Below are 40,471 nucleotides of genomic sequence, written 5' to 3' on the forward strand. Positions count from 1 at the left end.
ACCCTTGAGAAAGATAGGCTATGCCCTTTGGGAAGCCTCCAAACAAGTAGCAGCAGAAGCCATAATCACTGAGATAATACCGAGGAGATCTAACGGTGAAGAGCCACCGCTGCCTGTAGCAGAACTGATGAAAATCGTAGACGTGATTCTGATACCCACTTCGATGTCACTCAGTCACACTGACGCTAGGCGCGAGGCGAGTGATAAAGGTGTGCGGATTGCGACGCTACCAGGGATCACCGAAGAAACTATGATTAGGACCCTTAGTGCGGACTATTATAAGATCGCTGAGAGAAGCAGAAAGATTGCCCATATTTTACATGACGGCAGTATCGTTAGGATAACATCAAACCGCGGCACTGATGTTGCGTTGTCAATTGATGGTAGGGTCGGACTTGCCGATACTGGACTTAACCACAATCCGGGTGATTTTAGCAATCTACCCGCTGGCGAGGGTTACATATCTCCAGTGGAAGGTAAATCAGTTGGCGTAATTGTTTTTGACGGATCTATGGCGGGAGTTGGAAAACTTCTAGATGAAATAATTAAGGTCGAAGTAATTGATGGATTTGCTTCCCGAATAGATGGAGCGGAAGGCGCTAAAAAACTTTTATCGATAATGAAGCCATTAGGTAAGCTTGCGTTTAACTTAGCCGAGCTCGGAATAGGAACCAACGATAAGGCACGAATAACAGGTAATGTACTCGAGGATGAAAAGGCTATTGGTACTGTACATATGGCTTTTGGTGATAATAAAAGCATGGGAGGCTTTGTACAGGTTGCGAGTCATTTAGACGGCGTCATTATGAATCCATCTGTCTATGTGGACGATGAACTCATATTGAAAGGGGGAAGGTTTGTCAATTTCTAATGTGAAAATTCCAATCCCCAGATGAATGGTTTTGAATTGAATGCTTAAGTTAATATTTTTAGCAAGAAATTTAGCGTCCATAATTGAAGGATTCAGACAACTTCCCACTGGCTAAGATCTCATGCGTTAACTTGAGAACACGTTTATTGGACTATTTAAGCTACACTTTATAATGAGTATACGGGATTTAAATCATTTATACTTTTGCCCAAAGAAATAAGGAGTTCTCTAGTGAGAAGGTTTATTACTATAAATTGCTTTAATAGATCATCTCGATCTTCTAATTAATTTTGGGTTTGCTCCATGGTAAATTTATGATGATGGAAGTGGCTGTTAAGAGGATTGTTTTTCTCAACCCCCCCGGAATTATAGAAGGAATATTAATTTCTATTCTATTTATTATAGTAGCGTATGCTACTCTAAAAAGCATACAAGGCTTAGAGTCTATAAAAAGGAAGTCCATAATTTCTCTTCTGTATTTAGCTTCGTTTTCACTGATTCTATTAATGTTGTTGAATCCTGCTTTGAAGGTCGAAAACTACAGAGAAGAAAAGCCGACGCTGGCAATTCTAATTGACAACTCTTGGAGCATGAACCTCCCTTTTGGTGCTGAAGGTGTTTCGAGAATTCAAAAACTAAGGGATTATCTTAGTAATAACAGGGCATTTATCTCTGATATTGACGAGAAATTCTTCGTCAAATATTACACGTTTAATGATTCACTTCACGCGTCGTCGTTGGATTACATTAATTATACAGACCCAGAAGGACGGGATACGAATATAGTTAAATCCATTAAGGAACTGGTTGCAGACCAAGCTCCGAATAAAGTCGATTCCGTTATCATTTTCTCTGATGGAGCCGAAAATAAGGGATTAGAAGGAATTCCTGAGAGTTTTTCTCAGGACATTGATTTTAAGATAAACACCGTATTTGCTTCGGGTGATGGTCGTTTGACTGACCTCTGGATAGACAATATCAAATCAACAGATGTCGCGTTTATAAGATACCCTTTTCATATAGAAGTTACCGTGAAATCACTCGGTTTTGGAGGCATGTCTCTTCCTGTAACACTGAAGGAGGGAGAACGCGTAATTTCGATAAAAGATGTTTTGATTGATAGTACTTCGGGTCAGGGTGTCGTAAATTTTTCAGTTACCCCAAATTCTCTGGGTAGACAAGTCTACACAGTGAGTATGCCTAGGGTTGAAGGAGATTTTATTCAAGAAAACAATCAACTGTCATTTGTATTTGATGTTATTATTAATAAGATTCGTGTACTTCATATTTCTGGAAGCCCATCGTGGGATGTAAGGTTTTTACGTAAGGCGTTAAAAAGAAACCCGAATATAGATTTGGTTTCTTTCTTTATATTGAGAGAGGCTACAGATTTAGTCTTTGCGTCTCAGGATGATCTAAGTTTAATTCCATTTCCCGCAACTGAGATTTTTGGGAAAGAACTTGATTCATTTGACGTAGTAATATTCCAGAACTTTGACTTCCGACCGTACGGTATCTTTGGTACTCAGCTAGAGAATTTGAAGAATTATGTTGTTCGGGACGGCGGCGGATTTCTTGTTATAGGGGGTGACAGGTCATTTAACAGCATAGATTATGAAAGCTCTGCGATTGCCGATATTCTGCCAGTGAAGTTAGGTTACTCATCCGTTGGGGAGAACAGTTCATCTGATGATAGAGAGTTTCTAACTGCTTTAACGGAAATAGGCATCAGACATCCGATTTTAAGAATAATCCCAAATGAATATGATAATGAAAAAAATTGGATGAAATTACCGGGACTGGAGGGCTTGAATAGTGTAAGGGAACTGAAATCCAGGGCCACACCTCTTCTAACAACGCAGGGAGGAGATCCTCTTTTGGTCATAGAGCAGTTAAATGCGGGCAAGGTTGCAACATTCCTTTCTGATTCTTCATGGAAATGGGGTTTCATGGGCGCAAGCGAAGGAAATATCTCCGCCTACTATGAAAGGTTCTGGAATAGGTTGCTTCTATGGCTTGTAGATGATCCAGAACTTAGAGAAATTAGATTAAAGACCGATAATTCGTCTTACATAGTTGGGGCAACACCACAGATAGATGTTTTGAAAACTAATGATCGACAAGAAGATGACACGATCAAGGCCACAATGATAACTCCAGATGGTCGAGAAGTCGGACTGGATGTCAAAAGTATGTCGAGTGACACATTAAATTTCCGACCTCATATTGAAGAAAATGGAATTTATAAAATTAAGGCTAGAATCGAGGGTAAAGATGACTCTGTTGAGAAGGACTACGTCGCCGAGACAGTTTTCATTGTTGAACCACCTGAAAATGAAATCAAAGGACCCACAACGAACGAAAATCTACTCAAATTACTTGCCGATAAAACGGGTGGGAAATTTGTAACATTAAGAGATGATCCAGAGAGGCTAGGGATCGAATCTACTCCGATTAAGAGGATAACCGGTTATAAGACCGAGGAGTTATGGGATAAGTACTGGATATTTATCCTGTTGGTCCTCCTATTGTCTTCTGAGTGGCTATTACGAAGAAAATGGGGTCTGAAATAACGGGTAAATTGAAACTTAGAACGGAGATTATTTTGCGAGGAGATGACCAGAAATGCTTTTCACAGTAGATATTGGAAATACTAATATAATGTTTGGAATATTTAAGGAACGCGACCTGATTAATCACTGGAGAATAGGAACTGATAAGAATAAGACATTTGATGAATATGGGGTTCTTTTTAGAAATCTACTTGACATTAGGGGTGTTGACGTAAATTCGATTCGCGGAGCAGTTATTTCCTGTGTAGTACCAACCCTACTTGATGTTATAGTAAGAGCATTGAAGTCATATTTTGACGTGAACCCGCTAGTTGTGGAGCCTGGAATAAAAACAGGCATGCCTATTCTTTATCATAATCCGAAGGATGTGGGTGCTGATAGAATAGTGAATGCGGTAGCTGCCTTTGATGAGTATAAGAGTAGCGTTATAGTGGTTGATTTCGGGACTGCTACGACATTTGATTGTGTGTCCGAAAAGGGCGAATATATAGGTGGCACTATTGCAACGGGGATACTCATCTCTGCAGAGGCCCTTTTTGGATCGGCTTCAAGACTCCCAAGGGTAGAGATTGTTAGACCAAAAACGGTGATAGGGAAAAATACGGTTCACTGCATGCAATCTGGACTGGTTTTTGGATATGCTGGTCTAGTCGACGGAATTGTCAGTAGGATCAAGGATGAGATGGGTACTAGCCCAAAGGTAATCGCTACAGGGGGGCTTGCCAGTGTCATTGCTTCTGAGAGTAAATCGTTGCAGTATATAGATGAATTTCTCTCCTTGAAAGGACTCAGATTGGTATATGAATGGAACACATAGATTCCTGATTCAAAAACATCATACTGAACACCCCCATTTCGATCTTAAGCTGGAATTTGGAGAATTGATGAAATCATGGATTCTCCCGACTAGAATTCCGGGCGAGGGTAGCGTCAAGACCGTAGCAATTGAAATGAAGGAACGGGTCTTTAAGTCAGATGGGTTTATGAGTGCAATAGATGATCAGTATGGTATTGGTGAAGCCGAGATATGGGATAGAGGTCGTTATGACATCATCACTAAAAGCAATGAAAAAATAACACTCCATGCAAAGGGAGAACTATTCAAAGGTCGTTTTGTCTTCATAGTTCCAAGTTGGGGAAGATGGACCGGCAAAAGATTGTGGATACTGATAAGAATATATGACCGCTAATTTATTTCCAACTAAAGAGTTTTACCTTGCCACCTTTCGCCCCAGATGATAGTCTAATTACAAAGGTGTCTTAAGGATTAAAGATGGCAAAATTTGGGGATAGCTATTGTTGGATGATTAAGAATGATCCGAGAGTTTGTCCTTTCATCAAACCGGGTGAAGAGCACATGTTACATAATCTCGAGGCTCGAATTAGGGAAAAGTGTATAAGCTGTGAGGAACTCTGTAATGATTTGGTTTTTCTTTCAATGGAAAAGGGTTCTACGTATGAAGTACTGCCTATTATTTTAGATGAGCTTGTAAAAAGGGAGCAGAAGATCAAGAAATTCGGGAAATCCCTCGAAATAAAGGAGGAGATGTTTGATATACTTGTACATCTTTCAACTTCGCTCAAATTAGTGCTCGATGTGAACGAAATTCTCTATAAGGGATTAGTGGCCTTTACCGCAGGAAGTAGCTTCGGTTTTAACAGGGCGATCTCATTGCTGGCTGATAATAGAAAACTTTCAGGTCAGTTCGCAATTGGTCCATTAGACCAAAATGAAGCCTTATCTATATGGCACGAAATATCAGATAAAAAACTCACCCTGGAGGAGCTTCTTGTATTTTCTCCGATTGTATTCCATAAGGAAAGCGAAAAGTTTAAAGATGTCCTGGAGGCTATGGATTTTAGCTTACAGGAAGATCCATTCAGAAGTGTATTTCAATCAGAAAACAGTATCAGAATCTCAGATGGAGAAAGGTTGCCGGGTGTTCTTCGTGATTTTTATAAAGATACCCCTTTCTGGATTATTCCTCTGCTCTCACACCTAAGACGTCCGCTAGGTGTTATATTGCTTGATAACTTTCTCACAAAAAAAGAGTTGTCGGTTGAAGAAGTGAAAGCCCTAGAAATCTTTGCACTTGAGATCTCACTTGCATTAGAGAGAGGAATCACGTATGAGGAACTCGAAGGTAAGGTCGAGACTCTTGAAGAGGCAAATGTGAAATTAAAGGAGCATCACGAACTTATCACTAAGCTACGGGCCGAAGCACAAATTGGAGATATGGTACTCCAACTAACTCACTCCTTTAAGAATCCTGTGATTGCAATTGCGGGTCTGGCTAGGATTTTAAAAAAGAAGATCCAACCAGATCTTCCTATCTACAGACACACAAATGCTATACTCGAAGAAGCTGTAAGACTTGAAAAGACGTTAAGAGATTTTGTTGCCTATGCAAAAACAAAGTATCTGTTGGATACATCAAAGATAGATATCAACAAGGTTGTTGGACTTATATACCAGGAAAAAAAATCGGCGGGTAGACAACAGGACGTTAATATTCATCTCAGTCTCTCTGAAGATCTTCCACCTGTCTTCGGGAACGAGTATCAGATATACACATGTATTGAAAATATTGTTAACAACTCCATAGAGGCAATGCCTGATGGTGGTGAGCTTTATATCGCCACCAAAACACAGAATGGATCAATTGCCATTGAGGTGTTTGATACAGGCCCGGGTATTTCGGAAGAAGTAATGAGAAACCTTTTTACGCCCTTTTTCACAACCAAAAGTGTTGGAAGTGGTCTAGGTCTATATACATCAAAAGAGATAATAGAGAAAATGGGTGGTAAAATTTCCCTACATTGTGTGAAAGACAAGGGTTGTACTGTGACATTAAGTCTGCCCCTCTCGGCTGAAAAGGAAAATTATGAGTAAAATCTTGGTTGTAGATGATGAAGAAAATATAAGATTTGTTTTCAAAGAGGTGCTGACTGAAGAAGGTTACGATGTATTTGAGGCAGAATCGGTGGAGGATACATTCGATATCCTTAGTCGTGAACTAATTGATCTTGTACTTTTAGATATAAAATTAAGATCCCAGAGCGGCCTTGATATACTCAAGAGGATAACAAGGGAGTTTCCAGATACACCAGTGCTACTATGCTCGGCTTATGTTTCCTTTCAAAATGATTATACGGCATGGCTCGCCGATGGTTATATTGTAAAATCGAGTGATCCCGAGGAGCTATTGGAAGAAGTGGACAAAGTTCTGAAGATGAGAGGGAAGTTATAATGAAGGCTGTTGTTCTCGCGGGAGGTTTTGGTACAAGGATTAAGCCGCTAACTTATTCGCTGCCCAAGCCCATGCTTCCGCTCGGGGGTAAACCGATCATTGAGCATGTAATAAATCTTGTAAAGCAAAATGGCTTCAATGATCTAATATTCCTGCTCTATTTTCAGCCGGATGCGATAAAAAATTACCTTAGTGACGGATCAGGGCTAGGCGTTAAGATAAATTATATGATCCCTCCAGAGGATTATGGTACTGCTGGAGCGGTAAAGTACGCCTCGGATATATTGAAAGGCGACGAACCTTTTCTGGTTATAAGCGGGGATTTGCTTGCGGACGTCGATCTCGCGGCAATGTTTACATTCCACAAAGAGAAAAATGCAATGGTAACTATTGGCTTGACCTCAGTCAAGGATCCTCTTCAGTTTGGAATAGTAATCACGGATAAGGATGGCAGGGTTGTGAGATTTCTTGAAAAGCCTGGTTGGGGAGAGGTATTTAGTGATTCTGTAAACGCCGGAATATACATAGTTGATCCTGCGATTTTAGACAATATACCAGGCAAACAGTCATTTGATTTTAGTCATGATTTGTTTCCGAGGCTTCTTGGTGAGGAGAAACCAATTTATGGATATATATTGAGTGGCTATTGGCGAGATGTCGGAGATCCATCTTCTTATATACAAGCGAATATGGATATTCTGGCTGGCAGGGTTAATGTGAAGGGTTCGGGTAGCAGGATGGATGTAGTTGGTAAAGATATATGGCTGGGAGAAAATGCCGAAATTGCTAACGACGCTCAGCTTGAGGGGACTGTTATAGTTGGCAGAAGTGTAAGAATCAATGGCGGTTCAAGGATAGTCAATTCTATAATAGGAAACAGCACCATTATTGGCCAAAGCGCTAATATTATAGATAGCGTAATATGGGATGATACGAATGTTGGCGAGAGTACTAGTATCGATAGCAGTGTTATATGTTCCAAGGTAAGAATTGGCAAGGACGTCCTGATTGAGCCCGGTGTAGTTGTCTCGGAAAATTGTTCTATAGGGGATGAGGCTGTTATAAGACAGGGTGTTAAGATTTGGCCTAGTAAGGAAATTGAATCAAGAGCCATTGTATCCACGAACCTTATCTGGGGTGAAAGGTGGAAGAGGAGCTTATTTGAGGAATCCAAGGTATCCGGCCTTTCGAATTTTGAACTTACTCCTGAATTTGCAGCGAAGCTTGGTGCAGCATTGGCCTCTATTTTACCTAAGGGTTCTTCGGTGCTGATGGGCAGGGATACATATCGTGCACCTAGGATGATAAAGAGGGCTTTTGTCGCAGGGGTTCTGTCAGCGGGAGTTAACGTAAAGGATTTGAAAGCGGTCCCTATTCCTATCCTCAGATATAAACTTCAGACTTTTGGTGAGGTCGGGGGGGTTTATTTCAGATATTCACTGGAAAATCCGGAGGTAACTGAGATCCTGTTTTATGACTCACACGCGTTCGAGACTTCTGTATCCTTTGAGAAGACCTTCGAAAGGATCTTCCATAGAGAGGATTTTCGACGGGTATCTGAGGGTGGTGTGGGAAGAATCAGTGACCTTAGCGGTATTGTCGATTTCTATAAAGAGGGCTTCATAAGTTCAATAAAAGAAGAGATTATTAAGGAAAAGAAATTCAGAATTGTAGTTGATTTCGCTTTTGGACCTTCTTCGGAGTATTTTCCCTCAATACTAAATGAATTGGGTTGCGAGGTAATAAGTCTCAATGCATACACTGTTGAACATGGTAGTGGAGTTGATCCTAGCAGAGCACTGGCACTCCTATCCAGCATTGTTAAAGCAACTGATTCGACGGCTGGGTTCTGGCTTGATCCTTGGGCTGAGAGAGTATACTTCGTAGATGAAAAAGGAAGAATTTATAGAGATCTCGATTCCTTCTTTCTTTTGTTTAACCTGATCCTAAAAGCTGAGGAGCCAGGGGTTTGTGCTGTACCTTTATTCGTTCCCTCAAGCGTTGAGTATATCGCGAAAGAAAATAATTTTGATGTCGTAAGGACAAAAAATAGCATCAGAGCTCTATCTGATTCGGCAAGGAATAGAGACGTTAAACTGGCAAGCTATCCTGATGGAAGGTTTATATTTCCCGAATTTCAGATTGCTTATGATGGAATGTTTACACTCGCTAAAATGCTTGAGCTTATGGCTGAACTGGATATAAGGCTATCAGAAGTCTCGAAGGCTATACCTAAGTTTAATTTTCATCACGCAACTATTCCGTGTCCCTGGGAGGCGAAGGGTGTGGTGATGAGGATGGCGTCTCAAGAGGCTATGGGAATGGAAGCATCTTTCCTTGATGGCGTAAAAATTTCATTCAATGGTTCATGGGTTCTAATATTCCCAGACCAGTACAAATCATTGATACACTTATACACTGAAGCAAATACGGAAAATGAAGCGTCTATTCTAACAAATGACTATACTAAAAAGATTGAGAATTGGATAAAAACTTAACTTGATATACATTGTTAATTTTAATTTGATAAAGATACGAGAGATCCTTTCGATATGCAGATTGCACAAATTCCTAAAATGTCGTTTTTATTTTCGATAATTTTAGGTCTAAACCTTTTATCATATACGGTTCAGCCTTACATACTGCCATCGGGTAAGCATTCCTTATCATACACAGTTGAAAATTGCCCATCACATAAAAATCGAAATCCGGTATCGCGATTAATTCAGGTTTTTATAAAGTCAGACAAAGATGAAGGTAGTCAAAAGCATTGTTTTTGTTCTACATGCAATATTGAGAGATCTTCATTTATAGTTGTTAAATCATCTGTCAATTTAATAATGCATGAGTATCTCACTTGCCTATTACCTTCTGAAAATAAACCTTACTTACAAGATTTAATTAGTAGTCTCTTCATTCGTTCCCCTCCTATCCTTGTTAGTTAAAAAAAAGTCAAACGCGGTTTCAATCTTTCGCCTATACAAAAATAAGTCTGAGAAGTTACTGGAGCACGGCAATGTGTTTTCCTGCAACTGATTAATTGTATTAAACAACTTAGTATTTTTTCAGATAGGGGGACCGACCCTGTGTCAAATATATTGATTTTAATTAACCGCATATTGTGTGCATTTTTTCTTAATTTTTTATTTTTGTTATCAATGCCTGTTTATTCCTGGGCCCACGGCTACGCTGGTAAGCGGTTTTTCCCTACTACAATCTCGATTGAAGATCCTTTTGTCGCTGACGAGCTTTCTTTTATTTTTAACTACCTAAAAGAATCCGGTGAGGGGGATGAACCACCGGTCGATGCCTTCGAACTCCCTGTTGAGTATACGAAGCGAATAACTCCACATTTTGGTATTTCGATTGGTGACGATTTCAGACGACTGGACCCAGTTGGGGAAGGGGCTGAATATGGTTTTGGCAACCTAGAGGTGGGAGCGAAATATCAGTTTTTCACTAGCGCACCACATGAATCACTGTTCTCAGTTGGAGTAGAGGCTGAGATTGGTGGTACAGGGAACAGCTCAGTGGAAGCCGAATCGTTCTCCACGATTTCGCCCGCTCTCTTTTTCGGCAAAGGTTTTGGTGACCTGCCACAGTCGCTAGAATACTTGAGACCCCTAGCGGTCACAGGAGTGTTAGGTCTAAACTTTCCAACGAGAAGTAGTACCACGACCTCAACTATTGATGAAGAAACATTGGAGATTCAGCGTGAGATAGAGCAAAACCCTATAACTTTTAGCTATGGATTTGCGATACAGTACAGCCTTCAGTACCTACAATCCTTCGTAAAGGATGTGGGTCTCGCAGCCCCGTTCAACCGTATGATCCTTCTGGTAGAGCTTCCATTTGAAACGGGCTTAAATCGCGGTAGCGGTGGTGAAACAGCCGGTTTTATAAACCCGGGAATTATATGGTTGGGAAAATATATTCAACTTGGAATTGAAGCCCAAATACCGATCAACGACGGATCGGGTAAAAACCTCGGGGTTCTCGGTATAATACATTTCTTCATAGATGATATATTTCCTAATAGCCTTGGACGGCCGATTTTTCGTTAAAGGGTGTAAAGGGTGCTGAAGTGATAAAAACCTTTGTCATTATCTCCGTGATAAGTGTAATAACCATTTTCAGCATAGGGCAAAAAAGGGCCTTGAGTCATGCGATGTTTAACCATTCTGAGCCAAAGGTTGGAGAGACAATTAGTAACTGCCCGAAACAGGTCCGTATATGGTTCGATAGTCCACTAGAACCTTCCTCCAGTACGGTTCGAGTAGAAAGCGAAAGTGGCAATCGCGTTGACAATTTTAATGGGCATGTTGATTTATCTTATGCTACAATTCTCGAAGTAAATCTGCCATGCCTTTCTCCGGGCACTTATCAGGTGTCCTGGAAGGTTGTTTCATTAGACGGACACAGTACAAATGGTAGCTTCGCCTTTACAATCGAATAGTTAAACTATTTTTCTCCGTTTATGAGGTACTGATTTCCCATGAGGTTTCTTTAGTTTTTGTAACGCCTTGAACCTTTTTACTCGAGGTAAAGGAAGACGCTGGACCGACCCATCATGGGTTAGATTTAATATTGTGGATCATTTTGACTTGTTATAAGAAGTGGCTCGATGTAGAATCTTCATCGTCAAGTTTTAACTTGATAATTCCCTGCAGCTTGCTGCCGGGTTATTCATTGAATTTTCATACATTAGAAGGGGTAAGGATGATAAAGCATATAGTTATGTGGCGTCTAAAGGAACTTGCTAATAATGCAACCAAGCAAGAAAATGCAAAAAAGTTAAAAGAGAAACTTGAATCTTTGAGAGATAAAATAGAAGAGATTAAAGACATCGAAGTCGGGATCAATGTAAATCCCTCTGAAGCTGCTTTCGATGTTGTCTTGTATTCAGAGTTTGAAAATCTAGAAGCGCTTAACATTTATCAAAACCACCCAGAGCATAAAAAGATCGTTGAATTTGTTACTCAAATAAGAACTGATAGGTGTGTTGTCGACTATGAGAAATAATTTTTGGGATTAACAAGTAGCGATTTTATCGGCATTCAAGATTACCGAGATTCGATAATTATCGTTGACACCGTCTTAAAAAAGTATTATATTTGTGAGGAAGATACTAATAAGTAATCGATCTGGAGGATGAGAAAATATGAAAAAGATACTTGCAGTTTTTCTGCTGGTCATAATGTTTTCCTCTACCGCATTTTCTCAAGTTGTGAATAGACAGATAACAAATTATAACCCTTCTCCCGACGCGCTGCATCCCTTCAAATTGGCCAGTCTCGTTATAAGACCACCGATTGGTCTGTTGAGTATTTTTGTGAAGGGGGGTTACTGGGTGCTCGATTCTGAACCGATTAGACGGGGTTTTAATATCGATTATGATACATCGGTTACTATTGATGAAGACTACTGATTGATGAATCATTAATCAAGATATAAATATCGTCTCTTTAAACCGCTATTAATTATATACTTTCCGGCTAAACCAGCTTTCGGATCCATAATTAATCCTCAGTTAATTGTTTGTAATAAAATTCTTACAAACTTAATCTACTAAAATCTTTTCATAGATCGTATAAAATGTTTTGTTATGGGAGACATTAATGAGCTGTTAAAGTCTCTTCCCACCGATCCAGGTGTTTATTTCATGAAGGATAAGAGGGGAAAGACGATTTATATTGGTAAGGCAAAGAACTTGAAAAATCGTGTTCGCTCTTATTTCCAGGGCGGTGGTTCAGGTCAGCGTCCCCAGGTTCCTTATGTCATAAGACAAGTTTGCGACCTAGACTATCTTGTTACCCGGGATGAGCGTGAAGCTCTGATTGTAGAGGACTCGATGATAAAAAAATACAAACCTAAATTTAATCTTCAGTTAAAAGACGACAAGAACTATGCTTCTCTGAAGCTTGAAGCATTTGGGAAGTTCCCGAGACTAACCTATACGAGGAAGATCCTTGATGATGGATGTTTATACTTTGGACCATTTGCATCAGGGGATGCATTGAGGAAAACAAAAAAGTTGATTCATAGGATTTTCCCACTTCGTGACTGCACTGATACCAAATTCAAAAGACATTCTGAGAGACCATGTCTCAACTATTTCATGAAAATTTGTTCGGGGCCATGCGCCGGTAAGGTGAGCGAAGGTGAATACGAAGAGATGGTTGAACACGCTAAGATGTTTCTGAGAGGGAGAATTAAGGAGATGCTTGGTTTACTGAAGGAAAATATGGTTAAGGCTTCCGAGGAACTCAGATTCGAGGATGCTGCTCACTTCAGGGATCAAATAAGCTTTCTTGAGAAGCATCCTGACGTTCAGGGTCTCATCTCAACAACCCAAACTGACAATGATATAGTCGGATTTTATAGAGAATCGAATGCGGTGGAATTTGTTGTATTATTCTCGAGAGGCGGAACAATCACAGACAAATCGGAGTTTTACTTTAATAATGCGAGTTGGGAAGATGATGAGACGCTTCGAGAATTTCTTGGTCAGCTTTACGAAAAAGATAGATACATACCCAGTCAAATAACGATTCCTGTAAAGTTTGAGGGAATGAATACTTTTTCACAATGGCTTTCCGAAAAACATGGGAGGAAGATAGAATTAGCAGTCCCTAAGAGAGGACCAAGATTAAAACTAGTTGAGGTAGCAAATAGGAATGCTCAAGAGGTTTTCAAGAGGATGTTTGCAGATAAACAAAGAAGACTCCAATTAATTCACTCTATTAGGGACGCACTTTCTCTTAGTCGCTTGCCGGAAAACATTGAATGTTATGATATATCAAATACACAGGGTAGTCTCGCTGTAGCATCGATGGTTAGGTTTGAAAATGGAGAACCTACGAAAAATAGATATAAGAGGTTTAAGATTAAAACGGTATTTGGTGCAAATGATTATGCGATGATGTACGAGGTTCTTTTGAGAAGATTCAAAAGAGCCGATCAACAAAATTGGGAGTTGCCTGACTTAATATTGGTTGATGGCGGTAAGGGCCAGTTAAATATAGCCCGAGAAGTATTAAGTGAGATTGGAATCTTAGGCAAGGTTGAGTTGGCTGCAATTGCCAAAGCGAGGCTAGATGGGGAAACTGATAAGATTTATTTGCTTGGACGTAAGAATCCCGTGATTTTTCCAAAGACCTCACCTGAACTTCTATACCTGATGAGGGTTCGCGATGAGGCTCATAGATTCGCAATTACATTTCATAAGAGGTTGAGAACCCGAAGGGCACTGAAATCTGAATTGGACTCAATTTACGGGGTTGGGGATAAGCGAAAAATGATGTTGCTTAAGCACTTTGGGAGTATATCTAATATAATAAAGGCTTCAATCGAAGATATTCAATCGATACCTGGAATGAACCGGAAAATTGCCGAGGTGCTCAAGCAACAATTATCCCGTTAGAAGCCAACACACTTCTCGAGTATGGCTTGACCGACTATCAATCTATTAGCAGCCTGTTCAAAAACGATTGACCGGGGACCATCGACTACTTCGTCGGTTATCTCTTCTCCCCTGTGTGCTGGTAGGCAATGCATTACCAATGCATTAGGTTTAGCGGAACAAATGAGCTCTTTGTTCATTTGAAACGGCTTAAACAACGCTGAAATCTTTCTTCTCTCTTTTTCTTGTCCCATGCTTATCCATACATCTGTGTACAATACATCTGCGCCTTCGATCGCCACTTTGGGATTATTTGCTATTTCGATTATCCCATTTTTCAAACTTTTTGCACTTCTTACTATATTTTCATTTGGTTCATATCCCTCCGGGGTCGCAATTGACACATGAAATCCAATAATTGCAGCGGCGCCGATGAGTGTATTTGCGACGTTATTGCCGTCTCCAATGTAGGCGAGCTTCATTTTTTCTATATCTAATCCCTTGTCCTTTAATGTGAATAAATCAGAGATGATCTGACATGGATGCTCTAGATTAGTGAGTGCGTTAATAACGGGAATAGAAGAGTTAATCGCAAATTCATTAACCCTTTCATGATCAAAGGTTCTGACTATTACACCATCAAGATAAGACGAGATAACTCTTGCGGTATCGGCCACGGACTCGCCGCGCCCAAGCTGCAGGTCACTTGGGTTAATATATAAAGCGTACCCTCCAAGTTGATTGATCCCTACCTCGAAAGATATCCTGGTTCTTGTGGAGAGTTTTTCAAAGATCATTCCAACAGCCTTTCCTTTGAGCGTATTTATTCTTTTCCCTCTCTTTTTTAAGTTTCTTAGTTTGAAGGCTCTTTCTATAATTTGTTCTATGTCTTTTTTTTCTAGGTCAAAGATGCTGAGCAGACTTTTAGGCATTTAGTATCTCATTAAATGAATCTTCTAGTTTTTCTATAGCGAAATCAATTTCCTTTCTGTTCACTATGAGAGGTGGGAGTATCCTTATGACATTATCGACTGTCAGAATTGTGAGTAGGCCTTTTTCCATGCATTTACTCACAACTTCTCTTGTTTTTTCTTTGCTCTTCAGCTCCAATCCGAGTATGAGACCCCTTCCCCTCGCGTTCCTTATTAAAGGGATATATTTTTTCTCTAATCTTTTAAGTCCATCTAAAAAGTATGCTCCCATCTTGGCGGTATTGTCGAGAAGCCCATTGTTAATGATTGTATTCAAGACCGCGCTACCTAAATGCATTGCAAGAGGGTTTCCTCCGAGGGTGGAGCCATGGGATCCCGGCGTAAAAGACATTGCGACATCATCACGCGCCAGTAGGGCCCCACAGGGAATTCCTCCACCCAATGCCTTAGCTAGGGTCATGATATCTGGTTTTATTCCTGAGTGCTCATAAGCAAATAGCCTCCCTGTTCGTCCAAGCCCAACTTGGACTTCGTCGAGGATCAAGAGGACCTTTCTCTTAGTGCAGATTTCTCTTACTCTTTTGAGGTAACCATTAGGAGGAATAACAACTCCATTTTCTCCTTGTATAGGTTCAAGGATCATTGCACAAATCTTTTCGTCGTCTAGCGCATCTTGAAGAGGCTCTATTTCACCATAAGGGATGAACTTAAAACCTTTAAGGAGTGGTTGAAATCCCTTCTGATATTTCTTCTGGCCAGTCGCGCTGAGAGCGCCCATAGTTCTACCATGGAACGAGCCACGAGCCGCAACAATCTTGTATCTATGACCATTTTCCTCACCCCATTTCCTAGAAAGCTTTATAGCGGCTTCATTTGCTTCAGTCCCGCTGTTGCAGAAAAAAACCTTATCTGCAAAGGAGTTTTTAACGAGAACTTCGGCAAGATCGGCTTGTTCTTCTATTTGAAATAAGTTACATACTGTAAGCGTTTTTTTTGCCTGCTCACGTAACGCACGCATTATGGCAGGGTGACGGTGTCCTAAATTTGTAACGGCTATTCCAGAAGTAAAATCTAAATATTTTTTCCCGTCATTACCCCACAACCAGCATCCTTTTCCACGTTTGAATGCAATTGGATATCGACTATAAGTGCTCATCAGAAATCTTTGAGATTTTGAAATCAATCTTTGGGTATTCACAGCCGTATCTCGGTTCCTATACCGGCGTCGGTAAATATTTCAAGGATAAGAGCCCTCTCAACCCTTCCATCGATTATATGAACTTTATCTACACCCTCGTGTAACGACTCTATCGCACACATAACCTTGGGGATCATCCCGCTTGATATTGCCCCCGTCCTTATCAAATCCCTGGCAGAAGATTCAGTGAGTGTCGAGACGAGATTGTTGTCATTATCTAGTATTCCAGGAACGTTTGTGAGGATTACAAGCTTGACTGCGTTTAGCGCTCCGGCTATCTTGCCTGCAACGTGATCAGCATTTATGTTATAGGTTCCACCATCCTCGTCAAACCCAATTGGGGCTATGACTGGGATATAACCAGCGTTCTCTAAGACCTTTATCAGATTCGGATTTATTTTTTCTACTTCTCCCACCATACCAAGATCTTCATTCTTGGGTATTTTTATATTGTTTTCTAGTTCAAGTTTTGAAACATCGATTTTTCTAGCAAGAATTATTTTTCCTTCCTTACCCGAAATACCAATAGCGTTTCCTCCAAGAGTTTGAATCGCTGCAACTATTTTTTGGTTTATTTTCCCAACCAGAACCATTTCAACCACTTCCATCGTCTCCGAATCCGTGACCCTTAGTCCGGCAACAAACCTCGATTCTTTACCGAGCCGTTCGAGCAGGTTTCCAATCTGGGGGCCACCACCATGCACAACAACGGGGTTCATGCCGACATATCTCATCAATACTATATCCCTCGCGAAATTATGAAGCTCTTCATCTCCAACACTACCACCGTACTTAATTACAATAGTCTTTCCGTGAAAATCCTTTATATATGGAAGAGCCTCAACCAGTGTCTGTGCTTTCTCAATTAAGTGTTTCATTGTGCTATGAAAAAATTAAAAAATATAAGCTGATAATTATAGATCAAATATAGATTATTTCCAATTAATTCATCGGTTTGAACAAATTGATAAATCATTGTCTGTAATGTTATGAAAAATCTCGCTATAGTATTATCGTTTTAAGATCCAGTGACAGGAAATTTCGCCTCATCTACTTTCCCGATGTGTTTATTGGGTATAAAATTCGACTCTTTGACCATTACTTTGACAGCTGGTCGGTATTTCAACATCTAATCGATGCTGGAAACCGTGCAAATTAAGTGGTATGTTCGCTCAGGCGAGTACTTGGACAAGGTCAATGTAAGATACGCGAAGCAAACTCGAATTTAATCAGTTGTCGGCAACAGACCCTATATTCTTATAGCATACTAAACTTGTGTTTAGCATCTATTTTGTAGAATCATGATTAGCCACTATCAGCGTCATATGATCATTCAGGTCGAGTAAAATGCCTGCCAGGATAATTGGCGTAAAGAGAGCAAGGTTAGCCAGCGTAGGTTTTTGGCTTAGAAATCTCGCTAATCGAGTTTCTCGGCCAAAAAAGCGACTTAGACTTGCAGGATACCACAGCGGAGATGGCATTTGATAAAATCTAAGTATCTTATAACAGACCTTTTGAATGAGTCTTGACAGAGTCTTTGGTTTGTAGAAATGGAGATGCCAGGGTAAAACCCATTCCCAATTTTCGTTGAAAAGATAGCGTCCAATCGAATCTATATTTGGTATGACAATAACCAATACGCCATCTTTTTTCAGAAAGGATTTGATTCTTGTTAAAAAAGTACATGGATCTGATATATGTTCTAGAATATGACGAAGGATTATGACGTCAAATTGTTCTCCAGGCTGGTAGTCCTCGAAACAACTTCGGACTATATTGATACCGTAGATATTCTGTCCAAAGAGACTACGGTTTTCGGAAGGTTCGAGACCAGTTACGGAGAATCCGCTCTTTTGCCAGATAGAGGTGGTCCATCCGGTTCCGCAGCCAATATCTAGAAGTGATGGTCGAGGATTGGTAATGAGTTTTTTGACATGCCGTATTTCCTTATTGATTACCAGTTTTTCGTACAAAAACTTTAAAAACTGATTCTGAAATAACTCTGCGTCAGATAAGCTGTGCATATTCCTTGAGCTCAGACTCGTAAGAGGAACCGGATGTATGAACATGTGAGTGCATGAGGCACACTGTAGAATATTAGAACTTTGCCGGTCATGGTGGTAGGTATATCGAGTTGTTGCGTCCCATGAATCACAGACAACACAGGGTAGATGCATGATACGGTTATATTTACTCCGAATTAATTTGGGCATTTAATATCTATTTAGATGTAATAAGTAATCTTTTATCAATCGCCGAGTGCAGATAGCATAATTACAAAAGCCAAGGATGTAAATAGGGGTGCCCTAACCTATTCAGTTTCTATTTATTTTTATTTAAATCATGTTTGTTAACTGCTTCTAAAATTGCCTCAGTGATTTTCTCTCCTCCTTTTTCCGACGGTTCGATCGGTGTGGCATAATCTTTGTCCTCATTAAAAATCATTCTAAGATCGATCAACCTTGAGCATGACCCGAATGCTTCACTTGTGATACAGTCATTAAAGATTGATAAGGCCAGTTTTGACAATTTTTGTACTCTGGGATCAGGGAATCTGGGGTAGTATATTGTGCAAATTAGAATGGGCAGTTTGTAGCTAAGGGCATTTTTAAGCATCATTCGGTAATTATTACGGAATGCATCTTGTATATCTGCCAGCTTAAGTAAAACCTCAGAAACTGAGTTCGCTCTCTCATTAAGAATGTCTGCGTGGCTCAGGGCGTCATTTCCTCCCACACTTAAAACCAGAAAGCTTGCGTCTTCCGGAAGTTGCTTCAGCTGATATATTATGTCATTTATCATGCTGCCATCTCTTGCTAGAAGAGTCGCTTTCCAGCCATCTGGAAGTCTATTCCTCAAGAGGTTTATAACGTCCAAATTGAATGGCACGTATGCGGCATTGTCTAATGTGGAATCTCCTAGCAAAATAATATGTTGCATTTTATCAGTCCAAAATGAATTGTATGTCCATAAACTTGCTGATTAAATATTGTATCTTGTATGTGTTTATAAGAACCGGATTTGATGTTCTTAGCAGCTTTAATTATAATTTTTATCGGGATTAAATGATAGGCAGAATATTCAGGGGCAGAGCACCAAATCATGTTTCAGATCCGAGATGGGTGATTTCGCGCTCCGATTACACGCCTTCATACCTGGTTACCTACGAAACCGACAAACATATTTTTCAGGAGAAGGTGGAACGGGCTCTCGATGTGCTTCGAAACTGTGAGGCCTGTCCCCGTAACTGTCATATAAATAGACTTGAAGATCGAACCGCGGTGTGCAGGTCTGGCCGTTATTCATACGTAGCGAGCGCATTTCCACATTTTGGCGAAGAAGATTGTTTGAGGGGTTGGAGAGGATCTGGAACTATCTTCTTTTCCTTTTGCAATTTGAAATGTGTTTTCTGTCAGAACTTTGACATCTCTTGGGAGGGGAATGGACAGGTTCTTACGCCTGAACAGCTTGCGGGTGTTATGATTCATCTTCAGGAGTCGGGATGTCATAACATTAATTTCGTGACTCCTGAGCATGTTGTCCCGCAAGTAATCGAGGCAATACCCATAGCCATTGGTAGGGGTTTAAATTTGCCGATAGTTTATAACACCAGCGCCTATGACTCCATGCATTCGCTTCGGTTGATGGAGGGCATCGTGGATATTTATATGCCGGACTTTAAGTTCTGGGACGGAGAGTTTTCATTCCTTTACATGTCTGCTCGGGATTATCCTATAATTGCGCGAGCGGCAATAAGGGAAATGCACCGTCAGGTGGGTCCGTTAAGATTTGACAAAGATGGATTGGCATTAAGGGGGCTTCTGGTTCGTCATTTGGTCATGCCGAACCGTGTTTCTCATACACGAGATATTTGTAGATTCATTGCAAATGAAATATCGAGGGATACCTATATTAACATAATGGATCAATACAGGCCGGAGGGTAGGGTGCTAAGAAAACCTGAAAAATACCATGCGATAAACCGCAGAACTACCAGTTCGGAATATGAGGAAGCTCTGACTATTGCCCGTGAGGAGGGTCTTTACCGCATAGATCAAAGGTGGATGCATTAATAGAAAAGTTCAAAGCCTTCTTTGTTGTATTCGCTTTTATAACTCGTGAGGGAGTTCTCCTTAAGGCAAAAAAATTAAGATTTCAACTTACTGGCGTGTATGATTATTAATTACAAGATATAACGACTGAGGTCCCTGTCCTTCACAATATCAGAAATCCTGTCTCTAATGTATTTGGCATCGATAACAACCTTACCATTTTTCATTTCAGGGGCATTAAAGGAGACTTCTTCCAACATCTTTTCCATGATCGTGTGCAGCCTTCTCGCACCTATATTTTCTGTAGACTCATTCACGTATGCTGCGGTTTCTGCAATTTCTGCGATGGCATCTTCTTTGAATTCGAGTTCTATGTTCTCCGTTTTAAGCAGCTCGGTGTATTGCTTGATCAGTGCATTCTTTGGTTCTGTAAGAATACTTACAAAGTCTTCCGTGGTAAGTGGTTCTAGTTCGACTCGAATTGGGAATCTGCCCTGTAACTCTGGGATGAGGTCAGAGGGTTTTGATACGTGAAAGGCTCCTGCTCCAACAAAAAGGATGTGATCGGTTCTAACAATACCATGCTTGGTGTTTACCGTGCAGCCTTCTATTATGGGAAGTAAGTCCCTTTGAACACCCTCCCTTGAAACATCGGGTCCCCCCGTAGTCTCCCTGGCGGCAATCTTGTCAATCTCGTCGATGAAAATGATTCCGGCTTGTTCGACCCTCTCAATAGCAAGTTTTACTACCTTGTCAGTATCAATTAATTTCTGAGCTTCCTCATGAATCAGGATCTCCCTTGCTTCAGGTACTTTTACCTTTCTTTTCTTTGTGCGTTTTGGAAAAAGGTTACCGAGCATATCGGAGATATTTACGTCCATCTCTTCGACACCAGACGGCGTAAAAACTTGCATGGGGAAGTTTCTTGAAGTCACTTCAACGTCTAGGTACCTATCATCGAGTTTTCCCTCTCTTAGCAATTTTCTCAGTTTCTCTCTAGTATCACTCTGCGTTTCTTCATCAGCTTCATTAGTCTTACTCTTTGGATATAAGAGATCTAATATCCTTTCCTCCGCTAGATCCTCAGCTTTTGACTGAACGGTGTGTTTTTCCTCCTCTGTGATATCTCTGATTGCGATGTCCGTAAGGTCACGTATCATGGATTCAACGTCTCTACCTACGTAACCGACTTCCGTAAACTTCGATGCTTCAACCTTAAGGAACGGAGCTTGAGCGAGCTTCGCCAGCCTTCTTGCAATCTCTGTCTTCCCTACCCCAGTTGGGCCAATCATTAATATGTTTTTTGGCGCGATCTCGTCTCTGAGATCAGGATGCACGTGTTGGCGCCTCCAGCGGTTCCTGAGCGCAATGGCTACGGCTCTTTTCGCTTTTTGTTGACCTATTATATATTTATCTAATTCTGAGACGATTTCTCTGGGCGTAAAGAATGGTTTATTGGTCATGTTCGGGTAATTCCTCTATGATAATCTTGTCATTTGTGTAAATGCATAGGTTTGCAGCGATTTTGAGTGACTCTTCCACAATTTCGCGTGCCCCTAAATTCGAATGTTTTAAAAGCGCAATTGATGCTGATTGAGCAAAGGGACCACCAGAACCAATAGCGATTACATTCTCATCTGGTTCCAAGATATCCCCGCTTCCAGAGATCAGGAACATACTTTCCTTGTCAGCTATTGCTAATAATGCTTCCAGTCTTCTCAATACCCTGTCGGTTCGCCAATCCTTCGCGAGTTCGACTGCCGCTCTTCTGAGGTTACCTCTGTATTCTTCGAGCTTCGCTTCGAACTTGTCAAAAAGAGTCATTGCATCAGCCGTCGCGCCGGCAAATCCAACAATCACTTTGTTATTGTATATCTTCCTCACCTTCTTTGCGGTATGTTTTATTGCTGTTTGACCGAGTGTTACCTGGCCATCTCCCCCCATAGCGACCTTTCCATTTTTACTTACACAAATAATTGTAGTTCCGTGGAATTTATGCATTTCTAGGCTCGTGGATGAGTTTTATCGTAAACTTCCATAATCTTCTCAATCGAGGCATGGGTATATCGTTGAGTTGTTGACAGGCTTTTGTGGCCCAGCATCTCTTGTATAGCGCGGAGGTCTGCACCGCTTCCAAGAAGATGGGTTGCAAAAGTATGTCTCAAGACATGCGGACTGATGTTCTTTGGAATCCCTGACAAATTAGCGTACTTTTTCACTATCCTTGCTATGCTTCTTACGGATAACCTACCACCCCGTGAGTTTATAAAAAGATAATCAACCTTTGGAGTAAGTTCGTTCCTCTTTTCTAAGAAATATTTAATGGCATTTATTGCCTTAGAACCTATGGGCACAATACGCTCTACACCACCCTTGCCAAGAACCTTGACGAATGAAGATGTAAGATCGGTATCTCCGGTTTTGATCCCATTAAGTTCACTTACCCTCAATCCACTTGAATAAAGCAGCTCGAGTATCGCTCGGTCCCTGACCCCTAAGACTTCATTGTCATCTGGTTTTTCTACAAGTACAAAGACTTCATCTACAGTCAGGAATGCGGGGGTTCGTCTTTCCCCCTTTGGGATCGGGACAAGCTTAGCTGGATTACTTGCTATCTTACCCTGTCTTATCAAAAATTCTAGAAAGTTTCTGATTGAAGTCAGCTTCCTTGAGATTGAGGCTTTGGAATTCTTATTGTAAAGCCTTCCTATAAACTCTCTTATGTCAATCTCTTCTATTTTTGTTATGTCTATGTTTTTTGTGTCGGCGGGCAATCTATTTTTTTTCAAAAAATTCATGAACTGTGTCAGGTCGGTCATGTAGGCCCTAACCGTATGTTCAGAATAATTTCTTTCGGCGACTAGATAGCTCTTATACTTTTTAATATCATCGATCATTATTTTATTGACATTAATATAAACACCCCTCTTTATCATTTCAAATTTGGGAAGGGGTATTTGATGCGATTAGTAAAGAAAACCGATGATGTTGCAGGCGGGCCACTAAGTCATGTTTAATTAATACTTAACCCACTTAATTTAACTCAAATACCATTTGATTCTTGGACAGTTCATCATAAAATAAGCCAGTAGACTCTATTCTTCTTGCGCCTATGTATCTTTTCTTATAATAATTAAAGTCTAGATCGTCGATTGTCACCATTTTGGATCTAGATGAAGCGTGTATGAATTTGTTGTCTCCAATATATATGCCGACATGTGAGGGGTACCTTGCGTACGTCCTAAAAAATACAAGATCACCGGTTGCAAGTTGGCTCTTTTGTACATATCTGCCAACGTTATATATATCTCGTGCAGTTCTAGGCAGGTCGATATTTAGAATCCCAAATACCTTTTTAACATATGCCGAGCAGTCTAAACCCGTAGACGGAGAGTTGCCGCCGAATTTATACGGAACTCCAAGAAACATCAATGCAGCATTGATAATTCGATTTGTTATTAGATCGAAATTATTATCGGCGTTTCGTTTTTGTTTATAATTATCAACCTTTTCATCGAGGGATTGACTATTCAATTCATTTGGAATATTTAAATCTTGAAGTCTGGTTTTACCGGTAATTGTTCCGACTTGAATTACCGATTCTTTTTCATATTTTGAATCAGGAATTATCAATATATCTCCTGCGTTAACCGTATTATCGGTAATGTGATTTGCTTCTTTTATAGAATCGATAGGCACATCAAACCTCTTTGATAATTCTTCAATACTAACCCCGTCTTCCACTATGTACTTAATCGAGGGTTTTTCAAGTGTGATGCTCGTTATTATGCCATTGGTTCCCGTAGAAGGTATTTTGAGTATCGCCCCTGTTTTCAGCATGGTACTCGAAAGTCCATTCGAATGCATTAACTCATTAACGGTTACGCCGAAGTTACTTGCGATTTCGTTTAATGTATCTCCTTTTTTCACAATATACTGGATCGGAGGTAGGGGCTCGGAGATTCGTATGGCCGATGGTTGATGGTTGTGCAGACCGTCGGGTATTTTCACCTCATTTTGAGGCTCATTGACTTTATGATCGGTCAAATCGAGGGAGGGGATAATTAGGATTTGTCCAATTTGAATTTTATCCTTATTCAGGTTGTTTGCTGCTTTTATATCATTTATCGATACCGTAAATTTATCAGCTATCTCTAATAAAGTATCACCTCGAATAACTGTGTATTCTTTATTGTTGGAGTCGTTAACTATTGCAGGATTTAATTCACTTACCGATTCCGGAATCAAGATAATATTTCCTACACAGATTTTGTCTCTTTTTAAACCATTAACTTTTTTTAATTCGCTAACTGTGATGTTGAATCTTCTTGATAATTCATTTAGGGTATCGCCCTTTTTAACTATGTAATTATAGGCTGAGACGTTTGAGGAAAAGCATAATGTTACTGCAAGAAATAGAAATCGTTTAATAGCCATTATCCATCCTCCTTAGGTGGGGAGATTTTCAGAAATAAATGCCTACATCTCGAGTAAGTCAGTAATACACTCCAGTCCTGTCGTGTGTCTTGCGTTATGAAAAATGATTAATTTCAAAGAACGATTAAAAAATTTCGAGATTATACCTTAAACCTCAGTCAATTGTAAAGGTTTATCTGAAATATCAATGTTTACGCCGTAATATGTTATGTTACAATCATAAAAGCCGGTGCGACTTGATTGTAGATTTCTTTGGCGGTACACTAGATTAGATATTATCGTTTTGACAGAAGGCAGTTTCGAATTACTAATTGTATTGAGTGTGTTTGTAAATTACTACAACGGAGTGTGAATCCAGCATGCAAAATTTCCTAGATAGGAGTCGATACCAAAACTCGTTGTACAATCCATCTTATGAACATGATGCATGTGGTGTAGGTTTTATTGCTGACATATCTGGGAATAAGAGCCACAAAATAGTTGAGTTGGCGATTGAGGCTGTAGTCAACCTTACTCATCGTGGAGCTGTTGATGCAGATGCAAAAACAGGTGATGGCGCCGGAATTATCACTCAGATCCCAATAAAACTGTTTAAGAAGGAAATAAATAGGCTTGGATATCGTATTTCCAATGATACGGACTTTGCTGTTGGGATGGTTTTCCTTCCAAAGGACAATCCTGTTGCTCAGGAACGATGCAAAACGATTGTTGAAGAGGTGATTGAGCATAACGGTTTGATTCTATTTGGGTGGAGGCCCGTTCCGGTTGATAACTCGGTTCTCGGAGATAAGGCTGCTTCAACAAGGCCTGAAATCTTACAGGTCTTAATTGGGCGAAAGGGAAATTTGTCAGACGATGCATTTGAAAGAAAGCTTTACATAGTGAGAAAGGAAATCGAACAACACGTGGCTAGAAAGGGAAAAGAAGGATTTTATATACCTTCATTTTCTCATCGCACCATAGTTTACAAAGGGCTTTTCGTTGCACCACAGCTCAGGCGTTTTTATGTCGATCTACAGAATCCTGATTTTGAAACTTGTTTGGCGGTATTCCATCAGCGTTATAGCACAAATACTTTTCCTAATTGGTTTCTTGCCCAACCCTTTAGAATGCTTGGACATAATGGTGAAATCAACACACTCCGGGGAAATCAAAACTGGACAAGGGCGAGGGAACCGGAACTTAAATCTCCCATTTGGAAAAAGAGGATTAAAAAGATCATCCCTATCATACAACCAGATGGTAGTGATTCAGCTAATTTGGATAATGTCCTTGAGTTGTTGGTAATGTCTGGACGCGATCTGAGACACGCAGTCACAATGTTAATACCAGAAGCATATGAGAATATGCAATTCATGAACCCTGCATTGAAGGGTTATTATGAATATCATTCATGTATTTCCGAGCCTTGGGATGGTCCTGCCGCAATAGCTTTTACTGACGGAAGGATAGTGGGTTCTTCTCTTGATAGAAATGGACTTCGTCCGGCTCGTTATATTGTTACAGATGATAATGTCATTATCATGGGGTCAGAGGTCGGAATGATTGATATTGAGCCTTCCAAAGTGGTCGAAAAGGGTAGGCTTGGGCCGGGAAAGATTATAGCCGTAGACACCTTCAAAGGTGTCCTTTTGAAGAATGAAGAGGTCAAACAGCAATTAGCGAGCCAGAGGACTTATAATGAATGGGTCCATAGGAATATGTTTGATACTGAATCTCTGAATCTGAGATCCAATTGGGAAGGCATAGGGCTTGTTGATGAGTCAGATTTAATTAAAGTTCAAAAGGTTTTTGGATATTCGCTAGAAGATTTGGAACGCATATTAGAACCAATGGTTATGAATGCCAAAGAACCCGTTGGATCGATGGGTGACGATACTCCACTCGCGGTTTTATCGAGGAAACCGCGACTACTTTTCACCTATTTTAAACAGAGATTTGCACAGGTGACGAACCCTCCAATCGATTCTCTCAGAGAGCAGCTTGTGATGTCCCTTGTCACCAGAATTGGTTCCAGAGGGAGTATCCTTGAAGAACAGGAGAATCATGCGAAGTTAATAAGGTTCCATAGTCCGATCCTCACCAATGCGGAATTGAAATGGATTAAAGAATTGAAACATCCTGATATAAGTTCCACTGTAGTCAGCGCCGTATTCGATAGCAGTAAGGGACCAGAGGAAATGGAAATCGAGTTAGAAGAGATTTGTAATTTAGCGTACAAATCGGTAGAGAATGGAAAGAATGTTCTGATTTTAAGTGATCGAAATGTAGGGGTAGATAAGGCGCCGATTCCTTCACTCCTCGCAGTGGGTGCGATACATCATCATCTCATTCGTAAGGGAGTAAGAATGAGGGCGAGCATTGTGGTTGAAACCGCGGAGGTAAGGGAGGATCATCATTTCGCCTGTCTAATTGGTTTTGGAGCAAGCTGTATAAATCCATACTTGGCATTTGAGAGTGTTGCTAACATGGTGAGTAGAGGCAACGGTATGGAAGAGGTTGGGCTCACAAAGGCCCTAGATAATTATAGGACAGCAGTCGAGAAAGGGATTCTGAAAATAATGTCAAAAATGGGCATATCAACAGTAGCTAGCTATAGGGGCGCACAGATCTTTGAGGTTCTTGGGATAAATAAATCAGTTATAGACAAATATTTTTGTGGTGCTGAATCCAGAATTAGGGGTGTCGGGTTGAGGGATATTGCAATTGATGTGCTTCGATTTCATGAAGCTGCATTCGACACAGAGGAGACAGGTCTGAGAGAAGTAGGCATCTATAGATTCAGAAAGGATGGCGAATATCATGGAACTAACCCAACTGTTTTCAAGGCATTGCATAAAGCTGCGAGAAGTGGAAAATATGAAGATTATAAAAAGTACAGTGAGGCGGTGGATAGTCGTCCCCCCATGTCTCTCAGAGATCTATTAGTTTTTAAAAAGAGAAAGCCTATTCCTCTCCACATGGTTGAGCCCGTCGAGTCAATAGTAAAGCGTTTTTGTGCACCAGGAATGTCGTTTGGTGCCCTCAGTGCTGAAGCGCATGAAACTGTGGCGATTGGAATGAATAGAATTGGCGCTAAATCGAGTAGTGGAGAGGGGGGGGAAAATCCAGAAAGGTTTCACCGCCGTCCCAATGGGGATTGGCCGAATAGTCTCATTAAACAGGTTGCTTCCGGTAGGTTTGGGGTTACTCCTGAGTATCTTGCATCTGCTAAGGAGCTCGAAATCAAGATGGCCCAAGGATCAAAACCTGGTGAGGGAGGCCAGCTTCCGGGAGCAAAAGTGAGTGCTGAAATAGCGAGAGTTAGGCATTCGGTACCTGGTGTTTCTCTTATATCACCACCGCCCCACCATGATATATATAGTATTGAAGATCTATCTCAATTAATCTATGACCTGAAGCATATAAATACGAGAGCAAAGGTAGCTGTGAAACTTGTGGCAGAAGCCGGTGTGGGAACGGTGGCAGCCGGGGTTGCCAAGGCCTATGCGGATGTAGTACATATAAGCGGGCATGAAGGAGGTACCGGGGCGTCACCCCTTGGCTCAATTAAGCATGCTGGTATTCCTTGGGAACTTGGACTTTCAGAGACTCAGCAGGTTCTTGTTCTAAATGACCTCAGGGGTCGTGTTGTTGTGAGAGTCGACGGTGGACTTAAAACAGGAAGAGACGTCGTAGTTGCCGCAATCCTTGGAGCGGAGGAATACGGATTTGGTACAGCTTCTCTTGTAGCAATAGGTTGTGTCATGGCTAGGCAGTGTCACCTCAATACTTGTCCTGTGGGCGTGGCTACGCAGAATCCCGAGCTCAGGGCAAAATTCCAAGGCTCTCCTGAACACCTTGTGAATTTTTTATTTGCAGTAGCACAGGAAGTAAGGGAAATACTTTCATCCCTTGGGTTCAGGAAGCTTGATGAGATAATTGGCCGTACTGAACTTCTTGACCCTAGGTATGACGCCGAACTACCTAAAACTAAAGACATTGATCTCAGTGCAGTATTAGCTGATCCTGATCCGAGTGGTGGTAAACCAAGACACCATATTAAAGAGAGAAATGATAGGGTAGATGCACCTCTCGACAACATCATTCTTCAAGACGCAATGGATGCAATTGCAGGCAAGGAGCCGGTTAGAATAAGATCTGAGATAAGGAATATTAATCGTACGGTTGGTGCTATGGTTGCTGGCGAGATCGCGTTTAGATATGGAGACAAGGGACTCCCAGAAGGGACAATAGAGATGAGCTTTATAGGTAGTGCAGGACAGAGTTTCGGGGCTTTTTCGATTAATGGTATGAGGTTAATGCTCGAGGGTGAAGCGAATGACTATGTTGGTAAAGGTATGCACGGCGGGGAAATTGTAATAAAGCCCCCGATTACCGCAAAGTTTCTTTCTCATAAGAATGTTATAATAGGCAATACAGTTATGTATGGTGCAACGGGTGGAGCGCTATACGCTGCCGGCTGTGCTGGAGAACGGTTCTGCGTGAGAAATAGCGGGGGTAATGCAGTGATAGAAGGCCTTGGTGATCATGGATGTGAGTACATGACTGGGGGTACCGTTGTAGTCCTAGGAGATACGGGAAGGAACTTTGGTGCCGGGATGACCGGTGGCCTTGCTTATGTTTTGGATGAGAATAATTCTATTCCTACGAAGCTTCATAGTCAGTTTGTAACTCATGAAAGGGTAATTGACCAAGAAGACATTGATATTATCAGATCCATGATTCGTAGGCATTATGAAGTTACTGAGAGCAGGAGATCGGGAGAAATTTTAAATAACTTTACACATTACCTACCGCTTTTCTGGAAAGTGATACCATTGGAAAGTATTAAGCCATTAGAAGCTCAAAAAAAGACTACTAAGGATGAAGTAAAGGTTGCAGTACTGAAGGATAAATCTCAACCAGCTGTTGTATCTGTAACGAACAATAGAGTCTCCGATCTTAAGCACTAGGTTAAGCTTGTTACGGGTTTTTTTCAGAGTTTCTCTGGCATTCGATGGCTTAAACTGTAATTAGAAATTTTAACAACTCTGATGATTAGTTTAAATGTTTACTTGTTGTTCTATGTAAGCTAATTTTTTCAAAACCCTTAAAATTTTTTCTACGCTTTCATCCATAGTCTCAATATTTGTTTCGACGGTTATCTCAGGCTGAAGTGGTTCTTCATAAGGGTCTGATATCCCAGTGAAATTAGTTATTTCCCCTGAAATTGCCCTTTTGTATAATCCCTTTACATCTCTCTTTATGCATTCCTCGATTGGACATTTGACATATATTTCAACGAATCTGCCAATCTCCTTTCTTGCTTCGTCTCTTATTTCTCTATAAGGCGATATTGCGCATGTAATCGCAACTCCTCCACATCTTGTAATTATGTTTGCGACATATGAGATCCTCCTTATATTCTCATCCCTGTCCTCTTTGGAAAAACCTAATCCCTTGGATAATCTTAATCTTACTTCATCGCCGTCCAAAACTTCAGTATGGAATCCCATATGAGTTAATCTAGTTTCAACCATTCTCGCTAGGGTTGATTTTCCGGAACTGGGTAGCCCAGTAAACCATAGAGTATAACCTTTCAACGCTATTCTCCTTTTAATTGACTCCGTTTGTTCGGTGATTTAAATGCTGAAAAAGGTAATTCAGTATGAATTTTAATTATGTTCTATCCATATATGATCTAAGCTGCTTTTTTCTTTAAAGTAGAATTGGCAAGTTTTTCTGCCTTTTCTATTCCATCCGTTGAAGCTGATATTAAATACAAGGATTTTTCACCTATCTCTAAAGTTAAGTTGAAGGCGTTATCAATTTCCTTCTCAGAATCTGCAATTGGATCTATTATTTTTTCTAAATATGTTTTTAAGGAATCCAATGTCCTTCTCCTTACTTTTCCATAACCCTTCACCATGCTCCCACTCTTTGCAACGAGGCATCCCAGTGCATAGTTTGTTTTGGAGTATCTCTCCACATATGCTGCATATTTTTTAATGTATGAATGTTCTTTCCTGAATCTGTAGGAATAAGGCCTAAATTTTTTGAGTTTTGTTAGAAACCATAGCCTCAAGCTCCCCAAAAATGAAGATGTCGTAGGAGATTGGGCAAAGGTTATCCTATTACTATTAGGCCAGATCTTTTTGAACAACCTATTATCTGTTAATTTTACGATCGGTGAGACCAAGACATTTGGTAGTAGTCCATAAATCTCTTCGGCATCCGGATTCAGGTAATCTATCACATGAAAAACTTGATCGTCACGCAATTGCATTTCCTTTTGTATGCGTTTAAATCTTTCTGGATTAATCTTAAGCTCGGCCACCCGAATTCCATCTTCATAACTCATCCAAAGGGCTAGGTTCTTTGCAAAAGCTTCGGTCAGCAAGAAGGAATTAGAACCCGAGTTTTTATCTATTTGGTAAATGTTCTTCAATGTATCTAAATAATTCTCTGCGTACCATATGTCTTGATAATCAGTAAGCCTATATAGAGCCTCTGCGAGAATTTCTCTTAACCTTTCGGGATATTCATTTTCAACTCTTAATAATAAGGAGAATAAGCCCTCTCGTTTACCAGGATCTACCTTAGCTAATTTTTCGCTTTTGAGTTCATCCCACTCTAGGTCTGATTTCACTAATGAGATTTTGTATTTATTTGATTTGATGTAGTCCCAACCTATTCTAAAAGCTTTGATGTTATTTTCAACCGCTATCCCCACTTGTGATATAGCTTTGAGAAAGCTAGCTTCTGCGATCGGTAACGATGCAGATGTACCCAGGGCCCCTAAGAGAATTGCGTTTATAGCCAGTTCATCCATTCCGTACTCTTTCGCAAGTGCAAGGGCGTCTAGACCAACAAATCTTGAAGAGAATGCGTTTGCCAGCTTGTGCAGGTTCTCATCGGAGTAAATACCGTTTGAAAGGGGCATTTTTTCGAGAGTTGAGTAAATCCTATGTGTGCTAGATACGATGGTTGTTTTATCTGATCCGTATCCGAGCTCTAAAACTCTTCCGAGTTCCAAAAACTCCTGGGCCAAAATTATATCAATGTCTCCCGGCAAAGGGTATTGAGAAAAAATTATTGGTTTTGGATCGGGTTTTACCTTTGAATAAGCTTCGAGATAGTACATTGTTGACCCCCCACGCTGCGACAGCCCGGGAAGTCCAACTCCTTGCACCTCGAATCCCTCAATCAGAAATAGTTGGACGAGCCATTCTGTAAGAACCCCTCCACCTTGACCTCCGACTGCTGGAATTAGGATCTTTATTAAATCAATATTTCTATCCATTATTTTCACACTTAAGATCAGGCAGATCGCCTTAAATCAATCTCAAGGTAGAAGGTACAGTCGATTATAACACTCTCGTAATCAGTTCGCCAATACGTTTTTTGAAATTAAGTGTAGCAGGATGCCGTTAAGTTTGGATTCAAACTTATCAATTAATGAAGGGTTATTTATTATTTCTACCTTGTAAAACGATGGACATAGAACAGCGGCATGAGCGATTTCTCCACATAGACCACATCCAACACAAGATTGCTCTATGTGTGCGATTGGATCATCCCTGAGGATCGACGGACTTTCCTTTAATGTAAGCGAGGGACAGCCATTATATCTCATACAGGAGTGGTCCCCCGTGCAGACATCAGGGTCCACACCCAGTTTTGCCTGCACCAATCTTTTTCCTGACTTTATCCTCTTGTCTATTAATTTTCTCTCTTTTCTGGTCTTCTCAAGTTGGCACTCGCCCTTTGAGATAATCACTCTAAGCCCTTCATTAGTTTCATATGCTTTTCGAAGAACATTCAAGGATTCCTTTAAATCGTACGGATCAACCTTCTTTATCCATTTAACTCCCGCCCCCTTTAGGGCTTTTTCAATATCCATGCCTACCCCTTCTTGCCTCATATTTTTTCCAGAAGCTGGATTTTCATGATGTCCTGTCATAGACGTCCAGAAATTTTCTAATATGATTAATATAGCATTCTGCTTATTATAAACGGCATTTGTTATGCTTGTTGTAAGACCACTGTGCCAGAAGGTTCCGTCACCCATAAAGGAAATTATTCTTTTGTTTGCCATCCGAGAAAGCGCTCCTGCGGAAGCAAGTCCGATGCCCATTCCTGTAATGGAATTACTAAGGTCAAATGGTGGGAGACCACTCATTGAATAGCAACCAATATCAGATGCATAATACGATTTGCCGTAATCCTCTTCCAGTATTTTTATAGCTGTAAATATTGGCCTTTCGGGACAACCGGTGCAGAATACAGGGTTTCTCTTTGTAACAGGTTCGTCTAAAAAGTGGGCGGCCCTTTCTTTATGTTTTGCTACATATTCGCTTTGTTCTTGTATTTTCTGCTTTTCCTGTGTTGATAAGGTGTTTTTTATAATAAAGGTGCCGACTCCCTGTGTAATGCGATCAGGCGTATATTCTCCTTCTATGGGAAGAATGTCTTTGCCAAAAATCTCAAGATCGAGTCTTGATCTTTGTGCTATAGACCTGATCTGCTCTTCAATAAGATTTGGCATCCCCTCTTCCACTATTAAGACTGCCTTTTTACCCTTAAGAAAGTTAATGATTTCATCGGGAACAAGTGGATTAGTTACATTCAAATTCAATATAGGGAACCTACCTTCACCATTGAGATTAGATTCACCTAAATTGTATAAACATCTTATCAAAGAGTTAAATATCATCCCGTGGGTAATTATTCCTATACTTTTATCTTCGCCTTGAAAAACCTCATTCAAGTTGTTATCTACTATAAATTTTCTTGCAGCAGGGATCCGTTCATGGAACTTTTTTCTTTCGTGTTCGAAAGTATATGGCGGAAGGGGGATCTTATCCAGATCCGTAATCAGGTCGTCTAGTGGGTTTAATGTGCTGATTTTTGGCACAACGTTATTTTTACACTTAATCTTATTCCTTATGTGTGCAATCCTCGTGGATAGAAGAAACATCACTGGCATGTTGGAATATTCAGAGAGTCCAAATCCATATTCCACCATCTTTGCGACATGTTGCAGGTCTCCTCTCGGGTCGATCACCGCTAGGGTGGATTTTAATGCAAACGGAAGTGCTTTTTCTGCAACACAAGTGCTGTCACAACCATAGTCTTCTCCAACAACTATCATTGCACCACCGGTTACACCCGACGAGGATATATGGGCTAACGCATCGGAGGCGACATTAGTTCCAACTATTTTCCAGTTTGCAGACCCACGAATTGGGTAACTTATTGAAGCAGAAAGTAGAGCAGCCGCCGATGCTTCGTTACCCGAGCTATCAAAGTAGATTCCCCTATTTTTTAGTACTGGTTCGTAAGCGTCGGAAATTGCATCGATTATTCCAGCGGTTGGGGAGCCAGGGTATCCTCCTAGATAGCTGACCCCGGATTGAAGGAATGCCTTTAATATTACCAGTGGGGTGTCACCATAGAGTGTTTTTCCTTCACCGTAGTTTAATTGTCCTATTATCTCTTTTGAATAACTACTTCCCATTTCTCGCCTTGCCAAATTGGCTATTATTGCCGATTCATAGTTCTATAGACTTTACCAGAAAATGGTTTGAGATACTAGGGTGATTAATTCTCAAGGTTTTATCCTACATCTTTCGCTTTAATTGAGTCACAAAAATATCTGCCTGTCTTGTTGGTTCAGGTAGTCTAAAGCCAATTGTGCATTTAAGCGTGACTTCTATTGATGTCTTCAAATCAATTTTATGCCCTATCGAAACAAATACCGGCTTTATCCCTCTTTTTGTTCTTAACACGGCTCCTATCGATTCTCCACTATTTGAGTTTAATTCTGTCCAGTCCCCTTTCATATCTCCTGGCTCATCGAACTTACCATATAGTCTCGTTTTTGCTACTCCAATTGTCGGGATATCTAGTATCACCCCTACGTGGCTTGCGATCCCACACCTTCTGGGGTGAGCAATTCCCTGTCCGTCGACCATAAGTATGTCGGGCTTCCGTTTGAGTTGTTTCAAGGTTCCAATTATCGCTGGGCCTTCTCTAAAAGCAAGGAGTCCGGGAATGTAAGGAAATACTACCCTTACGATAGCAGAAGATCTTTCAATTTCTATAAGCTCAGGAAATGAGTACACTAAGATGCCACATATGTGTTGTTTTCCTCCATGAATTTGTGCGAGGTCTACTCCTGCAATCGTCTTTATTTCTCGAAAACCATTCTGTTTTATAACCCTTTTCTGGAGCTCCCGCTGAATTGCCAATGCCTCTTCATATAGGGGTTTATACTCAGGGTCGGTAATCCTTTCGAGATTAATGAGCTCCATATTTTTCACTGATCAATCTTTTGAATCTAGGGGCATAAATAATTTCGAAGGCGTCTTCCTTGCCGGGAAAGAGCCTTAATGCGTAGTTTTTGACCTTAATATAATGCTCCAGGGCTTCTTCGCGAGTCATGTTCGCTTGGTATATCAAAGATAGGGTGAGATCAACCATAAACCTCAGTCTTCTGATCTTTTTATTCTCTTCTTTTATTTCCAGGGGAGAGGGGTCTTGCAGTTTCATTTGTCAGAGTTTTTGAAAACGTGAGATATCAATTCATTATTATATATTTTGGAAGAGCATATTCAAAACTTATCGTTTTAAATTTTAAAATTCAGTGACTGCTACATCTAGCGATGGTAATAAGATTAACAAGCCAGGGATAACATTGCGAGATTACATATCTTTAGATTTTCTTGAACAACTTATAAGATTTAGATAGATTTAAGGGCATGCGTCTCAGAATGGCCTTCATCATGGACCCGATTCATACAATTCATATCGACAAAGATACTACATTTGTCTTTATGCTCGAATCACAAGAGAGAGGGAATGAGATTTGGTATACTGAGCTTAAGGATATTTTCGTAAGAGACGGCAGGGTTTGGGCCACCGTTTCGGAGATCAGTTTAAAGCGGTCAGCCGATTTTTATAAATTGGGTAGAGTAGATACTGCTCCTCTTGAGAGCTTTCACGTTGTTTGGATGAGGAAGGACCCCCCCTTTAGTTTAGACTACCTATACGTCACATATTTTCTCAGCTTGATTGATCCCGGCTCAACTCTTGTTATCAATAATCCAAAGGGGATAAGGGAATCAAACGAGAAGTTATACACACTCTACTTTCCTGAGATTATTCCGCCGAGTCTTGTTGCTAAGGATATAGAATACTTAAGGGATTTTGTTAGTGAGGTTGGGGGGGAGATGGTTGTAAAACCACTAGACGGCCACGGTGGTGAGGGGGTTTTTTATGTGAGAGAGGGTGATAAAAACGCTAACGTTATTCTTGAGACAGTCACTGAGTTTGGGAGTCGATATGTACTCGCTCAAAAGTTTATAAGAGAGGTTTCAGAGGGAGACAAGAGGGTTGTTCTATTGAACGGCGAACCCCTAGGAGCTGTTCTTAGGATTTCCAAACCTGGCGGTGAGTTTAGGTGCAACTTTCACTCAGGAGGAAGCCCCCATAAATCGAAGCTTGAGGAGAGAGATTTGCATATTTGCGAAACCTTGGCTCCAAGGTTAAGGGAAGATGGGCTCTATTTTGTAGGCATAGATATTGTTGGAGGGTATCTGACGGAAATAAACACAACCAGTCCGACAGGGGTACAAGAAATAAATAGACTAGATGAGACTAAGTTGGAAACACAGGTCTTAGATTTTGTTGAGGAAAAATGTCAAAGGGCCAAACTTGAAATTGGTCATAAGAATTAAGGTCTAAGTCAAATCTATTCTTATGGATGTGATGACTGATCCACGGTGTTAAAATTATATTACGGTCAATCAGCCGTAGAGCATTAATCAGAGTGGGTTTAGATGCTCCATAAATCAAGGGATAAATAGATGAAAATCACAAGAGAAACTGTTTTACATGTTGCTGAACTGGCAAGGTTGGAATTCCAAGAGAATGAGCTTGATAAGTTTCGAGAACAACTAGAAAATATTCTTGGTTATATAGAAAATCTAAATAAGCTCGACACCTCCGGCGTAGAACCAACTTATCACGTATTAGAGATTAGCACTCCCCTAAGAAGGGATTTAGTTGAACCATGGCTTAGCGTCGATCAGGCTTTAGAGAACTCTCCGGATAGAGAACATGATTTCTTCGCCGTTCCCAAGGTAATAGAAGGCTAAGGAGAAACAAATGGATCTGCCGTTTCTTACGATACGAGAGGCTTCTGATTTAATAAGGGAGAGAGAAGTTTCCTCCGCTGAACTTACAAAATCCGTATTGAGTCGGATCGAGAAGCTTGATAGCAGACTGAATTCATATATAACCGTTCTCAGAGATCAATCTATTAAGTCTGCAGAAGAGGCCGATAAACAGCTTGCTTCTGGTAATTATCAGAGTCCGCTACATGGGATACCAATTAGTATCAAGGATATATTCGTCATGAAGGGTGTGCGAACGACTTGTGGCTCAAAGATTTTGGAGAGTTTTGTGTCTCCCTATGACTCGACTGTTACAAAAAAACTCAAAAATGCGGGAGCAATAATATTGGGGAAAAGCAATATGGATGAGTTTGCCATGGGTTCATCTACTGAAACTTCATATTTTGGTCCTACAATGAATCCTTGGGATCTGGAAAGGGTTCCAGGAGGCTCTAGTGGGGGTTCTGCTTCTGCAGTTGCAGCTTCACTTTGCCTTGCTTCAGTCGGAACCGATACAGGTGGGTCAATCAGGCAGCCCGCAGCCCTCTGTGGCGTCGTCGGTATCAAACCTACTTATGGTAGGGTGAGCAGGTTTGGTATGATTGCGTTTGCATCTTCCTTGGATCAGGGGGGGCCTATAGCAAAATCAGTCGAGGATGCCGCGATTATGCTGAGATTAATCTCAGGGGGTGATTTTAGGGATTCGACCTCCGTAAATATTTCTGTTCCGGATTACAGGGAATGCCTTAAAGATGATATTAAGGGTATAAGGATAGGGGTTCCTAAAGAATATTTTGTTAAGGGAATAGATGGCGAGGTTGAGCAGGCAATAAGAAATGCTATAGCATTGGTTGAAGATCTTGGTGGCGATGTAGAGGAGATTTCGCTTCCCCACACAGAGTACGCGGTTTCAGCTTACTACATCATTGCCCCTTCCGAGGCCAGCTCAAACCTGGCAAGGTACGATGGGGTCAGGTATGGCCTTCGAATGACTGAAGGTAAGAACCTTATTGATATGTATAAGGAAACGAGAGCTGCCGGATTTGGTGACGAAGTTAAAAGAAGAATAATGATAGGTACTTACGGGCTATCTGCTGGATATTACGATGCCTACTATTTGAAGGCCCAGCGTGTTAGGACCCTCATAAAAAGGGATTTTGAGGAAGCCTTTAAAAGCGTCGACGTAATCGTGACACCGACATCCCCGGAACCTGCTTTTAGGATCGGTGAGAAAAGTGACGATCCACTTAAGATGTATCTTTCAGATATTTTTACGATCCCCTGTAACCTCGCAGGGCTTCCCGGCATCTCCATCCCGTGTGGGTTTACGTCAAGTGGTCTTCCAATAGGTCTGCAAATCCTTGGGAAGCCATTCGATGAAGAAACAATATTACGGGTAGCCTATGCTTACGAACAACACACAAATTGGAGGGAAAGAAGAAAACCCCCAATTTAGAAGGAAACTTCCTGCCACCGAGAACACAGAGAATATATAAGCCAAAATTTGACGTATAATTTATGTTAGTAAATTTTGATTCAACTCATAAATCGGGTCAGCGGGGTTTTTCCAAGGGTGTTTAATTTACAATTTAGCAAAGGCGGACACTGAGATAGTGGAGGATAGATTAACGCAAACTATTATTGGCGCGGCGATTGAAGTCCATCGTGTCTTAGGGCCAGGGCTTCTCGAATCTATTTATGAGTATGCTATTTGTCATGAATTAACGCTGCAAAATATTTTCTATGAAAGGCAAGTTGCGGTTGATGTGGTATATAAAGGGAACGTTATTCATGGCCAAAGATTGGATTTACTGGTTGGAAATGAAGTCATAGTTGAAATCAAGTCTTTGAGTGCCCTACCGGATGTAGCGACCGCCCAAGTGCTGTCATATTTAAAGTCCACTGGTTTGAAGCGAGCATTACTCATAAATTTTGGTGAAAGAAGATTGGTTGATGGTATAAAAAGAATATCTCTATAATCTCTGTGTTCTCGGTGGCAAAAAAGGGAGGTGAAAATGTCGGAAAAGAAAAAGGTGTGTATGATTTGTGGAAAGCCGTCAGAGGTTTCAATCTGCGATGCGTGCAAGGCCCAAATTCAGGGAGAGGCCCTGGACAAGAAACGAAAGATTGAAAAACAAGTTAGAGTTGGTCCCGAGGTTGAGAAGGAAAAAATAATTAAGCATAAGAAATGATTCAATATAATTTTCAAGAATTTAATTCTGAGAATTCATTTAAACTTAAGACCACAGGTTTTGGTAAACTCACGATAAAAGTGGAATGGATAGTCTGGTTAAAACCGTTCACCCGGAGCCTGTCGAAGGGTGGTGTTACGTCCTCTACTCAGGAAGTGGGATCTATGCTTCCATGTGTAAATTAATAATCCTAGATTGGAGTATGGGTTCTACGCAAGAAGTACACTCAAATCAATCCCTTTTCCTTTTAAGGGGAAGGTGAGGATGGGGTGCGAGATCAAAGTAATAATAAAGAGTGGTATTTGATTCTAGGAATCCTTCCAAATCCTCAATACTTCCTTATAGACTTTATTTCTTGGGAGTTTTAACTTCAGTGTAAGTTCTTCAACCGTATCCTTTAAACTAAAGCCTCCTTCTCTATGCATTCTGATTTCTTTCTCTAGTTCATCAATTGATGCCTCTTCATTCATATCCTTATTGCCCTCAACGACTACTGTAAATTCGCCTTTTATTACTTTTTTCTTCTTCAAAATCTGAATCACGCTTGAAATCTTTCCTCTAATCGTTTCTTCGAACATTTTGGTAAGTTCCCTACTTAGAGAAATGTGTCTATCTCCTAGAATTTCAACCGTATCGTTTAGTGTTTCTAAAACTCGTCTTGGTGATTCGTAGAAAACAAATGCGTGCCTGACCTCCTGAATTTCTCTGAGAAATTCTCTTCGTTTACTTTTTATTTTTGGAATGAAACCAAAGAAGCTAAAACTCGATGTCGGAAGGCCTGATATACTTATTGCTGCTATTGCAGCCGTAGGCCCTGGGATACTAATCACGTCGATTTCATTTTCAGAGGCAATTTTGACGAGTCTAAATCCTGGGTCAGAGATGCCCGGGGTGCCGGCATCAGAAACCAAAGCGATGTTCTTGCCAGCTCTTAATTGCCTTAGGAGTTCTCGTGCTTTCTCCTTCTCATTGTGCTCATGATAGCTCGTAAGGGGTTTCTTGATCTCATAGTGAGAAAGGAGCTTTCGGGTATTTCTAGTGTCTTCACAAGCGATGAGATCGACTTTTTTCAGAATCCTGATGGCCCTTAGCGATATATCCTCAAGATTCCCAATGGGCGTTGATACAACATAAAGCTTTCCTTTCATTTGCATCCTGCATCGTGCATCATGCATCGTGATATGGCGGAGGGCGAGGGATTCGAACCCCCAAGTCCTTGCGGACGCCTGTTTTCAAGACCTATTGAGTGCATATTCGTAACATTCCAGAATCGTTAAAATATTTCTAATTCACCTTTAATAAACGATTTCCATCTATTCCATATGGTCTATTGATTCTGTATGGTGGCAAGAATTATGGATGGTTCTTAGAAAATGCTTAGAAAGGATTGACTTTAATGAAT

Annotated in this window: 34 protein-coding genes; 19 read left to right on the plus strand and 15 right to left on the minus strand. The window is 40.7% G+C overall.

Annotated elements, in window-relative coordinates; genetic code table 11:
* From VGA95_09670 to uvrC, 12 genes are all read left to right on the plus strand, one after another.
* On the plus strand, window positions 1-871 hold an 871-nt coding region (locus VGA95_09670), incomplete at its 5' end, for an aminopeptidase (protein HEX9666807.1).
* Between the two features lie 326 nt (window positions 872-1,197).
* Complete coding sequence (locus VGA95_09675) at window positions 1,198-3,444, plus strand: glutamine amidotransferase (GenBank protein HEX9666808.1); 2,247 nt, start codon at window positions 1,198-1,200, stop codon at window positions 3,442-3,444.
* Window positions 3,445-3,496: 52 nt separating this feature from the next.
* A complete protein-coding gene (locus VGA95_09680) occupies window positions 3,497-4,261 on the plus strand; it encodes a type III pantothenate kinase (GenBank protein ID HEX9666809.1) in 765 nt (254 codons plus the stop codon).
* On the plus strand, window positions 4,245-4,634 hold the full coding sequence (locus VGA95_09685) for a DNA polymerase ligase N-terminal domain-containing protein (protein ID HEX9666810.1): 390 nt from the start codon (window positions 4,245-4,247) through the stop codon (window positions 4,632-4,634). The genes VGA95_09680 and VGA95_09685 overlap by 17 nt, the downstream gene beginning before the upstream one ends.
* A gap of 83 nt (window positions 4,635-4,717) precedes the next feature.
* Window positions 4,718-6,337 (plus strand): HAMP domain-containing sensor histidine kinase, encoded by a 1,620-nt coding sequence (locus tag VGA95_09690; protein ID HEX9666811.1) that lies wholly within the window; start codon window positions 4,718-4,720, stop codon window positions 6,335-6,337.
* The gene (locus tag VGA95_09695; GenBank protein ID HEX9666812.1) at window positions 6,330-6,695 is read left to right on the plus strand and encodes a response regulator; all 366 of its coding nucleotides are present in this window, start codon (window positions 6,330-6,332) and stop codon (window positions 6,693-6,695) included. The genes VGA95_09690 and VGA95_09695 overlap by 8 nt, the downstream gene beginning before the upstream one ends.
* A complete protein-coding gene (locus VGA95_09700) occupies window positions 6,695-9,193 on the plus strand; it encodes a sugar phosphate nucleotidyltransferase (protein ID HEX9666813.1) in 2,499 nt (832 codons plus the stop codon). The genes VGA95_09695 and VGA95_09700 overlap by 1 nt, the downstream gene beginning before the upstream one ends.
* A gap of 588 nt (window positions 9,194-9,781) precedes the next feature.
* Window positions 9,782-10,759: a hypothetical protein gene (locus VGA95_09705; GenBank protein ID HEX9666814.1), complete on the plus strand. Its 978-nt coding sequence runs from the start codon at window positions 9,782-9,784 to the stop codon at window positions 10,757-10,759.
* 104 nt (window positions 10,760-10,863) lie between these two features.
* Window positions 10,864-11,151: a copper resistance CopC family protein gene (locus VGA95_09710; protein ID HEX9666815.1), complete on the plus strand. Its 288-nt coding sequence runs from the start codon at window positions 10,864-10,866 to the stop codon at window positions 11,149-11,151.
* A 263-nt stretch (window positions 11,152-11,414) separates the two neighbouring features.
* Window positions 11,415-11,717 carry a Dabb family protein gene (locus VGA95_09715; GenBank protein ID HEX9666816.1) on the plus strand — a complete coding sequence of 101 codons (303 nt, stop codon included), beginning with the start codon at window positions 11,415-11,417 and terminating at the stop codon, window positions 11,715-11,717.
* 139 nt (window positions 11,718-11,856) lie between these two features.
* Window positions 11,857-12,123: a hypothetical protein gene (locus VGA95_09720; protein ID HEX9666817.1), complete on the plus strand. Its 267-nt coding sequence runs from the start codon at window positions 11,857-11,859 to the stop codon at window positions 12,121-12,123.
* 177 nt (window positions 12,124-12,300) lie between these two features.
* A complete protein-coding gene (uvrC, locus tag VGA95_09725; protein ID HEX9666818.1) occupies window positions 12,301-14,118 on the plus strand; it encodes an excinuclease ABC subunit UvrC in 1,818 nt (605 codons plus the stop codon).
* Here the strand turns inward: uvrC and argF are convergent.
* The 5 genes from argF to VGA95_09750 form a co-directional block, all read right to left on the minus strand.
* Window positions 14,115-15,029: an ornithine carbamoyltransferase gene (argF, locus tag VGA95_09730; protein HEX9666819.1), complete on the minus strand. Its 915-nt coding sequence runs from the start codon at window positions 15,027-15,029 to the stop codon at window positions 14,115-14,117. The genes uvrC and argF overlap by 4 nt on opposite strands.
* Window positions 15,022-16,185, minus strand: a complete 1,164-nt coding sequence (locus VGA95_09735) for an aspartate aminotransferase family protein (protein ID HEX9666820.1) — start codon at window positions 16,183-16,185, stop codon at window positions 15,022-15,024. The genes argF and VGA95_09735 overlap by 8 nt, the downstream gene beginning before the upstream one ends.
* A 38-nt stretch (window positions 16,186-16,223) precedes the next feature.
* Window positions 16,224-17,105 (minus strand): acetylglutamate kinase, encoded by an 882-nt coding sequence (gene argB / locus VGA95_09740; protein ID HEX9666821.1) that lies wholly within the window; start codon window positions 17,103-17,105, stop codon window positions 16,224-16,226.
* Window positions 17,106-17,513: 408 nt separating this feature from the next.
* Window positions 17,514-18,251, minus strand: coding sequence for a class I SAM-dependent methyltransferase (locus tag VGA95_09745; protein HEX9666822.1), 738 nt, complete (start codon window positions 18,249-18,251; stop codon window positions 17,514-17,516).
* Window positions 18,252-18,549: 298 nt separating this feature from the next.
* Window positions 18,550-19,167: an SGNH/GDSL hydrolase family protein gene (locus tag VGA95_09750; GenBank protein HEX9666823.1), complete on the minus strand. Its 618-nt coding sequence runs from the start codon at window positions 19,165-19,167 to the stop codon at window positions 18,550-18,552.
* Between the two features lie 125 nt (window positions 19,168-19,292).
* Between VGA95_09750 and VGA95_09755 the strand changes: the two genes are divergently transcribed.
* Window positions 19,293-20,300, plus strand: a complete 1,008-nt coding sequence (locus VGA95_09755) for a radical SAM protein (GenBank protein HEX9666824.1) — start codon at window positions 19,293-19,295, stop codon at window positions 20,298-20,300.
* A 110-nt stretch (window positions 20,301-20,410) separates the two neighbouring features.
* Here the strand turns inward: VGA95_09755 and hslU are convergent, their stop codons facing one another.
* From hslU to VGA95_09775, 4 genes are all read right to left on the minus strand, one after another.
* Entirely contained in the window at window positions 20,411-21,742 is a 1,332-nt protein-coding gene (gene hslU / locus VGA95_09760) for an ATP-dependent protease ATPase subunit HslU (protein ID HEX9666825.1), read from the minus strand.
* Window positions 21,732-22,280 (minus strand): ATP-dependent protease subunit HslV, encoded by a 549-nt coding sequence (hslV, locus tag VGA95_09765; protein ID HEX9666826.1) that lies wholly within the window; start codon window positions 22,278-22,280, stop codon window positions 21,732-21,734. The genes hslU and hslV overlap by 11 nt, the downstream gene beginning before the upstream one ends.
* Window positions 22,281-22,282: 2 nt before the next feature.
* Complete coding sequence (gene xerA, locus VGA95_09770) at window positions 22,283-23,176, minus strand: site-specific tyrosine recombinase/integron integrase (protein ID HEX9666827.1); 894 nt, start codon at window positions 23,174-23,176, stop codon at window positions 22,283-22,285.
* Between the two features lie 136 nt (window positions 23,177-23,312).
* Window positions 23,313-24,716 carry a LysM peptidoglycan-binding domain-containing protein gene (locus tag VGA95_09775; protein ID HEX9666828.1) on the minus strand — a complete coding sequence of 468 codons (1,404 nt, stop codon included), beginning with the start codon at window positions 24,714-24,716 and terminating at the stop codon, window positions 23,313-23,315.
* A gap of 359 nt (window positions 24,717-25,075) precedes the next feature.
* Here VGA95_09775 and gltB point away from each other — a divergent pair, with 359 nt between their 5' ends.
* The gene (gltB, locus tag VGA95_09780) at window positions 25,076-29,671 is read left to right on the plus strand and encodes a glutamate synthase large subunit (protein HEX9666829.1); all 4,596 of its coding nucleotides are present in this window, start codon (window positions 25,076-25,078) and stop codon (window positions 29,669-29,671) included.
* A 90-nt stretch (window positions 29,672-29,761) separates the two neighbouring features.
* Here the strand turns inward: gltB and cysC are convergent, their stop codons facing one another.
* From cysC to VGA95_09805, 5 genes are all read right to left on the minus strand, one after another.
* The gene (cysC, locus tag VGA95_09785; protein ID HEX9666830.1) at window positions 29,762-30,307 is read right to left on the minus strand and encodes an adenylyl-sulfate kinase; all 546 of its coding nucleotides are present in this window, start codon (window positions 30,305-30,307) and stop codon (window positions 29,762-29,764) included.
* Between the two features lie 92 nt (window positions 30,308-30,399).
* On the minus strand, window positions 30,400-32,001 hold the full coding sequence (locus VGA95_09790; GenBank protein ID HEX9666831.1) for an indolepyruvate oxidoreductase subunit beta family protein: 1,602 nt from the start codon (window positions 31,999-32,001) through the stop codon (window positions 30,400-30,402).
* An 81-nt stretch (window positions 32,002-32,082) separates the two neighbouring features.
* Window positions 32,083-34,218, minus strand: coding sequence for an indolepyruvate ferredoxin oxidoreductase subunit alpha (locus VGA95_09795; protein ID HEX9666832.1), 2,136 nt, complete (start codon window positions 34,216-34,218; stop codon window positions 32,083-32,085).
* Between the two features lie 103 nt (window positions 34,219-34,321).
* Entirely contained in the window at window positions 34,322-35,014 is a 693-nt protein-coding gene (nfi, locus tag VGA95_09800) for a deoxyribonuclease V (GenBank protein HEX9666833.1), read from the minus strand.
* On the minus strand, window positions 35,001-35,252 hold the full coding sequence (locus tag VGA95_09805) for a hypothetical protein (protein HEX9666834.1): 252 nt from the start codon (window positions 35,250-35,252) through the stop codon (window positions 35,001-35,003). Before VGA95_09805 ends, nfi begins: the two co-directional genes overlap by 14 nt.
* A 221-nt stretch (window positions 35,253-35,473) precedes the next feature.
* Between VGA95_09805 and gshB the strand changes: the two genes are divergently transcribed.
* The 5 genes from gshB (at window position 35,474) to VGA95_09830 (ending at window position 39,069) form a co-directional block, all read left to right on the plus strand.
* Window positions 35,474-36,439 (plus strand): glutathione synthase, encoded by a 966-nt coding sequence (gene gshB, locus VGA95_09810; GenBank protein HEX9666835.1) that lies wholly within the window; start codon window positions 35,474-35,476, stop codon window positions 36,437-36,439.
* 129 nt (window positions 36,440-36,568) lie between these two features.
* Window positions 36,569-36,859: an Asp-tRNA(Asn)/Glu-tRNA(Gln) amidotransferase subunit GatC gene (gene gatC, locus VGA95_09815; protein HEX9666836.1), complete on the plus strand. Its 291-nt coding sequence runs from the start codon at window positions 36,569-36,571 to the stop codon at window positions 36,857-36,859.
* Window positions 36,860-36,869: 10 nt separating this feature from the next.
* Window positions 36,870-38,333 carry an Asp-tRNA(Asn)/Glu-tRNA(Gln) amidotransferase subunit GatA gene (gene gatA / locus VGA95_09820; protein ID HEX9666837.1) on the plus strand — a complete coding sequence of 488 codons (1,464 nt, stop codon included), beginning with the start codon at window positions 36,870-36,872 and terminating at the stop codon, window positions 38,331-38,333.
* A gap of 157 nt (window positions 38,334-38,490) precedes the next feature.
* Window positions 38,491-38,856, plus strand: coding sequence for a GxxExxY protein (locus VGA95_09825; protein ID HEX9666838.1), 366 nt, complete (start codon window positions 38,491-38,493; stop codon window positions 38,854-38,856).
* A gap of 36 nt (window positions 38,857-38,892) precedes the next feature.
* Complete coding sequence (locus VGA95_09830) at window positions 38,893-39,069, plus strand: hypothetical protein (protein ID HEX9666839.1); 177 nt, start codon at window positions 38,893-38,895, stop codon at window positions 39,067-39,069.
* Window positions 39,070-39,377: 308 nt separating this feature from the next.
* Here VGA95_09830 and rsmI read toward each other — a convergent pair whose 3' ends face one another.
* Window positions 39,378-40,217: a 16S rRNA (cytidine(1402)-2'-O)-methyltransferase gene (rsmI, locus tag VGA95_09835; protein HEX9666840.1), complete on the minus strand. Its 840-nt coding sequence runs from the start codon at window positions 40,215-40,217 to the stop codon at window positions 39,378-39,380.
* Window positions 40,218-40,471: the final 254 nt, after the last annotated feature.

The sequence above is a fragment of the Thermodesulfobacteriota bacterium genome (assembly GCA_036397855.1).
Taxonomy (GTDB): domain Bacteria; phylum Desulfobacterota_D; class UBA1144; order Nemesobacterales; family CSP1-2; genus DASWID01.

What these genes read in the sequence shown, in the direction of transcription:
- VGA95_09720 (HEX9666817.1), top strand. Translation starts at nt 11,857, where the DNA reads ATGAAAAAGATACTTGCAGTTTTTCTGCTGGTCATAATGTTTTCCTCT.
- VGA95_09795 (HEX9666832.1), bottom strand. Translation starts at nt 34,218, where the DNA reads ATGGGAAGTAGTTATTCAAAAGAGATAATAGGACAATTAAACTACGGT.
- uvrC (HEX9666818.1), top strand. Translation starts at nt 12,301, where the DNA reads ATGGGAGACATTAATGAGCTGTTAAAGTCTCTTCCCACCGATCCAGGT.
- VGA95_09805 (HEX9666834.1), bottom strand. Translation starts at nt 35,252, where the DNA reads ATGAAACTGCAAGACCCCTCTCCCCTGGAAATAAAAGAAGAGAATAAA.
- VGA95_09755 (HEX9666824.1), top strand. Translation starts at nt 19,293, where the DNA reads ATGATAGGCAGAATATTCAGGGGCAGAGCACCAAATCATGTTTCAGAT.
- VGA95_09700 (HEX9666813.1), top strand. Translation starts at nt 6,695, where the DNA reads ATGAAGGCTGTTGTTCTCGCGGGAGGTTTTGGTACAAGGATTAAGCCG.
- VGA95_09715 (HEX9666816.1), top strand. Translation starts at nt 11,415, where the DNA reads ATGATAAAGCATATAGTTATGTGGCGTCTAAAGGAACTTGCTAATAAT.
- VGA95_09735 (HEX9666820.1), bottom strand. Translation starts at nt 16,185, where the DNA reads ATGAGCACTTATAGTCGATATCCAATTGCATTCAAACGTGGAAAAGGA.
- VGA95_09830 (HEX9666839.1), top strand. Translation starts at nt 38,893, where the DNA reads ATGTCGGAAAAGAAAAAGGTGTGTATGATTTGTGGAAAGCCGTCAGAG.
- VGA95_09745 (HEX9666822.1), bottom strand. Translation starts at nt 18,251, where the DNA reads ATGCACAGCTTATCTGACGCAGAGTTATTTCAGAATCAGTTTTTAAAG.
- argB (HEX9666821.1), bottom strand. Translation starts at nt 17,105, where the DNA reads ATGAAACACTTAATTGAGAAAGCACAGACACTGGTTGAGGCTCTTCCA.
- VGA95_09775 (HEX9666828.1), bottom strand. Translation starts at nt 24,716, where the DNA reads ATGGCTATTAAACGATTTCTATTTCTTGCAGTAACATTATGCTTTTCC.
- VGA95_09790 (HEX9666831.1), bottom strand. Translation starts at nt 32,001, where the DNA reads ATGGATAGAAATATTGATTTAATAAAGATCCTAATTCCAGCAGTCGGA.
- VGA95_09685 (HEX9666810.1), top strand. Translation starts at nt 4,245, where the DNA reads ATGAATGGAACACATAGATTCCTGATTCAAAAACATCATACTGAACAC.
- rsmI (HEX9666840.1), bottom strand. Translation starts at nt 40,217, where the DNA reads ATGAAAGGAAAGCTTTATGTTGTATCAACGCCCATTGGGAATCTTGAG.
- nfi (HEX9666833.1), bottom strand. Translation starts at nt 35,014, where the DNA reads ATGGAGCTCATTAATCTCGAAAGGATTACCGACCCTGAGTATAAACCC.
- VGA95_09695 (HEX9666812.1), top strand. Translation starts at nt 6,330, where the DNA reads ATGAGTAAAATCTTGGTTGTAGATGATGAAGAAAATATAAGATTTGTT.
- VGA95_09680 (HEX9666809.1), top strand. Translation starts at nt 3,497, where the DNA reads ATGCTTTTCACAGTAGATATTGGAAATACTAATATAATGTTTGGAATA.
- hslU (HEX9666825.1), bottom strand. Translation starts at nt 21,742, where the DNA reads ATGACCAATAAACCATTCTTTACGCCCAGAGAAATCGTCTCAGAATTA.
- gatA (HEX9666837.1), top strand. Translation starts at nt 36,870, where the DNA reads ATGGATCTGCCGTTTCTTACGATACGAGAGGCTTCTGATTTAATAAGG.
- gltB (HEX9666829.1), top strand. Translation starts at nt 25,076, where the DNA reads ATGCAAAATTTCCTAGATAGGAGTCGATACCAAAACTCGTTGTACAAT.
- gshB (HEX9666835.1), top strand. Translation starts at nt 35,474, where the DNA reads ATGGCCTTCATCATGGACCCGATTCATACAATTCATATCGACAAAGAT.
- xerA (HEX9666827.1), bottom strand. Translation starts at nt 23,176, where the DNA reads ATGATCGATGATATTAAAAAGTATAAGAGCTATCTAGTCGCCGAAAGA.
- VGA95_09750 (HEX9666823.1), bottom strand. Translation starts at nt 19,167, where the DNA reads ATGCAACATATTATTTTGCTAGGAGATTCCACATTAGACAATGCCGCA.
- hslV (HEX9666826.1), bottom strand. Translation starts at nt 22,280, where the DNA reads ATGCATAAATTCCACGGAACTACAATTATTTGTGTAAGTAAAAATGGA.
- argF (HEX9666819.1), bottom strand. Translation starts at nt 15,029, where the DNA reads ATGCCTAAAAGTCTGCTCAGCATCTTTGACCTAGAAAAAAAAGACATA.
- VGA95_09710 (HEX9666815.1), top strand. Translation starts at nt 10,864, where the DNA reads ATGTTTAACCATTCTGAGCCAAAGGTTGGAGAGACAATTAGTAACTGC.
- VGA95_09690 (HEX9666811.1), top strand. Translation starts at nt 4,718, where the DNA reads ATGGCAAAATTTGGGGATAGCTATTGTTGGATGATTAAGAATGATCCG.
- gatC (HEX9666836.1), top strand. Translation starts at nt 36,569, where the DNA reads ATGAAAATCACAAGAGAAACTGTTTTACATGTTGCTGAACTGGCAAGG.